The sequence below is a fragment of the Microbacterium helvum genome, from assembly GCF_014779795.1.
In the GTDB taxonomy this organism is placed as follows: domain Bacteria; phylum Actinomycetota; class Actinomycetes; order Actinomycetales; family Microbacteriaceae; genus Microbacterium; species Microbacterium helvum.
In genome coordinates this window covers 215107-272241 of record NZ_JACXZS010000006.1, presented here as the reverse complement: position 1 = coordinate 272241, position 57135 = coordinate 215107, and the positions used below count along the sequence as shown (strand labels likewise).

The 57135-nt window shown below is 71.2% G+C and carries 54 protein-coding genes (2 of these 54 cut by a window edge); 32 read left to right on the top strand and 22 right to left on the bottom strand.

The window, feature by feature from the left end:
- The 5 genes from IF188_RS11245 to IF188_RS11225 all read left to right on the top strand — a co-directional run.
- Positions 1-797, top strand: partial view of an ABC transporter substrate-binding protein gene (locus IF188_RS11245; protein WP_191171892.1) — the 3' portion only. The gene continues 190 nt to the left of window position 1, outside the view; the window shows 797 of its 987 coding nt (coding positions 191-987); its start codon lies beyond the left edge, outside the window; its stop codon occupies positions 795-797.
- A gap of 98 nt (positions 798-895) precedes the next feature.
- Positions 896-1744, top strand: a complete 849-nt coding sequence (locus IF188_RS11240; protein ID WP_191171891.1) for an ABC transporter permease — start codon at positions 896-898, stop codon at positions 1742-1744.
- Entirely contained in the window at positions 1741-2565 is an 825-nt protein-coding gene (locus IF188_RS11235; RefSeq protein ID WP_191171890.1) for an ABC transporter permease, read from the top strand. The genes IF188_RS11240 and IF188_RS11235 overlap by 4 nt, the downstream gene beginning before the upstream one ends.
- Positions 2558-3379, top strand: coding sequence for an ABC transporter ATP-binding protein (locus IF188_RS11230; RefSeq protein ID WP_191171889.1), 822 nt, complete (start codon positions 2558-2560; stop codon positions 3377-3379). Before IF188_RS11235 ends, IF188_RS11230 begins: the two co-directional genes overlap by 8 nt.
- On the top strand, positions 3376-4200 hold the full coding sequence (locus IF188_RS11225; RefSeq protein WP_191171888.1) for a PaaX family transcriptional regulator: 825 nt from the start codon (positions 3376-3378) through the stop codon (positions 4198-4200). The genes IF188_RS11230 and IF188_RS11225 overlap by 4 nt, the downstream gene beginning before the upstream one ends.
- A gap of 4 nt (positions 4201-4204) precedes the next feature.
- Here IF188_RS11225 and IF188_RS11220 read toward each other — a convergent pair whose 3' ends face one another.
- Positions 4205-4912: a PaaX family transcriptional regulator C-terminal domain-containing protein gene (locus tag IF188_RS11220; RefSeq protein WP_396652765.1), complete on the bottom strand. Its 708-nt coding sequence runs from the start codon at positions 4910-4912 to the stop codon at positions 4205-4207.
- Here IF188_RS11220 and IF188_RS11215 point away from each other — a divergent pair.
- Entirely contained in the window at positions 4803-5612 is an 810-nt protein-coding gene (locus tag IF188_RS11215) for a hypothetical protein (RefSeq protein ID WP_191171886.1), read from the top strand. The two genes, IF188_RS11220 and IF188_RS11215, sit on opposite strands and share 110 nt — an antisense overlap.
- 53 nt (positions 5613-5665) lie before the next feature.
- Here the strand turns inward: IF188_RS11215 and IF188_RS11210 are convergent, their stop codons facing one another.
- Genes IF188_RS11210 through IF188_RS11185 form a run of 6 tightly spaced genes read right to left on the bottom strand, consistent with a single transcriptional unit; the run spans position 5666 to position 11265 of the window.
- Positions 5666-6127: a DUF3237 domain-containing protein gene (locus IF188_RS11210; RefSeq protein ID WP_191171885.1), complete on the bottom strand. Its 462-nt coding sequence runs from the start codon at positions 6125-6127 to the stop codon at positions 5666-5668.
- Positions 6127-7647, bottom strand: a complete 1521-nt coding sequence (locus tag IF188_RS11205) for an acyl-CoA synthetase (protein ID WP_191171884.1) — start codon at positions 7645-7647, stop codon at positions 6127-6129. The genes IF188_RS11210 and IF188_RS11205 overlap by 1 nt, the downstream gene beginning before the upstream one ends.
- A gap of 46 nt (positions 7648-7693) precedes the next feature.
- On the bottom strand, positions 7694-8146 hold the full coding sequence (locus tag IF188_RS11200; protein ID WP_191171883.1) for a MaoC family dehydratase: 453 nt from the start codon (positions 8144-8146) through the stop codon (positions 7694-7696).
- A gap of 22 nt (positions 8147-8168) precedes the next feature.
- Complete coding sequence (locus tag IF188_RS11195; RefSeq protein WP_191171882.1) at positions 8169-9398, bottom strand: acyl-CoA dehydrogenase family protein; 1230 nt, start codon at positions 9396-9398, stop codon at positions 8169-8171.
- A gap of 1 nt (position 9399) precedes the next feature.
- Positions 9400-10287, bottom strand: coding sequence for an amidohydrolase family protein (locus IF188_RS11190; RefSeq protein ID WP_191171881.1), 888 nt, complete (start codon positions 10285-10287; stop codon positions 9400-9402).
- Positions 10288-10335: 48 nt separating this feature from the next.
- On the bottom strand, positions 10336-11265 hold the full coding sequence (locus tag IF188_RS11185; RefSeq protein ID WP_191171880.1) for an SDR family NAD(P)-dependent oxidoreductase: 930 nt from the start codon (positions 11263-11265) through the stop codon (positions 10336-10338).
- Positions 11266-11358: 93 nt separating this feature from the next.
- On the opposite strand from IF188_RS11185, the gene IF188_RS11180 reads away from it, so the two are divergent.
- Entirely contained in the window at positions 11359-11823 is a 465-nt protein-coding gene (locus IF188_RS11180; RefSeq protein ID WP_191171879.1) for a MarR family winged helix-turn-helix transcriptional regulator, read from the top strand.
- Between the two features lie 109 nt (positions 11824-11932).
- On the opposite strand, the gene IF188_RS11175 is transcribed toward IF188_RS11180, so the two are convergent.
- The 3 genes from IF188_RS11175 to IF188_RS11165 all read right to left on the bottom strand — a co-directional run bounded on the left by IF188_RS11175 (position 11933) and on the right by IF188_RS11165 (position 15428).
- The gene (locus IF188_RS11175; protein WP_191171878.1) at positions 11933-13102 is read right to left on the bottom strand and encodes an MFS transporter; all 1170 of its coding nucleotides are present in this window, start codon (positions 13100-13102) and stop codon (positions 11933-11935) included.
- Positions 13103-13246: 144 nt separating this feature from the next.
- Positions 13247-14431: a 4-hydroxybenzoate 3-monooxygenase gene (locus tag IF188_RS11170; protein WP_191171877.1), complete on the bottom strand. Its 1185-nt coding sequence runs from the start codon at positions 14429-14431 to the stop codon at positions 13247-13249.
- Positions 14432-14675: 244 nt separating this feature from the next.
- The gene (locus tag IF188_RS11165; RefSeq protein ID WP_191171876.1) at positions 14676-15428 is read right to left on the bottom strand and encodes an IclR family transcriptional regulator; all 753 of its coding nucleotides are present in this window, start codon (positions 15426-15428) and stop codon (positions 14676-14678) included.
- A 53-nt stretch (positions 15429-15481) separates the two neighbouring features.
- On the opposite strand from IF188_RS11165, the gene IF188_RS11160 reads away from it, so the two are divergent.
- The 16 genes from IF188_RS11160 to IF188_RS11085 all read left to right on the top strand — a co-directional run bounded on the left by IF188_RS11160 (position 15482) and on the right by IF188_RS11085 (position 27417).
- On the top strand, positions 15482-16240 hold the full coding sequence (locus tag IF188_RS11160; protein WP_191171875.1) for an IclR family transcriptional regulator: 759 nt from the start codon (positions 15482-15484) through the stop codon (positions 16238-16240).
- Positions 16241-16356: 116 nt separating this feature from the next.
- Positions 16357-17226 (top strand): protocatechuate 3,4-dioxygenase subunit beta, encoded by an 870-nt coding sequence (gene pcaH, locus IF188_RS11155; protein ID WP_191171874.1) that lies wholly within the window; start codon positions 16357-16359, stop codon positions 17224-17226.
- Positions 17226-17810 (top strand): protocatechuate 3,4-dioxygenase subunit alpha, encoded by a 585-nt coding sequence (gene pcaG, locus IF188_RS11150; RefSeq protein WP_191171873.1) that lies wholly within the window; start codon positions 17226-17228, stop codon positions 17808-17810. The genes pcaH and pcaG overlap by 1 nt, the downstream gene beginning before the upstream one ends.
- On the top strand, positions 17800-19218 hold the full coding sequence (locus IF188_RS11145) for a lyase family protein (protein WP_224751737.1): 1419 nt from the start codon (positions 17800-17802) through the stop codon (positions 19216-19218). Before pcaG ends, IF188_RS11145 begins: the two co-directional genes overlap by 11 nt.
- A gap of 2 nt (positions 19219-19220) precedes the next feature.
- Positions 19221-20024: an alpha/beta fold hydrolase gene (locus IF188_RS11140; protein WP_224751772.1), complete on the top strand. Its 804-nt coding sequence runs from the start codon at positions 19221-19223 to the stop codon at positions 20022-20024.
- Complete coding sequence (pcaC, locus tag IF188_RS11135) at positions 20021-20422, top strand: 4-carboxymuconolactone decarboxylase (protein WP_191171871.1); 402 nt, start codon at positions 20021-20023, stop codon at positions 20420-20422. Before IF188_RS11140 ends, pcaC begins: the two co-directional genes overlap by 4 nt.
- 39 nt (positions 20423-20461) lie before the next feature.
- Positions 20462-20908: a MarR family winged helix-turn-helix transcriptional regulator gene (locus IF188_RS11130; protein WP_191171870.1), complete on the top strand. Its 447-nt coding sequence runs from the start codon at positions 20462-20464 to the stop codon at positions 20906-20908.
- A gap of 81 nt (positions 20909-20989) precedes the next feature.
- Complete coding sequence (locus IF188_RS11125; RefSeq protein WP_191171869.1) at positions 20990-22354, top strand: alpha/beta hydrolase family protein; 1365 nt, start codon at positions 20990-20992, stop codon at positions 22352-22354.
- A 181-nt stretch (positions 22355-22535) separates the two neighbouring features.
- Positions 22536-23297 carry a 3-oxoacid CoA-transferase subunit A gene (locus tag IF188_RS11120; RefSeq protein WP_191171868.1) on the top strand — a complete coding sequence of 254 codons (762 nt, stop codon included), beginning with the start codon at positions 22536-22538 and terminating at the stop codon, positions 23295-23297.
- The gene (locus IF188_RS11115) at positions 23294-23962 is read left to right on the top strand and encodes a 3-oxoacid CoA-transferase subunit B (RefSeq protein WP_191171867.1); all 669 of its coding nucleotides are present in this window, start codon (positions 23294-23296) and stop codon (positions 23960-23962) included. Before IF188_RS11120 ends, IF188_RS11115 begins: the two co-directional genes overlap by 4 nt.
- A 1-nt stretch (position 23963) precedes the next feature.
- The gene (locus IF188_RS11110) at positions 23964-25136 is read left to right on the top strand and encodes a thiolase family protein (RefSeq protein ID WP_191171866.1); all 1173 of its coding nucleotides are present in this window, start codon (positions 23964-23966) and stop codon (positions 25134-25136) included.
- 40 nt (positions 25137-25176) lie between these two features.
- Entirely contained in the window at positions 25177-25482 is a 306-nt protein-coding gene (locus IF188_RS11105; protein ID WP_191171865.1) for a type II toxin-antitoxin system VapB family antitoxin, read from the top strand.
- Positions 25479-25883 carry a type II toxin-antitoxin system VapC family toxin gene (locus tag IF188_RS11100; RefSeq protein ID WP_191171864.1) on the top strand — a complete coding sequence of 135 codons (405 nt, stop codon included), beginning with the start codon at positions 25479-25481 and terminating at the stop codon, positions 25881-25883. Before IF188_RS11105 ends, IF188_RS11100 begins: the two co-directional genes overlap by 4 nt.
- Positions 25880-26758, top strand: a complete 879-nt coding sequence (locus IF188_RS11095; RefSeq protein WP_224751736.1) for an IclR family transcriptional regulator domain-containing protein — start codon at positions 25880-25882, stop codon at positions 26756-26758. Before IF188_RS11100 ends, IF188_RS11095 begins: the two co-directional genes overlap by 4 nt.
- Positions 26759-26794: 36 nt before the next feature.
- Positions 26795-27031: a type II toxin-antitoxin system Phd/YefM family antitoxin gene (locus tag IF188_RS11090; protein ID WP_191171863.1), complete on the top strand. Its 237-nt coding sequence runs from the start codon at positions 26795-26797 to the stop codon at positions 27029-27031.
- Complete coding sequence (locus tag IF188_RS11085; protein ID WP_191171862.1) at positions 27028-27417, top strand: type II toxin-antitoxin system VapC family toxin; 390 nt, start codon at positions 27028-27030, stop codon at positions 27415-27417. Before IF188_RS11090 ends, IF188_RS11085 begins: the two co-directional genes overlap by 4 nt.
- Before the next feature lie 6 nt (positions 27418-27423).
- Here IF188_RS11085 and purU read toward each other — a convergent pair whose 3' ends face one another.
- A complete protein-coding gene (gene purU / locus IF188_RS11080; protein WP_191171861.1) occupies positions 27424-28296 on the bottom strand; it encodes a formyltetrahydrofolate deformylase in 873 nt (290 codons plus the stop codon).
- A gap of 74 nt (positions 28297-28370) precedes the next feature.
- A complete protein-coding gene (locus tag IF188_RS11075; RefSeq protein ID WP_191171860.1) occupies positions 28371-29588 on the bottom strand; it encodes a PxKF domain-containing protein in 1218 nt (405 codons plus the stop codon).
- A 108-nt stretch (positions 29589-29696) separates the two neighbouring features.
- Here IF188_RS11075 and IF188_RS20560 point away from each other — a divergent pair, with 108 nt between their 5' ends.
- Positions 29697-32186 carry a LuxR C-terminal-related transcriptional regulator gene (locus IF188_RS20560; protein WP_318152861.1) on the top strand — a complete coding sequence of 830 codons (2490 nt, stop codon included), beginning with the start codon at positions 29697-29699 and terminating at the stop codon, positions 32184-32186.
- On the opposite strand, the gene IF188_RS11065 is transcribed toward IF188_RS20560, so the two are convergent.
- The 6 genes from IF188_RS11065 to IF188_RS11040 all read right to left on the bottom strand — a co-directional run bounded on the left by IF188_RS11065 (position 32141) and on the right by IF188_RS11040 (position 37528).
- On the bottom strand, positions 32141-32833 hold the full coding sequence (locus IF188_RS11065) for a hypothetical protein (RefSeq protein WP_191171859.1): 693 nt from the start codon (positions 32831-32833) through the stop codon (positions 32141-32143). The two genes, IF188_RS20560 and IF188_RS11065, sit on opposite strands and share 46 nt — an antisense overlap.
- Before the next feature lie 42 nt (positions 32834-32875).
- Positions 32876-33544, bottom strand: a complete 669-nt coding sequence (locus IF188_RS11060; RefSeq protein WP_191171858.1) for a hypothetical protein — start codon at positions 33542-33544, stop codon at positions 32876-32878.
- 154 nt (positions 33545-33698) lie between these two features.
- On the bottom strand, positions 33699-34106 hold the full coding sequence (locus IF188_RS11055; RefSeq protein WP_191171857.1) for a PIN domain-containing protein: 408 nt from the start codon (positions 34104-34106) through the stop codon (positions 33699-33701).
- Between the two features lie 5 nt (positions 34107-34111).
- The gene (locus tag IF188_RS11050) at positions 34112-34372 is read right to left on the bottom strand and encodes an AbrB/MazE/SpoVT family DNA-binding domain-containing protein (RefSeq protein WP_191171856.1); all 261 of its coding nucleotides are present in this window, start codon (positions 34370-34372) and stop codon (positions 34112-34114) included.
- A gap of 75 nt (positions 34373-34447) precedes the next feature.
- Positions 34448-36058 carry a peptide MFS transporter gene (locus IF188_RS11045; protein ID WP_224751735.1) on the bottom strand — a complete coding sequence of 537 codons (1611 nt, stop codon included), beginning with the start codon at positions 36056-36058 and terminating at the stop codon, positions 34448-34450.
- A 69-nt stretch (positions 36059-36127) separates the two neighbouring features.
- Complete coding sequence (locus IF188_RS11040) at positions 36128-37528, bottom strand: MFS transporter (protein ID WP_191171922.1); 1401 nt, start codon at positions 37526-37528, stop codon at positions 36128-36130.
- 298 nt (positions 37529-37826) lie between these two features.
- On the opposite strand from IF188_RS11040, the gene IF188_RS11035 reads away from it, so the two are divergent.
- The 5 genes from IF188_RS11035 to IF188_RS11015 all read left to right on the top strand — a co-directional run bounded on the left by IF188_RS11035 (position 37827) and on the right by IF188_RS11015 (position 41913).
- Complete coding sequence (locus IF188_RS11035) at positions 37827-38552, top strand: GNAT family N-acetyltransferase (RefSeq protein WP_191171855.1); 726 nt, start codon at positions 37827-37829, stop codon at positions 38550-38552.
- A 75-nt stretch (positions 38553-38627) separates the two neighbouring features.
- On the top strand, positions 38628-39557 hold the full coding sequence (locus IF188_RS11030; protein ID WP_191171854.1) for a cyclase family protein: 930 nt from the start codon (positions 38628-38630) through the stop codon (positions 39555-39557).
- Positions 39558-39655: 98 nt separating this feature from the next.
- A complete protein-coding gene (locus tag IF188_RS11025) occupies positions 39656-39820 on the top strand; it encodes a hypothetical protein (RefSeq protein ID WP_191171853.1) in 165 nt (54 codons plus the stop codon).
- Positions 39821-39859: 39 nt separating this feature from the next.
- Complete coding sequence (menC, locus tag IF188_RS11020) at positions 39860-40993, top strand: o-succinylbenzoate synthase (protein ID WP_191171852.1); 1134 nt, start codon at positions 39860-39862, stop codon at positions 40991-40993.
- 71 nt (positions 40994-41064) lie between these two features.
- Positions 41065-41913: a hypothetical protein gene (locus IF188_RS11015; RefSeq protein ID WP_191171851.1), complete on the top strand. Its 849-nt coding sequence runs from the start codon at positions 41065-41067 to the stop codon at positions 41911-41913.
- A gap of 124 nt (positions 41914-42037) precedes the next feature.
- On the opposite strand, the gene IF188_RS11010 is transcribed toward IF188_RS11015, so the two are convergent.
- Positions 42038-46582 (bottom strand): Ig-like domain-containing protein, encoded by a 4545-nt coding sequence (locus tag IF188_RS11010; RefSeq protein ID WP_191171850.1) that lies wholly within the window; start codon positions 46580-46582, stop codon positions 42038-42040.
- Positions 46583-46983: 401 nt separating this feature from the next.
- On the bottom strand, positions 46984-53292 hold the full coding sequence (locus IF188_RS20555; RefSeq protein WP_191171921.1) for a rhamnogalacturonan lyase family protein: 6309 nt from the start codon (positions 53290-53292) through the stop codon (positions 46984-46986).
- A gap of 398 nt (positions 53293-53690) precedes the next feature.
- Here IF188_RS20555 and IF188_RS11000 point away from each other — a divergent pair, with 398 nt between their 5' ends.
- Positions 53691-55052, top strand: a complete 1362-nt coding sequence (locus IF188_RS11000) for an alpha-hydroxy-acid oxidizing protein (protein WP_191171849.1) — start codon at positions 53691-53693, stop codon at positions 55050-55052.
- 80 nt (positions 55053-55132) lie between these two features.
- On the top strand, positions 55133-55456 hold the full coding sequence (locus tag IF188_RS10995; RefSeq protein WP_191171920.1) for a DUF4870 domain-containing protein: 324 nt from the start codon (positions 55133-55135) through the stop codon (positions 55454-55456).
- A gap of 9 nt (positions 55457-55465) precedes the next feature.
- On the opposite strand, the gene IF188_RS10990 is transcribed toward IF188_RS10995, so the two are convergent.
- Together IF188_RS10990 and IF188_RS10985 are read right to left on the bottom strand one after the other, a co-directional pair.
- On the bottom strand, positions 55466-55912 hold the full coding sequence (locus IF188_RS10990; RefSeq protein ID WP_191171848.1) for a hypothetical protein: 447 nt from the start codon (positions 55910-55912) through the stop codon (positions 55466-55468).
- Positions 55913-56110, bottom strand: coding sequence for a hypothetical protein (locus IF188_RS10985; RefSeq protein WP_191171847.1), 198 nt, complete (start codon positions 56108-56110; stop codon positions 55913-55915).
- A 224-nt stretch (positions 56111-56334) separates the two neighbouring features.
- Here IF188_RS10985 and IF188_RS10980 point away from each other — a divergent pair, with 224 nt between their 5' ends.
- Positions 56335-57135, top strand: the 5' portion of a protein-coding gene (locus IF188_RS10980) for a glycine--tRNA ligase (RefSeq protein WP_191171846.1). It continues 585 nt past the right edge of the window; the window shows 801 of its 1386 coding nt (coding positions 1-801); the start codon lies at positions 56335-56337; its stop codon lies off the right edge, out of view.

Genomic DNA, 57135 nt, shown 5'->3' with positions numbered 1-57135 from the left:
AGGGCATCTTCGAGGAGCACGGCCTCGAGATCGAGGTCGTTCCCGCACAGGGCGGCGCCAACGCCATCCCCGCGCTGCTCAGCGGCGACATCCAGTTCGCCATCGGCCAGCCGTTCGGCCCGATCCGCGCAGACCTGCAGGACCTCGGCGTCACGATCGTCGGCAACTACGCGAACAGCCTCACCGAGGGCACCGACGTCAACGCGGTGGTCGCGCTCGGCGACTCCGGCATCACCCGCCCCGCCGACCTGGCCGGCAAGAAGGTGTCGGTGAACACGATCGGCGCCGCGGGCGACCTCACGATCCGCAAGGCCGTGCAGGACGACGGCGGCGACCCCTCGACCATCGAGTTCGTCGAGGTCGCGTTCCCCGACGTCCCCGCGCAGCTCGAGGCCGGCACGATGGACGCCGCATGGGCGCCCGACCCGTTCCGCGCCCAGATCGTCGGCGCCGGCGGCACCTCGGTGGTGGCGCCGTACCAGGCCACGATCCCGGGGCTGTCGGTGCTGACCAACATCACGACGCAGAAGCTGCTCGACGAGGACCCCGATCTCGTGAAGTCCTACTCCGAGGCGATGTCGGAGGCGCTGGACTGGGCCGCCGACAACGAGGACGCCGTGCGCGCCGCGATCGCCACGAACCTCAAGATCCCCGCGGAGGCCGCTGCGGGCATCACGCTCCCGACGTTCACATGGGACCTGGCCGACGCGGGCATCGAGGACCTGGGCGCACTCGCCGTCGAGTTCGACTACATCGACGCCGAGCCCGACTACGACCGCCTGATCCAGCAGCAGTAGCGGCAAGAGGAGGAGGTGGATGCTGTCGGCCGCGGCCGCCGGCATCCACTCCCTCCGCCTGTGCCCACCCCCAGCCGTCCCACCCGAACGGACCCCTCATGGCCACCGCCGATGCACCGATGATCGTCGCATCGCCGCCGCGCCCGCGCGACGCTCGCAGCGGAAGACGACTGCGCACCCTGCGCAAGGTCGCGCTCGGCGTCGCCGGTATCGCCGGCTTCCTCGTCACCTGGCAGCTCCTGCCGACGCTCGGTGTCGTGAATCCCGCGTACTTCCCGACCGCGACAGCCACTCTCGCGGCCCTCGGCGAACAGATGCGCGACCTGGAGTTCTGGCGCAACGTCGGCCGCACGCTGACCGCGTGGGGCATCGGCCTGCTGATCGCGACGGCGTTGGCCGTCGTACTCGGCACCGTCATCGGGCTCGTGCCGTTCCTGCGGCGGGCGACCCACACGACGGTCGAGTTCCTGCGGCCCATCCCCTCGGTCGCGCTGATCCCGCTCGCGGTCCTGATGTTCGGCCTGCGGATCGAAGCGGCGCTCCTCATCATCGTGTACGCGAGCTTCTGGCAGGTGTTCATCCAGGTGCTCTACGGCGTCGCCGACGTGGATGCCGTCGCCCGCGACACGGCGCGCAGCTTCGGACTGTCGCGCGGCTCGCGCATCGTGAACCTCGTACTGCCCACCGCGCTGCCCTACCTGATGACCGGGCTGCGGCTGGCAGCGACGGTGGCGCTGATCCTCGCGATCACGGCCGAGATGTTCATCGGCAACCCCGGCCTCGGCAGGGCGATCATGCTCGCCCAGGCGGCTGGTGCGTGGACCACCGTATATGCGCTCGTGGTCGTCACCGGCATACTCGGCCTGCTGGTGAACCTGGTCTTCCGTGCCGTCGAACGCCGCTCGCTCGCGTGGCATCAGTCCGTGCGAGGGGAGGAGGTCCTGTGACGCTCTACACCAGCACCGTCGTCACCCCTCGCAGCCGATCCCGCGCGTGGGCGAAGTTCGGCGAGAGCACCGCCTACGCGCTCGGCCTGCCGTTCCTCCTGCTCGTCATCTGGGGCGTCTGGGCATCCATCTCGCCGGAGCCCTTCTTCCCCAGCCCGCTCGTGATCTTCCAGGCCTTCGTCGACACCTGGGTGGGGCCCGCGTTCTTCACCGATGTGCTGCCGAGCCTCGGACGACTGGCGATCGGCATCGTGCTGGCCGTCGCGCTCGGCATCGTGGCCGGCACCGTCATCGGCCTGGTGCGGTGGCTGCGCGAGCTGCTCGAGCCGATCTTCGAGTTCTTCCGCGCCGTGCCGCCCCCGGTGCTCATCCCCATCGTCGCGGTGCTCGTCGGCGCGAACGACACCATGAAGCTCGTGGTGATCGTCACCGGTGCGGTGTGGCCGGTGCTGCTGAACACGATCGAGGGCGTCCGCGCGACCGACTCGGTGATGACCGAGACGGCGCGGTCGTTCGCGCTGACCTCGGGGGAGCGCCTCCGGTATCTCGTGCTTCCCGCGGCGAGCCCGCGGATCATGGCGGGCGTCCGCCAGTGCCTGTCGATCGCCCTGATCCTCATGGTGATCTCGGAGATGTTCTTCTCGTCATCGGGCCTCGGATACCAGATCGTCTACTTCCAGCGGAACTACCTCATCGCCGAGATGTGGAGCGGCATCGTGCTGCTCGGCCTGATCGGCATCCTGCTCGCGGCGATCTTCGGAATCGTCGAACGGCGCGTGCTTCGCTGGTACCACGGAATCAAGGAGGTGGAGCGTGGTTGAATCCGCTAAGAAGGCAGAGCCGCTGCTGAACGTCGAGCACCTGCGCAAGGTCTACGAGTCGTCGACCGGGAACGTCGAGGCCATCGGCGACATCGGATTCCGGATGGATGCCGGTGAGCTGGTGTGCATCGTCGGCCCGTCGGGATGCGGCAAGACGACGCTGCTCAAATGCATCGCGGGTCTGCTCAAGCCCACCTCGGGCGTCGTGGAGCTGGGCGGGCGCCGGGTGACGGCCCCGCCGCCGAACATGGCCCTGGTGTTCCAGGAGTACGGTCGCAGCCTGTACCCGTGGCTCACCGTGCGCGGCAACGTCGAGCTGCCGCTCAAGCACAAGAAGCTGTCGCGTGACGAGCGCGACAGGCTGGTCGACGACGCGCTTGCAGCCGTGGGCCTCGATCACGCGAAGGGAAGCTACCCCTGGCAGCTGTCGGGCGGCATGCAGCAGCGCGTGGCGATCGCGCGCGCGGTCGCGTACCAGCCCGAGGTGCTCATCATGGACGAGCCGTTCGCCGCCGTCGACGCGCAGACGCGCGCCGACCTGGAGGACCTCGTGCGGACGCTGCACCGTGAGCGCGGCATGTCGATCCTGTTCGTGACGCACGACATCGACGAGTCGGTGTACCTCGGTGAGCGCGTGATCGTGCTGTCGAAGTCGCCGACGTGGGTGCAGGAGGACCTCGCGATCGACCTCGCCCCGGACCGGGACCAGATCACGACGCGGGCTCTGCCGCGCTTCACCGAGCTGCGTACGCACGTGTACGAGCAGATCCAGCGAGCCAAGCGCGGCGAGGCCGTCCGTCCGGAGGCCGCGTGAGCGTCGCCCCGGCGGAAGCATCGGTGCTCACCCGCAAGCCGCGTCAGCTGCTGCTGGCCTTCTTCGGCGAGTTCGTGTGCGACCGCTACTTCGAGCCGCTGCGCGCCAGCGTGCTGATCGGCACGCTGGAGAGCGCGGGGGTGGCCGCGTCCGCGGTGCGCACCAACCTCGACCGCATGGTCGACAGCGGAGTGCTGGAGCGGCGGCGGCTCGGACGCGAGATCGGGTTCGAGCTCACCCCGCACGGCAGCGAGGTGCTGCGCGAGGCGTCGGGCCGCGTGAACGGCCCGGCGCCGTTCGAGCCGCAGGGCGAGGGGTGGACGCTCGTGACGTTCAGCGTCCCCGAGCACCTGCGCGACCTCCGGCATCGCCTTCGGGCCGCACTGACCTGGTCGGGGTTCGCCGTGCTGCGCGACGGGCTGTGGATCGCGCCCGGCGTCGTCGACCTCGCTGCGGCGCTCGATGCGATCATCCCCGACCTGCCGCCGGGCTCGGTGACCGCGTTCTCGGCGACCGAGCTCGACGGGTTCCCGATGGCCGAGGCTGTGCGCGTGGCGTGGGACGTCGAGCGCATCCGCGACGCCCATCACGAGTTCATCGCGCACTGGGAACGAGAGGATGCGGCATCCGATCTTCCTCCGCTCACCGCGCGGACGCTGCTCGTGGCCGACTGGCTGGCCCTGCTGCGCGCCGATCCCCGCCTGCCGCGGCAGTACATGGGCGACGACTGGCCCGCCGACCGCTCCTTCGAGCTGTTCACCCGGCGCCACCGAGAGTTCGCCTTCCCCGCGGTGCGCGACTTCGCGGCGCAGGTGAGCTGACGCGTCAGCGCGTGTGCGCGGAGCCCTCGCCGGCGTACGCGGCGAAGGTGTGGTGCGACGTCGAGGACGTCAGCTCGGGCGCGTGCGGGGCGAGGATGCGGCGGAACGCGGCCTCGGCCGCGGCGCCGGTGGAGTCGTAGATCGCCGCGCAGACCGACAGCGCCCGCTCGAACGGGAAGCCGGATCCGAGCAGCTCCTGGGGGAGCATCGGATCCGCGTGCCGGAGCTCGCGCCACTCCCGCATGATCGACGTGCGAAGCCGCAGCGCCTCGTTCTCGTCGACGACAGACGCCGCGCCGCGACCGCGTCGTCCGGACGCGGCATCGCGCAGCCGCTGGGCGACCGGTTCCCACTCCTCGGCGAAGCGACGGTAGGCCGCGGCCAGCTCGTCGAGGCCGAAGGCGTCGCGGACGATCCGCGGTCCCTCCTGCTCCGACAGCCGAGCGCCCACGAAGACGGTCAGCTGATCCTCGGTGGGCGCGGCCGGGAGCTCTGCCACCATCGCCTCGACCTCGGCGCGATGGTCGCCCGGGCGCACCCAGAGCCCGTCGTGACGGCTGCCGAACCGCGCGTCGCGCAGCCGTTCGCGCAGCGCATTCCTGGTGCTCCGCGACGTCGCCGCAGAGGTCGCCGCCCTGCAGAAGCTCGTCGCGACAGCGGGCTCGACCGCCCAGGGGCGGGCGCGCGCCGCGTTCGCCGCGGCGATGAGCAAGATCCCGGTCGTCGACCGCGCCACGGGGGAGGACGTCCACGACCTGGATGCCAGGATCGACGGCTACCTCACCGCCCTGCCGTTCGCCGCCGGCTCACACGTGCGTGCCGGCTATGAGGCCACCGCCGGCGGGGTCTTCTCGTGGAACACCGGTGTCGACTACGCGCGCGCACTCCGCGAGTCGGGGCGCTGGTCAGAGGTCGACGCCGCCTATCGCCAGGCGGGGCTCTCTCTCGAGGGCGACCTGCGCACCCTCGCCGACGCCGAGCGGCTTGCCGCCGACACCGAGACCGTGGAGTTCGTCGAGAGGACGGCATCCTTCACCGGCGAACTGACGGTGCCCGTGCTCTCGCTCAGCACCACCGGGGACGGGGCCGGCTCCACGCAGGACGACGAGGCGTACCGCATCACCGTGCGCGAGGCGGGCGAGCAGTCGCAGCTGCGTCAGGCGTTCGTCCGGGCGGAGGGCCACTGCACCTTCACCGGCGCCGAGGAGGCGGCCGTGTTCGAGACGATGTTCGCGCGCCTCGCCGACGGCACCTGGCCGGCGACATCGCCGCGTGCCCTCTCGGAGCGCGCGGCGAGCATCGAGGCCGGATCGGCCCTGGAGCTCGGGGCGGTGCGATTCGGCACGGCCGGCCACGGCGGCACGCCCGCGCGGATGTGGGACGTCGACGACTGGGGGACCTACTCCGGGTGACGGCGGACGGACAGCGGCCCCGGCATCCCTTCGCGGAAGACCGGGGCCGCTGCTCAGGTCACGCGGTAGGCGACGTAGCGCACGCGGTTGGCCTCACGGATGTACGAAGCCAGGTACACCGCGCGCTCCAGCTCAGGATGCGCGGCGCACTCGAGCGTGAGCGCCGCGCGGAAATAATAGTCGGCCGGATCGACGTCGACGCCGCGGAGCAGGGCCTCGAGCACGGCGGGGTCACCGCTGCGCACACCCTGCGCGCGGATGTAGAGGAGGGACCCGTCGACGCCGCGGGCGCTGTAGCGGCCGTCGACCTCGATCGAGCCGTCGGCGCGCACCGTCTGCCAGTCGGCGCCGCCCGACAGGATCGCGCCCGTGAAGGCGCCGGTGATCGTGCCACCGACCACCGGGATGATGCGGCGGTGCCCCGCCCGCGTCATGCCGTGGTCCTCGAGCGGCCCCAGGTCGGCCACGACCTCGAACGCGCGCTCGAGGGACGGCACCGGTGGTTCGTGCTTCATCAGCGCCCGCCGAACCGGTCGCGCAGGTCGGCCTTGCGGATCTTGCCGGAGGCGGTGCGCGGCAGGTCCTCGACGACGACGACGTTCTTGGGGAGCTTGTAGCGGGCGACCAGGCCGTCCAGGTGCGCGCGGACCTTGTCGGTGTCGACGTCGGCGCCTTCGCGCAGCGTGACGACCGCCCACGGCACCTCACCCCATCGTTCGTCGGGCACGCCCACGACGGCGACGCCGGAGATGCCCTCGATGTCGGCGATGAGGTTCTCGACCTCGGCCGGGTAGATGTTCTCGCCGCCCGAGATGATCATGTCCTTCAGGCGGTCCGAGATGTAGAGGTAGCCGTCGGGGTCGAGATAGCCGAGGTCTCCGGAGCGGTACCAGCCGTCCTCGGTGAACGCCGCGGCGGTCGCCTCGGGAAGCCCGTGGTAGCCGAGGAACACGTTGGGGCCGGCGACCTCGATCTCGCCGACCGTTCCGCGCGGCACCACCTCGCCGTGCTCGTCGGTGATCCGCACCTCGGTGAAGAAGTGCGGCAGCCCCACGCTGCCCTGCTTCTCGCGGGTCATCGACGGCGCGAGAGAGGTCGCGCCGGGCGAGGTCTCGGTCATGCCGTAGCCCTGCGAGAACGACAGCCCCCGCTCCTCGTATGCGTTGAGGATGCGGGTGGGCACGGCCGAGCCGCCGCAGGTGAGTTTGCGCAGACTCGACAGGTCCGTAGACGCCCACGCCGGGTGGTCGGCCATCAGCTGGTACGTCGTGGGGACGCCGCTCAGCATCGTGATCCCGTGACTCTCGATGAGCGCGAGCGCCCGGCCGGCTTCGAAGCCCTTCTCGAGCACGAGGGTCGCGCCCTTGAGCAGCACGGGGAGGGCCCCCATGCCGAGCGAAGCCACGTGGAACAGGGGCGAGATCATGAGCGACACGTCGCCGGAGACCACGTCGTAGTCCACCACGCAGTTGAGGGCCACCCAGGTGAGGTTGCCGTGGCTGAGCACGGCGCCCTTCGGCCTGCCCGTCGTACCCGAGGTGTAGATGATCGCCGCCGGGTCGTCGAGCGAGACGTCCGCGATGGTGTGCCCTCCGGGCGCCTCGGCGATGAGGCGGGCGAGACCGGGATGCTCGGGCAGTCCGTCGCCGGTCACGATGACCTGCGCGATCCGCCCGGCCTCGATGCCCGGCATCGCGCGCCCCAGGAACTCCGCGTCGAGCACCACCGCGCGGGCTCCGGAGTCGACCAGGACGTGCTGCACCTCGGGGCCCGCCAGCCGCGTGTTCACCGGTACGAACACCGCGCCCAGCTGCGCGGCGCCGAACATCACCTGCAGGAACTGCGGACTGTTCTCGCCGATGTAGGCGACCGCGTCGCCGCGGCGGATGCCCCGGTGCCACAGCACCGAGGCCACGCGGTCCGCGGCATCCGCCAGCTCACGATAGGTGAGCGTGTCCTCGCCGAAGACCACGGCGGTCTTGTCCGGATCCTTCAGGCGCCGTTTGGCGAGCCAGAACCCGATTCCCTTGTGCATCGTTGCGGTGTCCTCTCCTTCGAGGAAGCGTCCGGCGGGCGGCCGGTCAGGCGTAGAAGCGGTACAGGCCCCGGGCGACGACCGCGGGCTTGTCGGCGCCCTCGATCTCGATGGTCTGGTCTACGGCGAACTGGTATCCGCCGCGCACCTCGGTCACCTCGGCGATCACCGCGTTCATGCGGACGCGCGCGCCCACCTTGACCGGCGACACGAACCGCACCTTGTCGAGGCCGTAGTTGACACGGGTGCCCACACCGGTCACGTCGAACAGCTCGGACCAGAACTTCACGGTGAGCGACAGCGTGAGGAAGCCGTGGGCGATGGGGGCGCCGAACGGTCCTTCGGCGGCACGCTCGGGATCGACGTGGATCCACTGGTGGTCGTCGGTCGCGTCCGCGAAGAGGTTCACGCGGTCCTGCGTCACCTCGAGCCACTCGGTCCAGCCGAGGTCGGTGCCGGCGAGGCCGGGGACGTCGGCGTAGTCGACGGTGGTGGTCATGGTTCTCCTTCGGTGGGATGGATCAGAGGAAGGCGGACGCGCCGGTCAGCGCGCGGCCGATGATGAGGGCGTTGATCTCGTGCGTGCCCTCGTAGGAGTAGACGGCCTCGGCGTCGGCGAAGAACCTGGCCGCGTCATGCTCGAGCAGGATGCCGTTGCCGCCGAGCACTTCGCGCCCGAGCGCCGCCGTCTCGCGTGCGAGGCGCGCAGTCTGCATCTTCGCGAGCGCGGAGTTCTCGTCGGCGAACTCGCCGCCGAGCCCCGTCGAGGCGCCCGCGGTGAGCCCCGTCGAACCGTCCTGACGGGCCGACAGCTGCACGACGAGCGAGAGCGAGGCGACCGTGTTGCCCAGCATGCGGGCGAGCTTCTCCTGCACGAGCTGGAAGCCGCCGATCGGGCGATCGAATTGATGCCGCTCGCGCACGTAGTGCACGGCCGCATCGAGGACGCCGGCCTGCAGGCCTGCAGCGATCCAGGCCACGTCGGAGCGCATCGCGCGCAGGATCCGCGCGACGTCGCGCCACCCGTTCACGTTCTGCAGGCGATCTGTCTCGGTCACGCGCACGCCGTCGAGCGTGATGAGCGCGTTCTGCATCGGCCGCAGCGAGACCTTGCCCGCGATCGGCTCAAGCCGCACGCCGTCCGCGTCGGTCGGCACCAGGAACGCCTTGACGGCCTGATCGTCCACGTCGCGGGCGAACACGACGAGCACATCGGATGCCGCCGCCCCGCCGATCCACTTCTTGCGACCGTCGATCACCCAGCCGTCGCCGTGCCGGCGCGCAGCGGTGGCGAGCCCGCCCGCGATGTCGGAGCCGTGATCGGGTTCGGTGAGCGCGAAGGCCCCGCGCAGCTGGAAGCTGCGCACGCGCGGATCGAGCTCCGCCGCCTGGGCTGCCGAGCCGCCGAGCGCGACCGCGGTGCGGAAGAGTCCCGACTGCGCGTTGTAGAGCGTGGCCACAGACACGTCGGTGCGGGCCAGCACGTAGTTGCGGAACCCCGAGAACATCGAGGACGCAGCCTCGGCGGCATCCACTCCCTCCGGCTGCATGATATCGAGCGGGACGAGCGCGTCCAGCACCGCGTCGGGCATGGTCGCCGTCTCCCAGGCCTCGGCGAGGAGCGGACGGACGTCGCGGTCGAGCGCCTGCTGCAGCCGCGCGAGCGCGGCGCGCGCGGCCGGGGTCAGCCGTGCGTCGGCGATGGCGTACGGGTCGAACCCGAACGTCGCGTCCGCCTCGAGCGCGGGCACGTCAGCCGCCGAGCCCGAGCAGGCGCGCCGCGTTGTCCTTGAGGATGCCGGGCATCACCTCGGGCTTGAAATGCCCGGCGGTCCCGGCATCCCGCATCCAGCGGTCGGGGGTCAGCAGGGGGAAGTCCGAGCCGAAGAGCACGCGGCTCTTCAGGTACGAGTTCGCGGCGCGCACGAGCGACTCGGGGAAGTACTTCGGGCTCCAGCCGGAGAGGTCGATCCACGTGTTGTGCTTGTGGGTGGCGACCGACAGGGCTTCGTCCTGCCACGGCGCCGACGGGTGCGCCATGATGATCTGCAGCTCGGGGAACCGTGCGGCGACCGGGTCGAGCAGCATCGGGTTCGACAGCCCCAGCAGCAGCCCCCGCCCGCCGGGAAGCCCCGCGCCGATCCCCGTCTGCCCGGTGTGGAACAGGGCGACGACGCCCGCCTGCTGAAGCGTCTCGTACAGCGGCGAGTGCACCGGATCGGAGGGGTCGAAGCCCTGCACCGTGGGGTGGAACTTGAAGCCCCGCACGCCGTGATCCTCGATGAGACGACGGGCCTCGTCGACGGCGGTCGCCGACAGCGGGTCGACCGAGCCGAAGGGGATGAGCACGTCGTTGTTGCGCGCTGCGCCTTCCGCGATCTCGGCACTCGAGAGGGGCGCGTGCCCGAAGTTCGTGCGGGCGTCGACGGTGAAGACCACGGCGGCCATCCGGCGTTCGCGGTAGTACGCGGCGACGCCGTCGAGATCGGGATTCGGGCCGTCGGCGCTGAAGTACTTCGCGGCCGCATCGCGGAGGTCGTCGGGCAGCGATGAATGCCCGTGGTGATCGACCTCGATGTGCACGTGCACGTCGATCGCGGTGATCGCGTCGAGGTCGATCGCGGGTTCGTAGCGGGTCATGCCGCACCTTCCGGTCGTTGAGCGGGCGAAGCGAGACGCGTCAGCGCGTCAGGGCCGCTGCAGCTCGTCGGGCAGCGGCGGGAACTTCTCGCCGACCGACTGGAGGTTGTCGGTGACCTCGGTGAAGTCCGCCGCGAGATCGTCGAAGGACCAGCCGCCGTCGTGGTACGCGGTGACGACGGGCTCGGGGTGCGACCACACCTGCAGGCGGTCGCCGCCGATGCCGATCGCCTGGCCGGTGACACCGGCGGCGTCGTCGGAGGCGAGATAGGCGATGAGTCCGGCGACGTCGTCGGAGGTGCCGAATCCGAGGTCATGCCGGAAGAAGGCTGGCATGGGCTCGCCGGCGGCGTCTGCCTCGACGGCGGCGGCGAAGTAGGGCACGGTCGCGGTCATCGCGGTCGCGGCGACGGGGATGACGGCGTTGGCGGTGATCCCGGCCTTCTTGAGCTCGAGCGCCCACGTGCGCACCATGCCCACGATGCCGGCCTTCGCCGCGGCGTAGTTCGTCTGGCCGAAGTTGCCGCGCTGGCCGGTGGGGGAGCCGATGCAGATGATGCGCCCGGCGACCTCGTTCGCACGCATCCAGGACGCCGCCTCGCGCACGCAGGTGAACGTGCCGCGCAGGTGGACGTTGATGACGGTGTCGAAGTCGTCGTCGCTCATCTTCCACAGCACGGTGTCGCGGAGCACGCCGGCGTTGGTGACGAGGATGTCGAGGCGCCCGAAGGTCTCGACGGCGGTGCGGACGAGCAGCTGCGCGGTCTCGGTCGGGCCGACCGGAGCGGCGACGGCCACGGCGCGGCCGCCCTCGGCCTCGATCGTGGCGACGGCCTCCGCCGCTGTGGCCTGATCGATGTCGTTGATGACGACGGCGGCGCCCTGGCGAGCGAGCTCCTGCGCGTACGCGAGGCCGAGGCCGCGGCCCGAACCGGTGACGATGGCGACCTTGCCGTCGAGAGGGGAGAGCGAAGACATACGTGAGACTCCTTCGTGTCGGATCCATTGAAGACCCAACTGTTGAAAAAGTCAATCATTCCGTTCATCCACGAAGTGGACTACGATCGGGGCATGCCGAAGCCTGCCGACGCCGTCGCACCCGCAGGGCTGCGGGCGTCGGCGCTGACCGACGACCTGAGCTTCCTGCTCGCGCGCGCCAACGCCATCGCACTCGGCGCCGGCAATGCCGCGCTCTCCGCCCACGGGCTCAAGGCGCGCTCGTACTCGGTGCTCGTCCTGACCTCGGGCGACGCGCGCCCCTCGCAGCGCGAGCTCGCGGAGTTCCTGCGTCTCGACCCGAGCCAGGTCGTGAGCCTGGTCGACGAGCTCCAGTCCCGCGATCTCGTCGAGCGGCTCCCCGATCCCTCGGACCGGCGGGCGAACGTCGTCGTCGCGACGGAGGCCGGCCGTGCGCTCGCCGCCGCCGCCCGCGACTCCGCCCGGAACGCCGAGGAGCGCGTGCACGCCCAGCTCACCGCGAGTGACCGCGCGACGCTCGCCGCGCTGCTGCGGGCACTCGCCTTCCCGGACGACTGAGCACCGGACGACCGGGCGCGCGACATCCGCGCGCCCGCCGCCCCATCGCCGCGAAACCCGATCGCCGCGAAGCCCGGCCGCCGCTGCGGCGACGAGCCGCGGCATCCCCTCACCGATGCTCGAGCACGTAACGGTCGCGGCCCGCGAACACGCCCACGATCGTGAGCGCCACCAGCACGGCCAGCACGAGGCCCAGCGAGAGCGTCCACCCGCCGGTGAGGCTGTGCAGCGCCCCGAACGCGACCGGGCCGAGGGCGGCGATGACGTAGCCGACCGACTGCGACATGCCCGACAGCGCGGCCGAGGTGTCGTGGTCGCGGGCGCGCTGCGCCATCAGGGTGAGCGACATCGCCAGCGTCGCGCCACCGGTGAGCCCGATGAGGCACCCCCACACGAGCACCGCGCCGGGGGCGAGCATGAGCCCCGCCACGCCGACGATGGCGAGCGATGGGATGAGCGCCGGTGCCCACCGTTCCAGCGGGCCGCGCAGGATGAGCGGCAGCAGCAGGCAGCCGGCGAGCGAGAACAGCTGGTAGACCATGACGTCGACGCCGGCGACGACCTCGGAGCGGCCGATAGACATCGACAGCGGCGCCAGCCACGTCACGAACATGTAGAACATGGATGCCTGCAGCCCCATGTAGACGGCGACGAGCCATGCGACCGGGTCGGTCCAGATGCCCGTGCGGCCCCGCGGTGCGCCCTCGCGGTCGTGCGTGCGCCTCGCGCCGCGGTGCGCCCACCACCACCCCGCGATCGCGAACGGCAGCAGGGCGGCGCCGGTGACCAGCAGTGCGATCTGCCAGCCCGCCGGCTCGCCGCCGACCTCGACGTGCGAGATCGGCACGACGACCCCCGACGACACGGCGCCGAGCCCGGCCAGCAGTGCCGTGTACACGGCGGTGACCGCGGCGACGTGCCCGGCGAACTCCCGCTTCACCACGGCGGGCATCAGCACGTTGATGACGGCGATGCCGATGCCGATCACCGCGGTGCCGATCCACAGACCCGCCACGGGGTCGGTGAGCGAGCGCACGAGCGTTCCCGCGAGCAGCACGAGCAGCGACCACAGCAGCACGCGCGGCTGGCCGAAGCGCCGGCTGAGGTCGTGCGCGAGGGGCGAGAACACGGCCCAGGCCGCCAGCGGCACGGCTGCCAGGACCCCGAGCGTCGTCGGCGTCATCCCGGTGTCGGCGCCGATCTGGTCGAGCAGCGGCCCGAGTCCGGTGATGGCGGGGCGCATGTTGGCGGCAACCAGGCACACCGCAACCAGCAGCATGACCGCCGATCCCGTGCGCGAGGGTCCCGCGCCCGACGATGGGCGTGAGGTCCGCGACGGTGAGGCCATGGGCACCGGACTATAGCCGAGACGGCGGCTGCGGCATCCTCTCACTCCCGTTCAGTGGCAGTCGTGTGCCGCCGATCAGGCGAGCCCCTCGAGCGGCCAGCCGGTGTACGCCTCGGCGAGGAAGCGCCGGCCCGCCTCGGACTCGACGACCGAGCGCAACTCGCCCAGCTGGCGCAGCCGGTCGAAGTCCGACGCATCGGGCGCGACGTGCAGCATGCTCGTCATCCACCACGAGAAGTGCTGCGCCTTCCAGATGCGGTGCAGCGCCGTCTCGGGGAACGCGTCGAGCAGGCGCTCGTCGCCGCCCTGGAGCAGCGCTCGCAGCGCGCGCTCCAGCACGAGCACGTCGGCGACGGCGAGGTTCATCCCCTTCGCGCCGGTGGGCGGCACGGTGTGCGCGGCGTCGCCGATGAGGGCGACCCGCCCCTTCCGCAGCTCGTGCGCCACGAAGCTGCGGAACCGCAGCACGTCGCGCTGGAAGATCGGGCCCTCCTTGAGGGTCGTGCCCGGCACGCGCTTCTGCAGCTCGTCCCACAGCTGCTCCTGCGACAGCGCGTTCGGGTCGGCCTCGGGGTCGCACTGGAAGTACATCCGCTGCACGGTCGCGCTGCGCTGGCTGATGAGCGCGAAGCCGTTCGGCGAGTTGCTGTAGATCAGCTCTTCGGCGCTCGGCGGCGCCTCGCACAGGATGCCGAACCAGGCGAACGGATACTCGCGGAAGTACCCGCCCGTCGACGAGCCCGTCACCGCTTCGCGCACGACGCTGCGCGAGCCGTCGGCGCCGACGACGAAGTCGGCCTCGATCTCGAGCGCCTGGCCGTCGGCGTCGGTCGCGATGACCCGGGGACGGGTGGATGCCGCATCCTCGACCCGTACGGCGGTCACGCCGAAGCGCAGATCCTGGCCCTTGCCGAGGCGCACCGCGATGAGGTCCTTGAGCACCTCGTGCTGCGGGTAGAGCCAGACGCCGCGGCCGACGAGGTCCGCGAAGTCGATGCGGTGCCCGGCGCCCGCGAAGCGGAGCTCGATGCCGTCGTGGCGGTTGCCGACCGTGCGGACGCGGCTGGACGCGCCGGACGAATCGAGGATCTCGACCGTGCCCTGCTCCAGGATGCCGGCGCGGATGGTCGTCTCGATCTCTTCGCGCGAGCGCTGGTCGATGACGACGGACTCGATGCCGGCGATCCCGAGCAGGTGCGACAGCAGCAGGCCGGCGGGTCCGGCGCCGACGATGGCGACGCGGGTGCGGATCGTGGTCATGAGCGTCTCCTTCGACGAATGGATGCCTCGGCCCAGTGTGCCCGTCTCGGTTGACAGTGCGGCATGATTCCCGTTCATCGGGCAGGAATCGGTCCTCTCAGATCTCGTGCGCAGCCGGGGCGGTCGTGCACAGAATCGGATCCGCGCCTGCGGACGCGCAGCGCGACACGCCGGTGCCGGCGCCGCCAGGACGGCGTGTCGCGTGACGCCTCCGCACCTGCGGATCCGAGGTTGTGTCGGCGAGTCAGCGCCGATCGGCCCGGAGTGCCGCCTCGATGGATGCCGCAGCCTCCCGCAGCGCGGCGATCGCAGGCTCCGGCGCCGTCTCGCGAGGAAGCACGACCGACAATGCGGCGACCACGGCGCCCGCATCGCGGATCGGCACGGCCACACCCGTCGACACGGCTTCGATCGAACCGGGGGCGACCACCACCCCGGTGCGGCGCACCTCGGTCAGCAGCCGGCGCAGGCGTGCGGCATCCGTCACCGTCTCGGGCGAGACGGCGCGCAGCGGGCCGGCGAGCACGCGATCGCGCAGCGCCGCCGGGGCGGACGCCAGCAGCACCAGCCCCGACGACGAGGCGTGCAGCGGCAGCCGCCCGGCGACGCGGGTGATGTTCGCCCCGGCGGCGGGGTGCGACAGCCGCTCGAGGAACAGCGCCTCGTCCTGCTCGAGCACCGCCAGCTGCGTGTGCTCGCGGATGCGCGCCTGCACGGTCTCCATGTGCGGAAGGGCGGCCTGCCGCAGGCGCAGCGCGGTGGACCCGCGCAGGGCGAGCTCCCACAGTCGCAGCCCGAGGTGCACGCGGCGATCCTCGTCGCGCTCGAGCAGCCCCGCGTCGACCAGCTCGTCCACGATCCGGTGCGCGGTCGATGACGGCAGCCCGGCGCGGCGGCCGATCTCGGACGCCGACTGCATCGACCGCTCGACGGTGAAGGTCTCGAGCACGCGCACGATGCGGTCGGTCATCGAGTCGCCGGACGGCGAATTGGCCATGCGCCCACTCTGCCACCGTGCACGGTCGGGGTAACGTCGCAGCGGGAGGATCCATGGCCGACGGCGAGGGCGTGCTGGAGCGGACGCTGCGCGTGCTCGGCTGCTTCACCGACGACGAGCCCGCGGTCACCGCGACCACGCTCGCCGCGCGTACGGGGCTGGCGACCTCGACCCTCCATCGGCTGCTGGCGACCCTCGTCGCCGAGGGACTGCTCACCCGCGCGCCCGGTCACACGTACGCGATCGGCCCGCGCCTGTGGGAGCTCGGCGAGCTCTCGCCGCTGTCGCTGCGGCTGCGAGAGACCGCGCTGCCGCACATGGTGCGCCTGTACGAGGCGACAGGCGAGAACGTGCACCTCGCCGTGCTCGACGGTGCGACGCCCGCGACCTCGACCGCCCTCTACGTCGGACGCCTCACCGGCCGCCAGTCGATCCCGACGCTCAGCCGCATGGGCGGACGCGGACCGCTGCACACCACAGGGGTCGGCAAGGCGCTGCTCGCGACACGCGACGAGGGGTGGCTCCGGCAGTACTTCGAGGCGCCGCTGGAGCGCGAGACCGTCAACTCCATCACGACCGAGGCCGGCCTGCGCGCCGATCTCGCCCGCACGCGGGCGCTCGGCTACGCCACGACGCGCGAAGAGATGACATTGGGCAACATCTCGGTCGCCGCCGCGCTGCCTCGCGTCGAAGGACTGCCGCCGGTGGCCCTGGGGCTCGTGGTCCATCTGGAGCGGGCGGACGAGCGTCGACTGGGTCCGCTGGTCGTGCAGGCCGCCAAGGATCTCCACCAGGATCTGCGCTCGGCCTGACCGACGGCGAGCCCGGGCCGCCGGCATCCACGATTCCCACTGGATGGGAATCCAAGCCGCCGTCACGACGAGGCGGTGCGACTCTGGGACGACCCGAGTCGTCGAAGGAGACCTTGATGAGTGCGACGCAGCCCGATCCCGGCGGTCAAGAGGCGTTCTCGTCGTCGGTGGTGCTGGAGCAGACCGTGGCGGCGCCGGAGTCGCTGCTGGCCTCGCCCGACCAGCTGACGCAGAACGAGATCACGCAGGAGATCGTCGACTACCACGCCGCCGCGGCTCGCCGCGAGGCCGCGGGCGAGAAGCTCAACATGAGCCTGCACGACTTCCCGCCGTACCGGTCGAGCCTGCTGCGCCACCCCACGAAGAATCCCAAGCTGGTCGACCCCGAGACCATCGAGCTGTGGTCGCCCGCGTTCGGGCAGCGTGACGTCGCCGCCATCGAGTCCGACCTGACGCTGCAGCACATCGGCGAGCCGCAGGGCGAGCGCATGACAGTGGAGGGGCGTCTGCTCGACTCGTGGGGGCGTCCGCTGGCGAACCAGCTCGTGGAGATCTGGCAGGCCAACGCCGCCGGCCGCTACATCCACCAGCGCGACCAGCACCCCGCGCCGCTCGACTCCAACTTCACCGGCGCCGGGCGCACCGTCACCGACGACGACGGCTACTACAAGTTCACGACGATCAAGCCGGGCGCCTACCCGTGGAAGAACCACGTGAACGCGTGGCGGCCCGCGCACATCCACTTCTCGATCTTCGGCACGGGCTTCACGCAGCGTCTCGTGACGCAGATGTACTTCCCCGGCGACCCGCTGTTCCCGCTGGATCCCATCTACAACACGATCTGGCGTCAGAAGGACCGCGACCGGCTGATCGGGCTGTACGACCACGACCTGTCGGTGCCCGAGTTCTCGATGGGCTACCGGTTCGACATCGTGGTGGACGGCCCCGACGCCACGTGGTTCGAGCCCGAAGAAGGAGAGCACTGATGGCCGCCGCACCCCGCACCAAGCGCGACCTCGGACCCAAGACCCACGAGCCCACCGGCGGGCAGACCGTCGGGCCGTTCTTCGCGTTCGGCCTGGACTACCCGAAGAAGCACGAGGTCGTGTTCCCGCACAGCCCGGGTGCGATCGTGCTGGGCGGCACCGTGTTCGACGGTGCCGGCAACCCCGTCCCCGATGCCGTCGTCGAGATCTGGAGCGCCGACGAGAACGGCGCCATCCCGCGCGCGCACGGCGCCTTCCATCGCGACGACCACTCGTTCACCGGATTCGGCCGCGCCGCGACCACGGACGTCGGAAGGTACGAGTTCTGGACGCGCAACCCCGGTCCGGTCGAAGGCCGTGCGCCGTTCTACTCGGTCATCGTGTTCGCGCGCGGGCTTCCCGACAAGCTCGTGACCCGCATCTACCTGCCCGAGCACGAGGAGCTTCTGGCGGCCGACGCGCTGCTGTCCTCGCTCGACGAGGGCGAGCGCGCTACGCTCATCGCGACGCGTCTGCCGGACGGAAGCCTGCACCACGACATCCACCTGCAGGGCGAGAAGGAGACCGTGTTCCTTGCCTTCTGACCGTGACCGGACGCCCGACGACGGAGCCTTCGCCGACGGGGGTCTGCTCTCGCCCGCGACGGCCGGTCACGACGGAACGGTCGCCGACGCCGCGTACCTCGATGCGCTGGTGACGGCGGAGGTCGCGCTCGCCCGCGCCTACCGCGAGCTCGGCGTGGCGCCCGGCGACGCGGTGGACGAGATCGAGACCGAGTTCGGCTGGCAGGGAACGGTCCGTGGATGCCGCGAGCACGGCGTCGATCCGTCGGCCCTGGCCGCGGCGGCCGTGGCCGGCGGCAACCCGGTGATCCCGCTCGTCGCGATGCTGCGCGAGCGACTGCCGCGGGACGCACGCGTCTGGCTGCACCGCGGCGCGACCAGTCAGGATATCCTCGACACGGCGCTCATGCTCGTCGCGAGAGACGCCGCGAGCCGCGTCGTCGCCTCCCTCGCCCACGCCGAGGTGTCCCTTCGCTCGCTGGCCCGCTCCCGCCGCGACGAGGTCGCGGCGGCGCGGACCCTCACGCAGCACGCGGTGCCCACCACGGTGGGCCTTCGCGCGGCCGGCTGGCTGCGCGGCGTCGCCCGAGCCCGGGCTCATCTCGACGAGGTGCGGCGGCGGCTTCCCGCACAGCTCGGCGGAGCCGCAGGGACGCTCGCGTCGTTCGCCGAGATCGCGGGAGAGGATGCCGCAGCCGAGCTTCCTGGCCGGTTCGCCGCCGAACTGGGCCTGGCCGCTCCCGACGCGCCATGGCACACCGAGCGCTGGCCGGTCACGGAACTCGGCGACGCGCTCGTACAGGTGATCGACGCCGTCGGCAAGATCGCGGGCGACGTCGCGACGCTCAGCCGCACCGAGATCGGCGAGCTCGCCGAGGGCGCCGGCGGGGGATCGTCGGCGATGCCGCAGAAGCGGAACCCCGCGGCATCCGTCCTCATCCGCTCGGCGGCGCTGCGCGCACCGCAGCTCGGCGCGACGCTGCATCTGGCGTCGGCGCTGGCGGTCGACGAGCGACCCGACGGCGCCTGGCACGCCGAGTGGCCCACGTTGCGCGAACTGTTGCGTCTCGCACTCGGCGCGTCCGCCCACGCGGCCGATCTCGTGGCGGGGCTGCACTTCGACACCGACGCCGTGGCGCGCAACCTCGCCGCCACGGACGGACTGATCGTGGCGGAGCGGCTGTCGCTCGTGCTCGGCTCGGCGCGCGCGGCCGAACTCGTCGCCTCCGGCGGATCGCTGCCGGACCGACTCGCGGACCTGCCCGAGGTCGCCGCGCTCGCCGCCGAGCGCGGAGTCCCGGTCCCGGAGGTGGTCGTCGATCTGCTCGACCCCGCGCGCTACACGGGCCTGGCCGGGAACCTTGTCGACGACGCCGTCGCGATCGCGGACCCGCCCCACTCCCTGACGCAGACGGAGGATCAGCCGTGACCATGCCCCCCATCGCCCTGACCGACCCGGTGGGCCCTTCGACGAGCTCAGGCACCGACGCGCCGCTGCTGGTGCTCGGCCCGTCGCTGGGCACCTCGACACTGCTCTGGGACCGCGTCCTTCCGGCGCTGGCCGAGCGCTGGCGCGTCGTCGCGTGGGACCTTCCGGGCCACGGCGCCGCGCCCTCGGCGGCCGCGCCGTTCTCGGTCGCCGAGCTGGCCGACGCCGTGGCCGCCTCGGTCGACGGGCCGTTCCTGTACGCCGGGGTCTCGCTCGGCGGCTCGGTCGGGCTCGAGCTGCTGCTGCGGCACGGCGACCGCGTCGACGCCGCCGCGATCCTCTGCTCGGGGGCCGCGATCGGCAGTCCGGAGGGCTGGCACGAGCGCGCCGCCCAGGTGAGGACACAGAGCACGTCGAGCCTCATCATCGGCTCGGCGCAGCGCTGGTTCGCGGCCGGCACGATCGCGCGCGACCCGGATCTGACCGGCCGGCTCCTGCACGCGCTGCAGGACGCCGACGACGCGAGCTACGCGTGGTGCTGCGAAGCCCTCGCCGGCTTCGACGTTCGAGACCGGCTGCACGAGATCACCACGCCGGTGCTCGCCGTGTGGGGCGATCACGACGGCGTCACGCCGGCGGCATCCGCTCTCGAGATCGCCGAGGGCGTCCAGCGGGGCACCGCGGTGGGGATCCCGGATGCCTCGCACCTGGCACCGGCGGATGCACCGGCCGAGACGGCGGCGGCATTGATCGCCTTCTTCGACGCGGTCGGGGCGGAGCAGACGGAACGGACCGGGGCGCGATGACCAGGCCGGACGGCGAGGGACTCACCGATGAGGAGCGCTACGACCAGGGCATGACGGTGCGCCGCGAGGTGCTGTCGGATGCCCACGTCGACCGCGCCGTCGCGAACACGACCGGCCTGACCGCGGACTTCCAGGACTTCATCACCCGCGTCGCCTGGGGCGACATCTGGTCGCGGCCGGGACTGGATCGCCGCTCCCGGTCGGTCGCGGTCCTCACGGCGCTGATCGCCCTCGGCCACCACGAAGAGCTGGCCATGCATCTGCGCGCGGCGCTGCGCAACGGGCTGACCGCAGACGAGGTGAAGGAGGTCATCCTGCAGGCCGGCCTGTACTGCGGGGTGCCCGCCGCGAACACCGCCTTCCGCATCGCGAGCGAGGTGTTCGCCGAGGAGCCCTGACGCCCGTAGGCTTCATCGCATGACGGGCTCGGTGGCGGCATGACGGCTGCGCATCCGCCGCGGATCCTGTACCTGGTCAAGCAGGTCGAGCTGGCGGTCCGCGGCCGGCTCGACACCGTGCTGCGGCCGCACGGCATCACCGTCACGCAGTACACCGCTCTCACGGTGCTCGAGCAGCATCCGGGCATGAGCGCCGCGCAGCTCGCCCGGCACACGTTCGTGTCGGCGCAGGCGATGGACGGCATCGTCCGTGCCCTCGGCGACGCCGGTCTGATCGAGCGGACGCGCGACCCTGGAAACCGGCGGCGCATGACGATCTCGCTCACGCCGGGCGGCACCGCCCTGCTCGCGGACTGCCGAGACGACGTCGACCGCATCGAGGCGGAGGCCTTCGGCGGGCTCAGCGGCGCGGACCGCGACACCCTGAGCGAATGGCTGCAGGACGCCCGTCGTGCGCTGGAGGATGCGCCGCGGACGGTTGACTGAAACCCAAGAAACTTGATAATTGGTCCTGACCCCGTCGACGACGACGGGGGCCTTGTCGACGACGACGGAAGGACCCCCCCAATGTCCACACACCTTCGCAGGCGCGCCCTCACGGTCGCCGCGGCCACGGCCGGCGCCCTGCTCACCGCGGGAGTGATCGCCGCGCCCGCCGCCGCCGACACCGGCGGCGAGTACTCCGGCTCGCTCTCGAACGGCACCACATGGCTGGCGTCGGTGCCCTCGGACTGGAACGGCACCGTACTGCTGTACAGCCACGGCTACACCCCGTCGTTCGCCGGCGGCAACTGGGCATCCGTTGCCCCCGACGACGGCACCAAGGCGCTCCTGCTGGAAGAGGGCTACGCGCTGGTCGGGTCGTCGTACCGATCCAACGGGTGGGCGGTGCCCGGCGCCGTCGACGACCAGCTGCAGTCGCTGGACGCGATGCTCGACGAGACCGGCCTGCAGCCCGAGCACATCCTCGCCTACGGCACGTCGATGGGCGGGCTCGTGACGGGCCGCATCGCCGAGCTGGCCGGCGACGTGATCGACGGGGCGATGCCCACCTGCGGTCTCATGGAGGGCGGCGTCGACCTGAGCAACTACCAGCTCGACGGCGCGCACGCGATCGACGTGCTGCTCGCCCCCGGCCAGGACCTCGACATCGAGGGATACAGCACGCTCGGCGAGGCGTTCGCGGCGTCCGGCGCGCTGCAGGCGGCCGTGCAGGCCGGTCAGCAGACGCCCGAGGGTCGCGCCCGCGTCGCGCTCGCCGCCGCGCTGTACCACCTGTCCGACGGCGTGCGCGCCGCGGACGCCCCGACCGATCCCGCCGTGGCGCAGAAGTCGCTGTACGACCAGCTTCTCGGCACCATCGGGTTCGTCACTCCGGGTCGGTTCGACATCGAGTCCACGGCCGGCGGCAACGCGACCTGGAACGTCGGCGTCGACTACACGAAGCTGTTCGCGAAGTCGGCGGACCGTGCTCTCGTCGAGCAGCTCTACGCGCAGGCCGGTCTCGATCTGCGCGCCGACCTGGCGACCCTGACGGCCACCGCGGACGTCGCCGCCGACCCGGGCTCGGTCGAAACGCTGCGCGCCTCGTCGGGACTCACCGGCGAGCTGCAGATGCCGGTGCTGACGCTCCACACGCTCGACGACGTGCTCGCGCCGGTCCAGGTCGAGCAGGAGTACGCCGAAGACGTCCGTGATGCGCACCGCAACGACCTGCTGCGCCAGTTCCGCGTCGACAGCGTGGGGCACTGCAACTTCACGTCGGCCGAGATCGCCGCGGGCATCGCCGCGCTGCAGTCGCGCGTCGAGACCGGCAACTGGGGTCTGGTCGGCCAGTCGGCGGACCGCATGAACGCGCTCGCGGCATCCCTCGACGACAGCGGCACCGCTTTCGTGCAGACCAAGCCCGGCGAGTTCCTCGGCGACCGCTGACCGCCGGCCCTCTCGAACCGTCGCAGACGGTCCCGCACTCCGGTGCGGCGATCGTCTGCGACGGTTCGCGTCATGGGGAGGGATGCCGGCGGCCCGGCGACGCTGGTCAGGCCGAGGGATGCGCGGTACGATGGTCGCAGAACGCACACGCGTTCGCACAGCGAACAAGCGAGGACGATCCGTGATCGACAAGACCGTTCCCTCCGCCGCGGAGGCCGTGGCCGGCATCCCCGACGGCGCGACCGTCATGATCGGCGGGTTCGGGCGCGCCGGTCAGCCCGTCGAGCTCATCGACGCGCTCATCGCCCAGGGCGCCGGGGACCTGACGATCATCAACAACAACGCGGGCAACGGCGACGTCGGCCTGGCAGCGCTGCTGGCGAAGAAGCGGGTGCGCAGGATCCTGTGCTCGTTCCCGCGCCAGCACGACTCGTGGGTGTTCGACGGGCTGTACCGCGCCGGCGAGATCGAGCTCGAGCTCGTCCCGCAGGGCAACCTCGCCGAGCGGATCCGCGCGGCGGGCGCCGGCATCGGCGCGTTCTACACGCCCACCGGCGTGGGCACGCAGCTCGCCGAGGGCAAAGAGACCCGTGAGATCGACGGTCGCACCTACGCGCTGGAGTACCCCATCCGCGCCGACTACGCGCTGATCAGCGCCTACCGCGCCGACCGGTGGGGCAACCTCGTCTACCGCGAGACGGCCCGCAACTTCGGCCCGATCATGGCGTCCGCCGCGACGACCACCGTCGTGCAGGTGGACGAGGTCGTCCCCCTCGGGTCGCTCGACCCCGAGTCCGTCGTCACCCCGGGGATCTTCGTCGACCGCGTCGTCGCCGTCGGCGAGCGAGCCTGGCTGCGTGACGGCGAGTTCGTCGGCGGGGTCGACATCGAGGGACGCCCGCTCGGCCGGGACGAGGCACCCGGAATCGAGGTCGACCAGTGAGCACCCGCATCACCCGCGAGCAGCTCGCGGCCCGCATCGCGCAGGACATCCCCGAGGGCTCGTACGTGAACCTCGGCATCGGCGCGCCGACGCTGGTCGCCGACTACCTCCCCGCCGACCAGGAGATCATCCTCCACACCGAGAACGGCATGCTCGGCATGGGCCCCTCACCCGAGGCAGGGCGCGTCGACCCCGACCTCATCAACGCCGGCAAGCAGCCCGTGACGGCCCTCGCCGGCGCCGCCTACTTCCACCACGCGGACTCGTTCGGCATGATGCGCGGCGGGCATCTCGACGTGTGCGTGCTCGGGGCGTTCCAGGTGTCGCAGGGGGGAGACCTCGCGAACTGGTCGACGGGCGCACCCGGCGCGATCCCGGCCGTCGGCGGCGCCATGGACCTCGCCATCGGCGCCAAGAACGTGTACGTGATGACCGACCTCCTGACCAAGACCGGCGAGTCCAAGCTCGTCGAGGCGTGCACGTACCCGCTCACCGGCGTCGGCTGCGTCACCCGCGTCTACACCGACCATGCCGTGTTCGACGTCACCGCCGAGGGGTTCGCGGTGCGCGAGGCGTTCGGCGACAACACCGTCGCCTCGCTGGTCTCGCTGACAGGTCTGGAATTGCAGGATGCCTCGACCTCCGGCATCCAGGAAGGCGAATGAGATGGCCACCTACATCTACGACGCGGTCCGCACCCCCTTCGGCCGAGCCGGCGGCGCCCTGTCGGGCGTGCGCCCCGACGACCTCGCGGCGGTGGTCCTGCGGGCGACGGTCGAGCGCACCGGACTCGACCCCGCGCGCATCGACGACGTGATCTTCGGCGATGCCAACCAGGCGGGGGAGGACAACCGCAACGTGGCGCGCATGGGCGCGCTGCTCGCGGGGTTCCCGACCTCGGTGACCGGGGTCACCGTCAACCGGCTGTGCGCCTCGAGCGTCGAGGCGGTGATCCAGGGGTCGCGCGCGATCGACGCGGGCGATGCCGACATCGTGCTGGCGGGCGGGGTCGAGTCGATGAGCCGGGCGCCGTTCGTCGTCGAGAAGTCGCCGAGGCCGTGGCCGAGCGTCGGCAACCAGACGCTGTGGAACACGTCCATCGGGTGGCGCATGACCAACCCCGCGCTGCCGAAGAACTGGACGATCTCGAACGGCGAGTCCGCCGAGCTGATCGCCCGCGAGTGGGGCATCTCGCGCGAGGCGCAGGACGAGTTCGCGGTGCGCTCGCACCGACTCGCCGCCGAGGCCTGGGCCGCCGGCGTGTACGACGGCGAGACCGTGCAGGTACCGGGTGCCGAGCTGGCACGCGACGAGGGCATCCGCGACGACACTTCGGTCGAGAAGCTCGCCGGGCTGCGCGCGCTGTTCGCCTCCGACGGGTCTGGGTCGGTCACGGCCGGCAACTCCTCGCCCATCAACGACGGTGCGTCGGCCGTGCTGCTGGCGCGCGAGGGCGCGCTGGACGGCGAGCCGCTCGCGCGCATCACCGGCCGTGCGGCGCATGGTGTGGACCCGGACCAGTTCCCGATCGCCCCCATCGAGGCCGCGAACAAGGCGCTCGCGCGCGCGGGTCGCACCTGGGCCGACGTCGACCTGGTCGAGCTCAACGAGGCCTTCGCATCGCAGTCGCTCGCGTGCCTGGCCGGCTGGCCCGACCTCGATCCCGACAAGCTCAACATCCACGGCGGGGCGCTGGCGATCGGCCACCCGCTGGGGGCGTCCGGCGGCCGGATCATCGGCCACGCGGCGCACGAACTCGCCCGTCGCGGCGGGGGCATCGCGGTCGCCGCGATCTGCATCGGCGTGGGCCAGGGCCTGGCCGTCGTGCTCGAACGGTAGACGTCTACCACTGCCTCTTCTACCTGGGTAGACTGCGACCGTGAGCCTCAACATCAAGAATGAGCGCACCCACGCACTGGTGCGTGAGCTGGCAGAGCTGACCGGCATGAGCCAGACGAGCGCGGTAGAAGACGCCGTGCGGCGGCGGCTGAAGGAGTTGCAGACGGATGCCGGCGCCCGGGGTGGGCGTCCCGCTCCGAAATATCCACCCGAAGAGGTGGAACGCCGCATCGCGGCCATCAAACGCATCTCGGCCGCCTTCGTCGCCGAGACGACACCAGAGCAGCGAGAGGCCATGCGCAACCACGCCGACTGGCTCTACGACGAGTTCGGCCTGCCGAAGTGATCGTCGATACGTCGGCGCTGATCGCCGTGCTCGAGCAAGAGGCCGAGGCGGACGACATCGGAATGCTCCTGGCCGGTCTCGGCGGACAGATCTCGGCCGCAACCCTCGTCGAAGCCCGCGTGGTGGCACTCGGGCGCGGCGGTCCGACCGGACTGCGCCGACTCGATGCGCTGGTCGCCAAGACCGGGCTCACTGTCGTCCCCTTCGACGAGATCCAGGCCGACGTGGCGACCGTCGCGTATCGGGACTTCGGGCGTGGGTCGGGCCACCCCGCGAAGCTGAACCTCGGCGATTCCTACAGCTATGCTCTCGCTCATGTGGCCGACGAGCCGCTGCTGTACATCGGCGACGACTTCTCGCACACCGACATCCGCTCCGCTCTCGAGGAGTACGGCGAATGACGGATGCCGCCGCCTCGGCCCGCTCGAACGATAGCGCCGCGGCCCGCTCGAACAGTAGCGCCGCGGCCCGCTCGAACAGTAGCGCCGCGGCCCGCTCGAACAGTAGCGCCGCGGCCCGCTCGAACAGTACAGTCCAGTCGCTCGAGCGCGGGCTCGCGGTCATCCGGGCCTTCGACGGCGAGCACCCCGAGCTGACGTTGAGCGAGGTCGCCCGTCGTGCCGACATCACGCGCGCTGCGGCCGGCCGATTCCTGCGCACGCTGGAGCAGCTCGGCTACGTCCGCAGCGGCGAGCGGCTCTTCTCGCTCACGCCGCGCGTGCTCGAGCTCGGGTTCAGCTACCTGTCGGCGCTGTCGATTCCCGAGATCGTGCAGCCTCACCTCGAACGCCTCTCTCGCGAGGTGGATGAGAGCGTCTCGGCAGCCGTGCTCGACGGCGGCGACATCGTGTACGTCGCCCGCGTGCCGACGCGGCGCATCATGAGCGTCCGCATCACGATCGGCACCCGCTTCCCGGCGTTCGCGACGTCGATGGGTCGCGTGCTGCTGGCGGGGATGCCGGATGCCGTGGCCGGCGCCGTGCTGGCGGCATCCGCTCTGCCCTCCCTCACCGAGCGCACCGTGACCGACGCCGCCGCCCTGCGGGCGGCGTTGGACCGCGTCCGCGCGCAGGGGTGGGCGCTCGTGGACGGCGAGCTGGAACCGGGCCTGCGATCGGTCGCCGTGCCGCTGCACGACCGACGGGGCGACGTCGTGGCCGCCGTCAACGTCTCGACCAGCGCGACGCGCGACAGTGTCGAGCACGTCGTCGAGCAGTACCTGCCGCCGCTGCAGCGCACGGCAGTCGAGATCGACGCGGAGCTGCGCCTGGTTTAGCTAGACTTAGCCAAGCTGCGTGCCTATCCTGAAGGCGTGACGCAAGTCAACGTCCATGAGGCCAAATCGCAGCTGTCGGCGCTCATCGCGCGCGTGCTCGCGGGCGAAGAGATCACGATCGCGCGGGCCGGGGTCCCGGTCGTCGACATCATCCCGCACCGCGACATCTCGGTCGTCTACGGGCTCGGTCGGTCCGAGCCCGCGCACGATCCGACGCTGTTCGACGGGATCGACGACGAGGTCGCCGAGCTGTTCTACGGCGAACGCTCGTGATCCTGCTCGACACGAACGCGCTGCTGTGGCTGTATCGGGATGCCGCCGACCTCGGTCCGGCGGCGCGCCATGCGATCGACACGTCGGGCCGCGTGCACTACTCGTCGGCGTCGATCCTCGAGATCACCGTGAAGAATCTGCTCGGGCGGATCGAGCTGCCCGGTGGAGCGGCGTACCCGCGCGTCTTCGACGAGTCGGGGCTCGTCGAGCTGCCGTTCACCTCACGGCATGCGGCCGCTCTCGCCGCCTTCCCGGCGCTCGCCCGCCACGACCCGTTCGATCGGATGCTGCTCGCCCAGGCGAAGGTCGAGTCGCTCGACCTGCTGACGTCCGACGCGGTGCTGCTCGGCCTCGGCGAGACGTGGGTCCGCGACGCGCGACGCTGAGGTCCCTCAGAAGATGATCGTGTGGTTGCCGTGGCGCAGCACGCGGTCCTGCGCATGCCACAGCACGGCGCGCGAGAGCACCTGGCGCTCGACGTCGGCACCGCGGCGGGCGAGCTCGGCGGCCGAGTCCGCATGCGTCACGCGCACCGTGTCCTGCTCGATGATCGGCCCCTCGTCGAGGTCGTCGGTGACGTAGTGCGAGGTCGCGCCGATGAGCTTGACGCCGCGCTCCTTGGCCTTCTTGTACGGCTCGGCGCCGATGAAGGCCGGCAGGAACGAGTGGTGGATGTTGATGACCGGCACGCCCAGCTCGGCGAGGAAGTCGCCCGACAGGATCTGCATGTAGCGCGCCAGGACCACGAAGTCGACGTTGCCCTTGAGCAGCTCGAGGATCTTCGCCTCAGAGGCCGACTTGTCGGGCCCCGGCACGCCGGGCACATGGAAGAACGGCACGCCGAACGAGCGCACGTCCTCGGCCGAGGCGGTGTGGTTCGAGATCACCATCGGGACCGTGACCGGCAGGTCGCCGCGGCGGTGGCGCCACAGCAGGTCGAGCAGGCAGTGGTCCTGCTTCGACGACAGGATCGCCATGCGCTTGGGCACCGACTGGTCGGTCAGCGACCACTCCAGCTCGAAGCCCTCGAGGGTCTGTGCGATCTCGGCCTCGATCACCGGCCGGTCGGCCGCGAAGCCCGGGCGGTGGAACACGACCCGCTGGAAGTACGCGCCGCCCGTCGGGTCGTCGGAGTACTGGTCGAAGGCGACGATGTTGCCGCCGATGCGCGTGATCATGGCCGACACGGCCGCGACGATCCCCGGCTGGTCGCTGCCGTGCACGATGAGGCAGACGTGATCGGGCTTGAGCTGTTCGGCGGCCATTGTTCGATTCTGCCCTGTCAGGGGAGCAGGGGATGCCGACGGGCGCGGCCGCCGGCATCCACCCCCTCTTCGGCTCAGCGCGTGAACGCGAACTGCGCCGTATGGGCGATGCCGTCCCCGAGGTCGACGGTGAGCAGCTTGCACGACCCGGCGTACGACTTCGGGCTCGACCACACGAACCGGTAGTCGCCGCCGCCGAGGTTCTGCAGACCGCTCGCGCCGGTCGCCGTCTCGGTGATGAGGTTCGGCGTGTCACCGAGGTCGCACGAGAGGCTCGTCGCGCGAACCGTGACCTTCGCCGCGTCGAGGTCGGCGGCGGGCGTGCCGGCGGCGTCCGACGTGACGTGGAACGTCAGCGGGACGGCCCTGCCGGCCTTGACCTGATTGACCTCGTCGGCGCGGACCGGGTCGCCGAAGCCCGAGAACCCGTACCCCACGAGATACGTCGCCGGGGCGGTGGCGGTGTTGCCGGCGACATCGGTCGCGGTGCAGGCGACGGTGTGCGTCCCCGCTGCGGAGGTGTCGAGCGGGGCACCGCCGTTGCACGACGACGTCGCGACACCCGAGGTCGCGTCGGTGGCGCCGGGGTCGGCAGCGGCGGTTGCGCCGAGTGCGAGCGGTGAGGCGACCGACGGCGCCAGCACGGGCGGCGTCGCGTCGTACTTGTACGCGAAGGCGAACGACCCCGAGCGGTTGCCGGCGAGATCGGTGCAGCCGCCGAAGACGGTGCGCCCGGCGGTGTCGGGGCCGCCGAGCCCGGTCGTCGTGCACTCGGCGATGCCGGAGATCGAGTCGGATCCCACCCATTGGATGCTTCCCGGCGAGCGATACCAGCCGGATGCGTTGGCGTAGGTGCCGACAGGGTGCGCCGCGTACGCGGTCGGCGAGACCGAGTCGACATGGAACGGGCCACCCGTCGCATGGAGCTCGATGAATCTCACCCCGTCGCACCGGTGGAAGAAGACCTCCCAGTAGCAGTAGTCGACGATCGCCTCGACGGTGCACGACACCGCGTCGGTGTCGGCGTAGTCGGTCGTGACGACCACGCCCCCGCCCACCCAGTCCCCGAGCTCCTCCCACGGAGTCCAGCAGCGAGCACCGTAGAACGTGACGTGCTCGACCTCGTCGGCAGGGATCCCGACGGTCGCCGCTCCGCTGTCGAACGCGACGTACGCCGACGCGGGACCTCGGACCCAGACGTCGTCATCGGCGGATGCCGGCGTCGCCGCACCCGCGGCCAGGACCACCGCCGCCGCCACCGCGGCCAGTCCGGCCGCCCATCTGCGCTTCATGATTTCCTCCCGCCTCGGCGGACGGACCGCCCGTCCACGCGCTCCGGCCGCCGTGCCGGTGGCCTCCCGTCGAGCGAAGCGCTGTCGTACGCTGAGCGCATCGGGCAAATGCCCGATCTTCGACTGGGGAAACGGGATGCCGCCCGGCGGGCCGGCGTCGTACGGGCGGTGACGGGCGTGGAGCTGCTGGGGCGTGAACGCGAGCAGTCCCGCCTGCGCGACCTGCTCGACGACGGCCGGCGGTTCGTCGCGGTCACCGGGCGCCCCGGCGTCGGCAAGACGGCGCTGCTGACCTCGTTCTCGCGCTCGCCGTCGCTGCTCGCCGCCGCGGACGTGTGGCGGGTCGACCTGGACGGCGTGCCGGCGACCTCGGGGCTGTTCGCGGATGTCGCCGGGCGCCTCGGCATCGGCGGCGAGTCTGCCCGCGACGGCCGAGGTGCTCCCGCTGAGCGGCTCGCTCGCGTCATCGGCGGCAGCTCACGCGTGCTCGTCCTCGATCACGCGGACGGGGGCCCGCTCGTCGCCGACGAGGTCGGACTGCTGCTGGCCCGGTGCCCGAGGCTGCGCGTCGTCGTCGCGCACACCACATCGGTGGAGGGCGTCGACGGCCAGGTCGCGCTGCTGCCGCTGGATGTGCCCGACGAGGGCGCCACGGTCGACGAAGCTCTCTCGAGCGCGGCCGTGCGGCTCTTCGTCGACCGGGCGACGGGTGGCGACGTGCATTTCCGCCTCGACGAGCGCAGCGTCGACGATGTCGTCCGCATCTGCCGGCTGGTCGGCGGCCTGCCGCTCGCGCTGGAGCTCGCTGCGGCCCGAGTCCGCACGCTCTCGCTGCCGAGGCTGGCACGAGAACTCGACTTCGGCGAGGGCGCGCTCGACATGCTGAGCGCACGAGCGGACGCGGCGCGCGGAGGAATGCGCGAGGCCCTTGCCGGGACGGTCGGCGCGCTCGACGCACGGGATCGCACGCTGCTGGAATCGTTGTCGAGCTTCTCGGGGCCGTTTGCGTTCGCGTCGGCAACGGCGGTGAGCGGCCGCCCCGCCGGCGATGTCGCCGACGCGCTGGAGCGGCTTCAGGACCTGCGGCTGCTCGAGGCCGCGGGCTCCGTGCGCGACGAACCGGTGTTCACGATGCTGCCCATCCTGCGGCGGTTCATCGCCGAGCGGGGTGTGCGGCCCGCCGTCCGCGACGCTTACCGGCGCCATCTCGGCGAGGTGCTCGCCGACGCCGCTGCTGCGCAGGCGCGAGCCGATCGGCCCTCGACGTGTGCGCTGGCGCACGTGCTGCGACGCGACCTCGCCGCCGAGGCCGAGCGCCTCGTGGCGTCCGACGACGACCGTGCGGCGGATTGGCTCGTCGGCTGCGCCGCCGTGCTGGAGAGCGAGCCGGAGGGGGCGCTCGTCGGCGCCCAGCTGGAGCGCCTGATCGCGAGCAACGCTGTCGCCGCGCTGAGCGTGGCGCAGCAGGCGCGCGTGTGGCTGTGGTCGGCGTACGCGCTGGCCCTGACGCCGGACGGCGTGTCGCTCGCCGCGGTCATCGACGAGCGCTGGTCGCGCGGGTTCGCCCTGGTCGAGCCGGACGAGGACCCGGAGCTCGCGCTGCAGGCGCTCATGATCTCGGTGCTGGTCGGCATCACGACCGGCGACATGCGCAACACGATGTCGTCCGCGTCGGAGGGTCGTCGCATCGCGATCGCCCACGCGCGGGGCACGTGGGCGGCGCGGTTCGACGTGTGGATCGCCGCCGGCCGCCACGCGACCGGCGACATTCCCGGGGCGGTCGAGCTGGCGCTGGAGGCGCTGCGACACGCGGAGCGGGTGGCTGACCCGCACGCGATCGTGGCGGCATCCATCCTCCTTCACACGGTGCCCGCGGGCAGCGTGCCGGCCGGCGCAGCGGTGCCGTCGCCGGCCGAGGTGCTGCGGTTGGCTCAGGCGGAACGGGATGCCGTCAGGGAGTGGTTCCTGCTCGGCGTGATGACGCGCGTCGAGCTGGCCGCCGGGCGGCCCGGGATCGCCGCACGCTGGTGCGCATCCCGGCTGTCGGCCGGCGCGCAGCGCGGCTGGTCGTACCTGTCGGCGGTCTCGCTCATCCACTCCGTCTTCATCGCGGTGGCGTTCGGCGACTTCGCGTTCGCCGGACGCATCCTCGGCGCGGTCGAGGCCGATCGCGAGCGGGTGCTGCGCTCGATGGCCCCGGCATCACGCGGCGAGCTCGATCGGGCGCGGGTGCTGATCGCCGAGCGGCTCGGGGCGCGGCATGCGGCCGCGGCGATCGCGGGCGGCGGCATGCTGTCGCTCGCCGAGGCGGCGGCCGAGGCCGTGCCGTGGCTGCGGCGCCGCGCCGAGACCGAGAGCGACGCCGTGCGCGACGATGCCGTGCTCACGACGCGCGAGCGCGAGGTGCTGGAACTGCTCGCCGACGGACTGACGAACAAAGAGATCGCCGCACGGCTGCACATCACGACCAAGACGACGATGCACCACACCGGGTCGATCTACCGCAAGCTCGACGTGCGCGGCCGTGCCGAGGCGACCGCGTACGCGTTCCGTCACGGACTGGTCAGCCGGCCCCCTGACGTCGGCGCGGTCGTATGAGACGAGTGGATGCCGTCACGCCGGTGCCGCGAGCGGCGCGGGCGTGACGGTGCGACGAGCCCGATCGTGAGCGCGACCGGCGTAGCCGCGACCAACACCGCGGCACCCGCCTCACCCCATGGGCCGAGCTGTGCCACGGTGCGTCCCGAGAGGGATGCCGTCACCACCAGCACCGGCATCCCGACGAAGGTGATCGCGGCCCCGAGGATCGCCCAGCGCACGCTCTCGCGCTCGGGCGTCGACAGCCGGCGGCGGTAGCGGTGCACGGTGACGACGATCAGCCCGGCCTCCAGCAGGTGGACGAGCTGCCACCATGGCGATGCGACCAGTGCCGCTCCGCCGAACAGGTCGATCCCCGCCACGAGGGCGAACACGGCGACGGGCGCCGCGAGCCACCGGGGCTGCAGGTGCCCGTCGGGGTAGGACGTGAACACCAAGGTGAACCCGATCGTGTTGAGCGCGGCATCCCATGCTGAATCCGCCGGCTGCCACACCGCCGCGAGCATCGCGAGCGCGAGGCACATCACACCCACGGTGGCAAGCGCCGTCCGCGGTGCGCGCATCACATGGACGACGAGCGCGACGGCCAGCGCCGCGGCGACGGCCGTGACGCCCACGTCGACGATGAGAACCCCCAGGTCAGGCATTTGCGAGAAGTCTCGGGCAGCAGGACGCGCGGCACCAGCGCGTCAACGCCGACGCGAGCGGGTGAGTCCGATCGCGACCAGCACGAACAACGGCCCGCACAGGTACTGAGCGGCCGGCAGCACCAGCCCCCATGCGGCTCCCGCGAACACGATCGCCACGACGCTCGCCGCCCAGCCCCAGCCGCGGGCCAACGCCCTGCCGTCGATCGTCGTCAGGAGCGTCCAGGCCGCAGTCGCCACCGCGGCGACGAACAGCCCCGTGCTCGACACGATGTTCAGCACCCAGAACGCCGCCGCCTGTACGTCGTGATCCGACGCCGCCTCGCCGAGGTTAGCCGAGATCCAGCTGTACATCGTCCGGCCCTGAACGCCGGCGAATACGAGTCCGATCCCGGCGGTCGCGCCGGCGATGAGCGCCCCGGTGCCCGGCCCGGACGACGCCGGCTGCAGGCGGCGGACGGCGACGGCGAGCGCGATGGTCAGAATGCCGAGGGCGAGGAACGTCGCACCTCCGAACACTGACTGCACTTCGAGCGCCGGTACGTCCGCCGCTGTGGGGTAGTCCATTCCTTCTGCGCCGTTCACGAGTACGAACACGGCTCGCAAGGTGGGGAGCACGACCCACGCGACGGCGAGGGTCCACGCGAGGGCGACGGTGATGCGGCGGGTGCGACGTGCCGCAGCGACGTCGGCGTCGACGGTCGTGGTCATGGCTTCTTCCTTCCGTGAGGCGGCTGGTGCCGCATCACGCAGTCGACCGCGCCGGGTTCCCAGGACGCCAGTGCACTTTCTGCCCGGCCGCAGTGGTCCCCACCGTGGGTGAGACGTCCGCGAGCGAAGGGATCCGGAGGCCCAGGCATCCAGTTCACTCCAGAAGTCGCCAGCCCAGCTTCTCGGCGGCGTGGCGGTCGAAGGTCACCGTCTCGGTCGCGCCGAAGAGGTTCATGATGCCCTCGATGAGCGCGTCTGCGAAGTCTGCGCCTTCATCGGCGAGGGCGAGCGCACGGACGACGCTCTCACCGTCGTCGAACTCGAGCACCTCGGTCTGGACGAGTCGATGGATGACCAGCAGGCAGTCAGTCCTCGTGAGCTTGTGGACGCGGCCGAGCACCCAGGCCAGTTCGGCGAGCGTCACCTGAGCGATGAACCCGGGACGTTCGACGGTGAGCGACTCGAGCAGCCGCCTCGCCGCCTGATACTGCTCCTCGTCGTCGCGGACGATGTACCGCAGGAGCACGTTCGTGTCGATGCCGACGAGCTCGACCCCGGACATCCCGATCATCGGAGGCCCCGCATGCCGCTTGCGGCACCGCCCTCGGCGATCGCCTCATTGATCTCTTCGATAGTCATGGCGGGCCGGTTCGGATCGTGGAGCAGTCCCGCCAGATCTTCGATGCTGCCCGTGCGCCTGACCATGCGCACTTCTCCACTGAGGAGCGTCACGAACATCACCTTCGACCCTGCGACGAGCCCGAGCTCGTCACGGATCTCTTTCGGGATGGTGATCTGGCCCTTGCTCGTCAGCGTCGCGATGGACATGGCGAGGCATCCTTTCCATTTCCTGATGACCTTACGATCATCACTCGAGAAAGGAATCAGCTCAAGAGTAAGGAATCAGCGCACCCCGCGCATGAGCTTCAGCACGGGCTTCACCGCGGCCAGCAGCGCCAGGCCCAGAACGATCGCGATCACGCCGAGGATCGTGAAGTAGGGGACCTCGTCCTTCGGGTTGTAGAACTGCGCGAGCCAGCCGGCGATCGCGGTGCCGAGCGCGATCGACAGGAAGTACAGCGCCACCATCTGCGTGTGGAAGCGCTCGGGGGCGAGCTTGGTGGTCACCGACAGGCCGGGGGGCGAGATGAACAGCTCGGCCACCGTGAACACGAACAGGATCAGCACGATCGCCAGCAGCGGCGTGGAGTTGGGTGCGCCGTTCGCCCACGGCAGGAACAGCAGGAAGGCGAGGCCCATGATCATCGCGCCGAGCGAGAACTTCACCGGCGCCGAGGGGGCGCGGTCGCCGAGCTTGGTCCAGATCCACGCGAAGACGCCCGACAGGATGATGACGAAGATCGGGTTGATCGAGTTGACCCACGAGACCGGCATCTCCCACCCGAGGATGTTGCGGTTCAGGCGCTGGTCCGAGTAGATCGTCAGCACCGTGAACTGCTGCTGATACAGCGACCAGAAGCCGACGTTCACGATGAAGAGGGGGATGAAGCCGATCACCCGCGAACGGTCGTCGCCGCTGATCTGCCGGGACGAGATGATGACCGCGAAGTACGCCACCGCCGCGACGAGCGTGACGAGGATCACGACGCTCGACAGGTTGTCGGCGCGGATGACGCCGGTGAGCACCAGCACCACGATCAGCACGAGGCCGGCCGCGGCGATGCCGATCATCACGCCACGACGGTTCGCGGGGAGCGGGTTGGCGACCACGCGCGACGAGGCCGGCAGCTGCTTGCGGCCGAACGAGTACTGGATGAGGCCGAGCGCCATGCCGATGGCCGCCGCGCCGAAACCCCAGTGGAACCCGACGTTCGTCTGCAGGAAGCCGGTGACGATCGGCCCGAGGAACGCGCCGAGGTTGATGCCTAGGTAGAACAGCGAGAAGCCGGCGTCGCGGCGGGCGTCCTTCGGCGTGTACAGCGTGCCGACGACGGCGGTCGCGTTGGCCTTGAGCCCGCCCGAGCCGACCGCGACGAGGATCAGGCCGACGCCGAGTCCGGCGAGGTTCGGCAGCAGGGCGAGGGCGATGTGGCCGGCCATGATGATCCACGCGCTGATGAACAGCACCCGCTCCGAGCCGAGGAGCCGGTCCGCCACCCACGCTCCGAGGATCGTCGACAGGTACACGGTGCCGCCGTACGCCCCGACGATGCCCGTCGCCGTGGCCTGGTCGATGCCGAGGCCGCCCTGGGCGACCGAGTAGTACATGTAGATGAGCAGGATGCCCTGCATGCCGTAGAAGCTGAAGCGCTCCCACATCTCGACGCCGAAGATGTGCGCCAGGGCCCACGGCTGACCGAAGAACCGGGTGTCGTGGTCGGCGCCGTCGTCCGCCGCGAGCGACGTGGCGGCCGAGGCGGCGGCCGAGACCGGCGCAGCCGCCGCTGCCGCGCCGTCGGGCGGTCCGACGGGGTCCTGCTCGGGGACCCGCCCGGCCGATTGGGCCCTGGGGTCGTCCTCGTCACCCTGAAATCCCTGATCACGCCCGTCCATGCGTTCGCTCCCGTCGCCCCCCGGATGACGTCAGGCTAGCGGGCGGGCGACGTTCACGGCAGTAGGGGGTCACTCCGGGAGAGAGGGATGCCGCTCCTCGGGGGCATGCCGGCGCGGGATGAACAGCGCCACGAGCAGCGCGATCACCGCGGCGCCGCCGCCGAGCAGGAACGACACCTGGAACGCCGCCGGCCCCGGCACCGGGGTGCCGTCGAGGTCGACGACGAAGGTCGCCAGCACGGCGCCGACGACCGCGGCCGCGGTGCTCGTGCCGAGCGAGCGGAACAGCGCGTTCAGGCCGTTCGAGGCGCCCGTCTCGGACTGCGGCACCGAGCGCATGATCAGCATCGGCATGGCTGCGTATCCGAACCCGATGCCGAACCCGATGCCGATGTTCGCCACCAGGATCTGCCACACCTCGGTGGAGAAGAGCAGGGTGAAGCCGTACGTGATGACGAGGGCGATCGCGCCGAGCACGAGCAGCAGCTTGGGGCCGACGGTGCGGGCGAGCCGGCCTGAGAACGGCGAGAGCACCATCATGACGAGACCGGCGGGCATGACGACCAGGCTCGCCGCGACGAGCGACAGCCCGAAGCCGCCCACCGACACGGGCAGTTCGAGCAGCTGCGGATACATCACGTTCGACGCGAACAGCGAGAAGCCGAACGCGATCGAGGCGAGGTTGGTCAGCAGCACCGGCCGGCGGGCCGCGACGCGCAGATCGAGCAGCGGGTCGGGAGTGCGCAGCTCGTACCAGCCCCACACCAGCAGCACGACGACGCCCCCGAGTCCGCACACGAGCACCGCGGGCGAGCCCCAGCCCCATTCGTTGCCGCGTGAGACGGCGAGCAGCACTCCGATGAGGCCCAGCGCCAGTCCCGCGGTGCCGACGTAGTCGAACCGCCCGCCGGTGCGCAGCGCGCTCACCGGGACGATCCACAGCACGAGGACGAACACGATGGCGCCGAGCGCCGCGGCGACCCAGAAAAGGACGTGCCAGTCGCTGCGCTCGGTGATGAGAGCGCTGATCGGCAGGCCGAGCGCGCCGCCGACCCCCAGGGTGGCGCTGATGAGCGCGATGGCGGCGTCGACGCGGTCCTCGTGCAGCACGTCGCGCAGGATCGAGATGCCCAGCGGGATCACGCCGGTCACCGCGCCCTGCAGCGTGCGTCCGATGATCACGCCCACGATGCCGGGGGATGCCGCGGCGATGACGGAGCCGAGCACCATGACCGCCAGCAGCACCAGCACGATGCGCCGCTTGCCGTACATGTCGCCGAGTCGTCCGGCGATCGGCGTCATGACCGCCGCCGCCAGCAGCGTCGACGTGACGACCCACGCGGTGTCTTCGCGGCTCGCGTCGAGCAGCTCGGGGAGCTTCGACTGGATCGGGACCACCAGCGTGAACATGAACGACGAGGCGAGTCCGGCGATCGCCAGGACGGCCACGATGGCGCCCTGGCGGGGCATCCGGGTCAGTCGTCTTCTCTCGTCGTCCTCACCCGTGCCCATCCCTTCAGGCTATCGGCGCGCCGGATGGCCGGCTCCGCGACCGTGCCCTTTCGTCCGCGACCGTGCCCTTTCGTCCGCGACCGTGCCCCGTCGTTCCCGACCGTGCCCGGGCGAGGTCGGTGCGAAACGGGCGAGGTCGGCGCCGAACGGGCAAGGTCGGCGCCGAATGGGCAAGGTCGGCGCGAAACGGGCATGCTCGGCGCGTAGCGGACGGGGTCGCGGCGAAACGGCATGATGGGCGGAGTACCGTGAGCACATGGCTGAGACCGCCACGCCGCCAGGCGTCGACATCCGCCCGCTCGACACGGTCGACGAGGTGCATCGCGCGTCCGCGGTGCTCGCCGAGGTGTGGGGCGGAGACCGCGGGGGCATGCCGCCGAACCTGCTGCGGGCGCTCGCGCACTCCGGCAATTACGCGGTCGGGCTGTACGACGGCGAGCAGATGGTCGGCGCCTCCGTCGCGTTCTTCGCCGCGCCGGCTGCCCGCTCGATGCACAGTCACATCACCGGCGTGCTGCCTTCGCATCAGGCGCACGGGCTCGGACGACTGCTCAAGCAGCACCAGCGCGAATGGGCGCTCGCTCGCGAGGTCGGGCACATCACGTGGACGTTCGACCCGCTCGTGGCCCGCAATGCGCACTTCAACCTGCGGGTGCTCGGCACGCGCGTGACCGAGTACCTCGTGAACCACTACGGGCCGATGGATGACGGCGTGAACCGCGGCGACGAGACCGACCGCATCATGGTGTCGTGGGCGCTCGCCGCGCCGCCGGTGCCCACTCCTCCCGCTGACGCGGTGGTCGCGTCGGTCGCGATCCCTCACGACATCGAGACGCTGCGCCGCGAGTCGCCGATGGATGCCGCGGCCTGGCGCCTGCGCGTGCGTGATGCGCTGGTGCCGCACCTGGCCGAGGGCCTCGTGATCGGCGGCTTCGACGACGAGCGCGGCTATCTGCTGGTGCGGGCGCGTCCCGAGGCGTGACAAGGCACGGCCACGCGTCCGGAATCCGACGGACTCTGGCAGACGGGATGGATGCCTCGCTCCTAGGCTCGCGGCATGCCTGAGCATCGCGCACACTTCGACTTCGACATCCGCTTCGCCAACGGCGGCGGCCTCTCGGGTACCGGGTTCCGGCTCGACCTGCCCTCGGCCGACATCGCGGAGGACGAGCTCGGGCGCCTGCTCGTCGCCCATCTCGGCCTGGCGCTCGTCGATGAGGTCGAGCTGCGCGGCGTGCAGATCGTCGAGGAGCCGCACCGGGGCAGCCGCGGCGTCGAGGTGACGGCATCCCGATCCGAGACGCGGGTGGTCGACCTCAGTCACCCGATCCGGGCCGGGCTCGTGACCTATCCGGGGCTGCCTGCGCCGACCATCACGCCCCACCTCACACGCGAGGAATCCCGCGCCCGCTACGCGCCGGGCACCGAGTTCGCGATGGACGTCATCCACATGATCGGCAACACCGGCACCTATCTCGACTCGCCGTTCCATCGCTACGCCGACGGTCCCGACCTCGCCGGGCTCGAGCTGTCGACGCTGGTCGGTTTGCGGGCCGAGGTCTTCCATCTCGAGGATTCCTGGGATGCCGGGCGCCGCGGCATCCGTGCCGAGACGCTCGCCGACCGCGACGTCCGCGGCGCGGCCGTCCTGCTGCACACCGGGTGGGACCGATGGTTCGGTGAGCCGGAGTACGGCGTGGGAGCGCCGTTCCTCACCGGCGAGGCGGCGCAGTGGCTGATCGACGCGGGGGCGGTGCTCGTCGGCATCGACTCGGTGAACATCGACGACACCGACCCTTCGACGGACTCAGGAGGGGGCGAGCGCCCTGCGCATTCCCTGCTGCTGGCCGCCGGTGTGCACGTCGTCGAGCACCTCACCCACCTCGTCGCGCTCCCGCCCCGCGGCGCGAGGTTCACGGCGGCCCCGCCCGCGGTAGAGGGCTTCGGCACCTTCCCGGTGCGGGCGTTCGCCGAGCTCCCCGTCTGAGCCCGCGACGGCATCCCCGCACGTGGATGCGCGACGCGCCCGCCGACGCGACGTATCAGGGCGGGCGGACCCTGCTCTTCCGAGGGGAAGGAGCAGCCATGCACGAGCACATCGAGACCCTGATCATCGCCGCGAGCGCGGCACTGCGCCGCGCCGAGCGACGCCTGACCGAGACCGAGCCCCGTCGCCGTCGTCCGCGTGCGGCGCGCTCGACGTACATCCCGGTCCAGCGCGCGGCCGCGACGCTGCACCTCGTGCACTGATCCTCGGTGGCGGGAGGGGCCGCGGCGTACGCTGAGCGCATGCCCGTCGCCAGGCCCGCTGGATCCGTCACCCTCGAAGGCTTCGAGCTGCGCGTGCTGCACCTGCCGCTCGTGTCGCCGTTCACCACGTCGTTCGGCACCGAGACCGTGCGCGAGGTGATCCTGGTGCGGGCGCTCACCGCCGACGGCGACGGGTGGGGAGAGATCGTCACCGGTGCGGACCCGCTGTACTCGAGCGAGTACACGCAGGGCGCATGGGACGTCGTGCTGCGCTTCTTCGCGCCGGCGCTGCTGGACCGCCGCACGATCGCCCCCGAAGAGGTCGCGGGTGTGCTCGAGCCGTTCAAGGGGCACCGCATGTCGAAGGCGGGGATCGAGCTCGCCGTGCTCGACGCGGCGCTGCGTGCGCAGGGGCGTCCGCTCGGCGAATACCTCGGCGCCGTGCACGACCGGGTGCCGAGCGGCGTGTCGGTCGGCATCCAGCGCGATCCGGCTGCTCTCGTCGATGCCGTCGCGGGCTATCTCGACGAGGGCTACGTGCGCATCAAGATCAAGATCCGCCCGGGGCGCGATGTCGGCGACACCGCCGCGGTGCGCGAGGCGTTCGGCACGATCCCGCTGCAGATCGACGCGAACTCGGCGTACACCCTGGCGGACGCCGACACCCTCGCAGAGCTCGACCGGTTCGACCTGCTGCTCATCGAGCAGCCGCTGCAGGAGGACGACCTCGTCGACCACGCGACACTGGCGCGACGTCTGCGCACGCCGGTGTGCCTGGACGAATCCATCGTGTCCGACAAGGCCGCGGGAGACGCGCTCGCGCTGGGCGCGGCATCCATCATCAACATCAAGGCCGGACGCGTCGGCGGGTACCTCGAAGCGCTGCGCATCCACGACCGCTGCCTCGCCGCGGGAGTGCCGGTGTGGTGCGGCGGCATGCTCGAGACCGGGATCGGCCGTGCGGCCAACGCCGCGCTCGCCGCGCTGCCCGGGTTCACCCTTCCGGGCGATGTCTCGGCGTCCGACCGGTTCTACACGCGCGACATCGTGACCGAGCCCGCGGTGCTCGAGCACGGGCACGTCCGCGTGCCCACCAGCCCGGGTCTGGGAGTGCAGATCGACCCGGTGGCGCTCGACGAGTTCACCGTCGCCCGCGAGACTCTGATGCGCTGACGGTCATGGCCCGCGTCGCACCGTCCGCAGTCACGAGGCGCGGGGACGCGTCCGTCCTGCGTTCGGAACGGATGATCGCGCTGACGGCGGTGGGGATGCTGCTGCTCGCGGGATGCTCGGCCGCACCGGAACGCGAGCCGGCGCTGCCGTCGGGGGTGAGCGTCGAGCTGCAGCAGCTGCGGTCGGACGTGTCGTCGCGCCAGGCGGAGGTGCACGTGACCAACGGCTCGGACGCCGCGATCACGATCGGGGAGGTGCGCATCGAGGACGCGCGATTCGAGGGTCCGTCGGTACGCGTGATCGCCGACAGGGTCAGCAGTGTTCCCGCGGGCGGCGCGGTCGATATCCGCGTCCAGCTCGCTCCTGTCGCGTGCGACGTGCCCGACGACGGCGACGCGCGGGTCGTGCTGCAGATCGTGGGGGATGCCGGCACGACCGAGGTGGAGGTATCCGCTCCCGATCCGGTCGGATTCGTCGCTCCGCTGCACGCGCGCGAATGCCTCGAAGAGCGCGTCGCGGACGCCGCGGGCTTCGCCTTCACGGGATTCACCGCCTCGGCGCCCGGCGAGGCGGCGACGCTGGAGCTGACAGTCACCCCGACCGGCTCGGGGGAGGCCGCGGTCACGGGGATCGAACGCACGAACCTGATCGACTTCGCCGTGCCCGGTGACGACGACGTGTACCCGCTCGACCTCGAGGCCTCGGCGGACCAGGCGACGCCGACCGTCGTCGCGGTGCCGATCATCCCGTTCCGCTGCGACCCGCACGCGGTGCAGGAGGACAAGCGCGGCACGATCTTCGACGTGCAGGTCGTGCTCGACGGGCAGCCTGGCGAGATCGAGCTCTTCGTGGGTGAGGAGCTCCGCGGCCGCATCCTCACGTGGGTCGGCCAGTGGTGCGGCTTCGGCGGTTCGGGCTGACGCTGCCGCCGTCCCCTGACGCTGCCGTCGTCCCCTGACGTGGCGGCCGACCCCTGACGTGACGGTCGTCCCCGACGCGAAGGACGGCCGGCCGCCCGGAGGCGACCGGCCGTCCGCGGTCGGGTCAGCCGACCCGGCGTCGCAGCCGCATCGTGACCACGCCCAGAGCGATGAGCATCGTCGCGAGGACGAGCGCTCCCCACGGGCTGTCGAGGCCCGTGGCGGGCAGCCCGCCGCTCACGGGCGGCGGGGGCGGCGTGGTCGTCGCGGCCTGGACCGTGACCGTCACCGGTGCCGAGGCAGGCCCGACGTTGCCCGCGGCGTCCGTCGCCGTCGCTGTGATCGTGTGCTCGCCGGGCGCCAGCGGGCTGGTGGGGGTGAACGTCCACTCGCCGTTCTCGTCGGCCGTCGTGCTGCCTGCGAGAACCCCGTCGATGACGACGTTCACCGTCGACCCGGGTTCAGCCGTCCCACTGACGGCCGGCGTGGTGTCGTCGGTGGACGAGCCGTCGGTCGGGCTCGTGATCACGGGCGCCGCGGGGGGCGTGGTGTCGACCGTGAACGTGACCGGCTCGGACTCGGGGCCGGTGTTGCCGGCGGCGTCGGTGGCCGTGGCCGTCACCGTGTGGTCGCCGTCGTCGAGCGGGGTCGTGGGCGTGAACGTCCAGTCGCCGTTGCCGTCGGCGATGGTGGTACCGGCCTCCTCGCCGTCGATGATGACGGTGACGGTGCTGCCGGGCTCCGCCGTGCCGGTGATGGCCGGCGTCGGCGTGGCGAGCACCTCACCGTCGGCGGGGCCGGTGATCACGGGTGCCTCGGGTGCCGACGCATCCACGGTGAACGTGACCTCGTTCGATGGCGGGCTCACGTTGCCGGCGCCGTCGGTGGACGTCACCACCACCGTGTGCTCGCCGTCCTCGAGCGGCGTGGTCGGGGTGAAGGTCCAGTCACCGGTGGGGGATGCCGTCGTCGTGCCGGCCTCCGCGCCGTCGATGATCACGGTCACCGTGGAGTTCGCTTCGGCGGTGCCGGTGATGGGCGGCGTCGGCGAGGCGAGCACATCGCCGTCGGCGGGCGACGTGATCACGGGCGCCTGCGGGGCGCCGATGAGCGACGTATCGACGGTGAAGGCGACTTCTTCCGACTCCGGGCTGACGTTGCCCGCGTCGTCGGTGGCCGTGGCGACGACGGTGTGCTCGCCGTCCTCGAGGGGTGTGGTCGGGGTGAAGGTCCACGCCCCGGTGTCGTCGGCGGGGGTGGTTCCTGCGTCGACCCCGTCGATGCTCACCGTGACCGTCGAGCCGGGCTCGGCGGTGCCCGAGATGTCGGGCGTCGAGTCCTCCACGACTGCACCGTCGGACGGGGCCTCGATCACCGGCGCGTCGGGGGCCGCGGTGTTGACCGTGAAGGCGACCTCGTTCGAGTCGGGGCTGACGTTGCCGGCTTCGTCGGTGGCCGTCGCCACCACCGTGTGGTCGCCCTCATCGAGGGGTGTGGTCGGGGTGAAGGTCCACGCCCCGGTGTCGTCGGCCGTGGTGGTGCCTGCCTCAGCGCCGTCGATGGTGACCGTGACGGTCGAGTTCGCCTCGGCGGTGCCGGTGATCGGGGGTGTGGCGGTGTCGACGACATCGCCGGTGGCGGGCGACTCGATCACCGGGGCTGCCGGTGCCTCGGTGTCGACCGTGAAGGTGACCGTGTTCGACTCCGGGCTCTCGTGCCCGGCCGCATCCGTAGCCGTCGCGACGACGGTGTGCTCGCCGTCCTCGAGGGGTGTGGTCGGGGTGAAGGTCCACGCCCCGGTGTCGTCGGCGGTGGTGGTGCCTGCCTCGGCACCGTCGATCGTCACTGTGACGGTGGCGTTCGCTTCGGCCGTGCCGGTGATCGGCGGGGTTGCCGTGTCGACGACGTCACCCGTGGCGGGCGACTCGATGACCGGTGCCTCGGGGGCCTCGGTGTCGACGGTAAAGGTGACGGTGTTCGAGTCAGGGCTGACGTTGCCGGCTTCGTCGGTGGCCGTCGCGACGACGGTGTGGTCGCCCTCGTCGAGGGGTGCGGCGGGAGTGAAGGTCCACTCGCCGGTGGGTGAGGCGGTGGTGGTTCCTGCCTCGGCGCTGTCGATGCTGACGGTCACCGTCGCGTTCGCCTCAGCCGTGCCGGTGATCGGCGGGGTCGCGGTGTCGACGACGTCGCCGGTCGCCGGTGACTCGATGACCGGTGCCTCGGGGGCTTCGGTGTCGACGGTGAAGGTGACCGTGTTCGAGTCAGGGCTGACGTTGCCCGCGTCGTCGGTGGCCGTCGCGACGACGGTGTGGTCGCCCTCATCGAGCGGGGTTGTCGGGGTGAAGGTCCACGCCCCGGTGTCGTCGGCGGTGGTGGTGCCTGCCTCGGCGCCGTCGATGGTGACGGTGACCGTTGCGTTCGCCTCGGCCGTGCCGGTGATCGGCGGGGTCGCGGTGTCGACGACGTCACCCGTGGCGGGCGACTCGATGACCGGTGCCTCGGGCGCCTCGGTGTCGACCGTGAAGGTGACTTCGTTCGAGTCGTCGCTCACGTTGCCCGCGGCGTCCGTCGCGGTCGCGACCGCCGTGTGTGCCCCGTCGTCGAGCGGAGTCGTCGGGGTGAAGGTCCACTCGCCGGTCGGCGAGGCGGTCGTGGTACCCGCCTCGAGTCCGTCGATCGTCACCGTGACGGTGGCGTTCGCCTCGGCGGTGCCGCTGATCGGCGGCGTCGCGGTGTCGACGACATCGCCGGTCGCGGGCGACTCGATGACCGGCGGCTCGGGGACCTCGGTGTCGACCGTGAAGGTCACCTCGTTCGACTCGACGCTGACGTGGCCGAGCGCGTCAGTGGCGGTCGCGACGGCCGTGTGCGCACCTTCGTCGAGCGCGGTCGAGGGCGTGAAGCTCCATTCTCCGGTGGGGGATGCCGTCGTCGTGCCGGCTTCGGCGCCGTCGATGATGACGGTCACGGTGGAGTCCGCCTCGGCCGTGCCCGAGATGACGGGGGTCGCGGTGTCGAGCACGGCGTTGTCGAGCGGCTGCTCGATGACGGGTGCCTCGGGGGCCTCGGTGTCGACGGTGAAGTTCACCGTGTTGGAGTCGGGGCTCACATTGCCCGCCTCGTCGGTGGCGGTCGCGACGACGGTGTGCTCTCCCTCGTCGAGCGCGGTCGAGGGCGTGAAGCTCCATTCTCCGGTGGGGGATGCCGTCGTCGTGCCGGCTTCGGCGCCGTCGATGATGACGGTCACGGTGGAGTTCGCCTCGGCCGTGCCCGAGATGACGGGGGTCGCGGTGTCGAGCACGGCGTTGTCGAGCGGCTGCTCGATGATCGGTGCCGCCGGCGCCTCGGTGTCGACCGTGAACGTGACCTCGTCGGAGTCGGGGCTCACGTTGCCGGCCGCGTCGGTGGCGGTGGCGACGACAGTGTGGTCACCGTCGTCGAGGGGAGAAGCCGGCGTGAACGTCCACTCGCCGGTCGGGGACGCCGTGGTCGTACCGGCATCCAACCCGTCGATCGTGACGGTGACCGTCGAGTTCGCCTCGGCCGTCCCCGAGATCGGCGGCGTCGCCGTGCCGACGACGTCGCCGGTGGCGGGCGTCTCGATCACTGGAGCGTCGGGCGGTGTCGCGTCGACCGTGAAGTTCACGACCGTGGATTCCTCGGATGCCGTCCCGCCGACGGTCTGGATCGCCGAGACCGTGTGGGCGCCCTCGTCGAGCGCGTTCGTCACCGGGACCTCCCAGGTGCCGCCCGCGCTCGCGGTGGTGGTGCCGATCGAGTCGCCGTCCACGAACACCTCGACGGTCGCGTTCGGTTCGGAGGTGCCCTGGATCACCGGCGTCGCATTCGTGGTCGAACCCTCGGTCGGCTGCGTGACGACCGGAGGTGCCGGCGGGCAGTCGATGCCGTCGGTCGGGACGGTCGCCTCCGCGTGCAGCGGCAGCACGTCCACCGACACGTCTGTGACTGCGGGAAGCGGGGCGGCCGGCAGGCGCACGTCGACGGTGAGCAGAGCGACGGAGGCGGTGGCCGACGTGGCGGTCGTCGACGACGTCGGTGTGTTCAGACCGACGGTGACGGAACCGAGGCCAACGAGGTTGATCGTGACGGAGGGCGCCGCGGGCGTCAGGGTGACGGTGCCGATCGTGGCCGACGTCACCGTCACGGTCGCGGGCGCGTAGTCGACGGTGGCCGTGGCTTCCCCGGTGGCCGTCGCCGTGAGCGTCGTCTCGCCGGCGACCCCCACGGTCACAAGGCCGCCCAGGATGCTGAGCCCCGAGATCGTGCCCGAGCCGACGCTCTGCGCCCCGTAGTTGAGGCCGGTGTTCTGCACGAGGCTGGTCGTGCCGGTGGTCTCTGACACACCGAGGCTCACCACGCCGCCGCTGACCGCCGGCAGCACGCCGAGCCCGGCGGCCTGCGTCGTCGCGGAGGACAGCACGCCGGTCGTGACGCACGCCGTGTCGAGACCCCAGTGCGCTTCGTTGGTCGTCGTGATCGCGCCGACGTCGATCAGTCCCGTGACGGTGGCAGCGATGCCGCCGGTCTCAGGTCCGGCCGATGGCGGTGCCGACACCGAGTTGGTGCTGACGCCCAGCCCGATCCCTGCGACGTCGGCCGAGACGTTGCTCGAGCTCGAGACCGCGCGCGGCGTCGCCTGCGAGTCCACCTCTGCGGAGCTGATCGCGACGCCCAGGTCGGCGACGTTCAGCCCGACGGCCTCGGCCGTGACCGAGGCGACATCGCCTCCGGCCGCGCCGCTTCACGGGTCGGTCGGTGGAGCAGCCGAGGCGGGGGCTGCGTAGCCCGCGGTCCCGATGACGATGGCGAGCGCGGCGGTGGCCGCGGCGAACAGAGACCGCTTCATTGTCGTACCCCCGGTGGAGGGCAGCCTCCCGAGCACGGTGCCAGTCTCCGGTCGGTGACCCCTCCGAGACCCGACAGTAGTCCGGTGGGGGCCGCCGCCGCTGTCCCCCTTTCGGGGGACAAAATGCCTCATCGCAGGCGCAAAACATCGGCGGCCGACCCCCCGCTGATGGGTGGTCGGCCGCCGAGGTGGGGCGCTCGCCGCTACTTCTTGACGGTCACGGTGATGGCCTTGGATGTGGTGGTTCCTGCGGTGTTGGCGAACTCGGCGGTGTAGGTGTACGTGCCGGGTGCGCGGCCGGTCACGGTGGTGGCGGCCTGTTGTGCATTGGGGGATGCTGCGGCGAGGGTCTGCTCGTCGATCAGTGTCCCGTTCTCGTAGAGGCGGTATGTGGTGGCGTTGGTGCCCCACCACAGGTTGGCGGTGACGGTGTAGTCGCCGTCTTTGTCGTAGTTGTCGTGCGACAGGACGGGGATGCCGGGTGCGGCGTCGGTCACCTTCACGGTCACCGACGACGTCGCGGTCGTGCCGACGGCGTTGATCAGCTCGCCCGTGTACACGTAGGTGCCGTTGGGCTTGCCGGTCACGTCGACGGTCGCCAGCTGCGCCTTCGGCGAGTTCGCGTCGAGCAGCTTCGTGGCGATCAGGGTGCCGTTCTCGTACAGCTTGTAGACGGCGCCGTTGACCCCCGACCACAGGTTCATCGACACGGTGTAGCGGCCGTCGCTCAACCCGTCCTCCCATCCGGAATCGGAGGAGAGGATGCCGCGACCGGGCGCCTTGGTGGCGCCCTCGTCGTCGAACACCAGCAGCTGCACCGATGCCTGGGCGACCAGTCCGTCGTGGTTGACGGCGTTGACGGTGAGCGTGTGGACGCCGACCTTGCCCTTCAGTGCGATCTCGGCGCCGGGTGCGACGGGCTCGCCGTCGAACGCGATGTCGAGGTTGCGCACGCCCGACTCGGGGTCCTCCGCCGTCACGTCCACGGTGAACGTGCCGGTCGAGGGCAGCAGGGTGCCGTCGGCCGGGACGCCCGAGAGTGTCGGGGCCGAGGCATCCACCGCTCCGCCCGGGTCGCCGGTGACGGCGATGCGGGGGGCCGCCGGCTGCGTGAACCCGTCGCCGAGGAAGAAGCTCGTCTGCGGGGGCTGGTTGTAGCCGGTGTTCTGCCACGCGACCGAGAGCCGGTAGACCGGGTCGTGCATGAGGGTGCGCAGCCGGATCGACGTCTCGTCGGTGGTGGAGTAGATCCGCAGCTCGGTCGAGCCCGCCGAACGCCACGCGATCTCTTCACGCCAGTCGCCGAACAGGTCGGCCTGCAGGTTCGGAGTGCCCTTGGTGTCGTTGTTCGACAGGGCGCCGTCGGCGCGCAGGATGACGTCCGAGGACTCGGTCTGCCAGTTCCACTTCGACACCGTCGGCACGCCGAGGCGCGTCGTCGTGTCGAAGTCGTGGTCGACGATCTCGCGCAGCGGGTCGCCGTCGAACCAGGCGAGGAAGTTCGCCGCCGGGATCTTCTCGCTGATGAGCTCGCCGGTGGAGGACTTCAGCTGCCCGACGGGGGAGTTCCACGCGGCGTCGCCGCCGATCGCCCAGCCCTCGGCGCCTTCGTAGCGAGGGTCGATGTCGGCGGCTGCGGCGCGCCCGGTGTCCTTCGTCGCCGGGATGGACCACAGCACCACACCGGTGCGCGCGTCGCGCATCGTGGCGCCGCGGTTGCCCGAGGCGTTCATCTCTTCGTGCGCGGCGAACACCTCCAGGCCGGGGTTCGACGGCACGAGGTCCGACACGTGGATCGCGTCACCGTGGCCGAGACCGGTCGAGTAGAGCAGCGAGCCGTCGTCGTCGACCGTGGCCGAGCCGTAGACGATCTCGTCCTTGGCGTCGCCGTCCACGTCGGCCACCGACAGGTTGTGGTTGCCCATCCCGTAGAAGCCCTCGTTGCCCTCGTCGTTCGAGTCGAGCACCCAGCGCTGGTGCAGCTTCGAGCCGTCGAAGTCGTACGCGGCCATCACCGCGCGGGTGTAGTACCCGCGGCTGAAGATCGCGCTCGGGTGCTCGCCGTCGAGGTAGGCGGTCGCCGCGAGGAACCGGTCGACCCGGTTGCCGTACGTGTCGCCCCACGCCCCGACGTCGCCGCGCGGCGGCACGTAGTCGATCGTGTCGATCGCGGCACCGGTGAGGCCGTTGAACACCGTCAGGTACTCCGGTCCGCTCAGGATATAGCCCGAGCTGTTGCGGTAGTCGGCGCTCGCGTTGCCGATCGGCTGGCCGACGCCGTCGATGGTGCCGTCCGCGGTCTTCATCATGACCTCGGCGCGGCCGTCGCCGTCGTAGTCGAACACCTGGAACTGCGTGTAGTGCGCGCCGGCCCGGATGTTCACGCCCATGTCGATCCGCCACAGCCGCGTGCCGTCGAGGCGGTAGGCGTCCAGCAGCACGTTGCCGTTGTAGCCGGCCTGCGAGTTGTCGTGCGAGCGGGCGTCCCACTTGACGATCAGCTCGTACTGGCCGTCGCCGTCCACGTCGCCGACGCTCGTGTCGTTCGCCGAGTAGGTGTAGGGCTGGCCGTCCTTCGTGTAGCCGTCGGCGGGCTTGTCGAGCGGGACGCTCAGGTACGACCCGTCCTGCACGCCGAACGAGTCGGTCTCGGTGGTCTCGACGCCGTCCAGCACCTTGGTGACGAAGTACGTGGATGCCGCCGACCCGGTGGTGTCGAGGTAGTTCGTCGAGTCCGTGATCGGCGCCGTCGTCAGGCGCTTGCCGTCACGGTAGACGTGGAAGGCGACGCTGTCGGGGTCGGTGCCCAGCATCCGCCACGACACCAGCGTGCCCTCGTCGGTCGACACGGCCGCCGGAGCCCGGTCGAGGTACTCGGCCTGCCGCTGCAGCACCGTGACCGCTTCGGTCTTCAGCTGCTCAGAGGCAACACCCGCACCGCCGGCGTTGACCGCGACCACCGTGTAGAAGTACGGGATCGTCGTCAGCACCGTGGAATCGGTGTAGCGGTTCGCGTCGGACAGACCGATCAGCTCGCCGCGGTCACCGGCCACCTCGGAGCGGAACACCAGGTAGTACAGCGCGTTCAGAGGCTGCGCCCACGACAGGTCGAGCGAGCCCTTGTCGATGCTGTCGACCGCAAGGCTCGTGGGGGCCGCAGGTGGAGTGATCGAGGCATCCACGAACGACACGTCCACCGTCTTCGACGGCACCGACTCGAGCTTCGTCTGGTCGACCGCGGTCACGTGGTACGCGTAGTCGAGTCCGACGCGGGCGGTCGTGTCGAGGAAGGACGGCTGGTCGACGGATGCCACGAGCACGGGCTTCGCGTCGAACGGCGACTGGCGGTAGACGTTCCACGTCAGCCCCGCCTCACCCGTCCACTCCAGCGCCACACTCGGCGCCGCCGGATCGGCGTTGACGTCGGTGACCTTCAGCCCCACCGGGCCGAGCAGGATCGGCGTGATCTCCAGGCCGTTCAGACGCGAGCCCGCCGCGGCGCCGTAGGCCTCGATATTCAGCTGGCCGTCGGTGACGAGGTACGGGCCGCGCAGGGTCTCGTTGACCGAGCCCTTGCCGGCGTTGCCCGACCCTGCCTCCTTGCCCTCGATGCGGAAGCTCGTCTTGCTCGAGCCGATCCAGTCGCCCGAGTACGTCTTCACCGAGTACGTGCCGTCGGGCACGTCGAGGGCGAAGGTCGAGCTGTCGCCGGGGAGCACGAAGTCGCGCACCAGGTCGTTCGACCCGTCGGCGGCACCGCGGTCACGGCCGGCGTTCGCCGGCAGCGTGTTGAGGAAGCCGTAGCCGCGCTCGGCCGTATAGGCGGTGTCGGGGGTCACCTCGGTGTAGCCCGCCATCAGCGGGTTGCCCGCCAGCTGGAAGTCGTACTTGTACAGCGCCTGCTTGGTCGTGAAGGTCACGACCGCGCTCGGCGCCGACTCGCCGCGTCCGTTGACGGCGACCACCTGGTACCGGTAGCCGGTGCCCTCGCTGAGACCCTGCACGATCGAGCTGGTCTGTGTCACCATGCCGACGAGCGTCCACGTGGGCTCGGGGTCGGAAACGGCCTGCCGGTAGATCTTGTAGATGTCGGCCGTCGGCGAGGCATCCCACTGCAGCGTCGCGCCGCCGTTGCTGATCGCACCGGCCACGACGTTCTGCGGAGCGACCGGAACGTCGGCGGGCGGTTCGACGTCCGTCACCTTCGCGGCGAGCGGGTCGTCGAGCGCCTTGACGTCCTGCGCGACGAGGCGGGCCATCTGGATCGCGCCGTACTCCTGGAAATGCGTGTCGTCGGCGATGCCGGCGGGCCGCTGCGGGAAGACGCCCGGGTCGGCGTAGAGGAACACCGCCTTCGCGGCTTCCGGCCCGATCTGGTCGAGGTACGCGCGGCTGGAGGCCGACAGATCGACGAGCAGCACGTCCTCTTCGGCCGCGAGCTCCTTCATCTTGTCGACGTACTCCGGGAAGCTCACGTTGAACAGCCCGGTGTCGGCGTTGAAGCTGCGGCGTGAGACGGGGGTCACGAGGATCGGGGTCGCGCCGCGCTGGCGGGCGCCCTCGACGTAGACCCGCAGGTACTCCTTGTAGTCCGCGGGGCTCGCGTAACGGTCGTCCACACCCTGCGTGGCGTCGTTGTGCCCGAACTGCACCATGAGGTAGTCGCCCGGTCGAACCGCACGCAGGATGTCGTCGAGGCGACCCTGGCTGATGAAGTTCTTCGACGAGCGGCCGCCGATGGCCTGGTTCGAGAACGCGACGTCGGACGCGAAGAACCGGTCGATCATCTGGCCCCAGCCGGCCTGCGGGGCGTAGGCGATCGGGTCGTAGGTCTGCACCGTCGAGTCGCCCGCGATGTAGGCCGTCGGGATGGCCCCGGCGACGCGGTCGGGCAGGCGGGTGATCGTGAGCGCGTTGACGACCGGCACGTCGCCGCCGAAGACCAGCGTCAGTGTGCCGTCGACGAGCGCGATCGTGAAGGTCATGTCGAGGTACGCGCCCGCGGTCTGCGGGTTCTCGGTCACCTTAGCGATGCTCTCGGCGGTGATCGTGGTGGTCGTCGCCTGCGTGGCGTCGCCCGACACGAGGCGCACGGAGTAGTCGCCGGCGCCGAGGTCGACCTCGAACGTCGAGCCCTCCGCCGCGACGAAGTCGCCGCGCAGCGCGTCGTCGCCGCCGCGGTCGACGTCGGGCGTGGCCGCGGTCGGCGCGGTCGAGAAGCCGTAGCCCCACTCCGGGTTGTACGCGGTAGCGCTCGTGACCGACACGGCGCCGTCGGCGACCTGGCCGGGGCCGAAGTCGAAGGTGACGACGTCGCCCTCGGGCAGCGGCGCGGGTGCGGTGTACACGGCTGAGGTGACCGCGGTCGACGGGGCAGAGGCGCCCGCCTGGTTGCGGGCCGTCACGCGGTAGGTCCACGCGTGCGCCGTGTCGGCGGCATCCGTGTACCCGGGAGTCGTGACGGTCGCGACCTCGGCGAACTGCCCGTCGGAACCGGCGCGCTCGACGACGTACTCGTCGCCGTTCCGGACCGCCGACCACGACAGCACCACGGCGTCCCGCGTCACCTGCGCCACGGCGAGGTCATCGGGTGCGGCGGGGGCGACCAGTGCGGGGATCACGCCCGAGCGCACCTCGGCCGACTGCGGTGAGACGCCGCCGTACGCGTCGATCGCGGTGACGGCGTACGCGTACTCGTCGCCCTCGGTCACGGCCGTGTCGGTGTACGCGGGGTCGGTCACCTCGGCGAGCTGCGTGAACTCTCCGGTCGTGTCGCCGGTCACGTCGGCCCGCAGGACGCGGTACGCGGTGGCGCCGTCGACGGCCGACCAGGCGAGGTCGACGCCGTTCCACGCCACGCGCGCGGCCGCGAGATCCGCCGGGGTCGCGGGCAGCGCCGGCGCGACCACGAGACCGTTGATGTAAGCGCCGAGGCCGGAGCCGGTGAAGCCCACGGTGAGCTGGCCGTCGGTGACGACGGTCGTGTAGGTCGCCGTCGCGTTGACGCCCTTGCCCGAGGTGAGGCGGGTCTGCGCGACGCCTTCGAGGGTCACGGTCGCGTTGGTTCCGGATGCCGAGCTGAGGCCGTCGCCGATGGTCACGGCGACCGAGTACGCGCCGGCGGGCACACCGTCGAGCTGGAATCCCCAGTTCGTTCCCGCCACGAAGTCGTCCTCCATGGCGCCGGCCGGGGAGCCGTCGGTGCTGCGGTCCCGATCGAAGAGTGTCACGCCGTCGGCGACGGTGATGCCCCAGCCGGTCTCGGCGGTGTAGCGCGAGCTCGTGAGCACCTGCTGGTACCCCTCGGCGACGGCGCCGGTCGCCGTGCCGAAGTCGAAGCGCCACGCCCCGTCGCCGGCGGGCGTGAGCAGCGCGGCGGCGGGCGTGGCGGTGATGAGCGCGGCGACCACGGCGGTGGCGCCGGCGATCGCGGTCAGACGCAGCCCGCGCGAGGCGCGGGATGCGGGGGCGTGTTCTGCGGGTCGCGTCGCGCCGTGGGCGCGTGCGGACACGTGGGGCACGGTTCCTCCTGTTGTCAGCATCGGCAAAGGATGACGAGGGCCGCCCGTCGCGGCGTCGCGGGGGAGGGTCGTCGTGAACCGGGCGCGTACGGACTCGAGCCCTGTCCGGCGAGCAGACGGAAAGCGTATTCCGTAAGCTCGCCTGGCAGTCTGGCATGGCGGGGGCGATCGGGGCAAGCAAAATCATGAAACGTTTTTGTGATCGCCTGCCTTCGGCTTGTGCGCGGTCCCAGCCGTGGTCTATCGTCACCGGCGAACGCTTTCCCATTCCCCCGCCGTCGGCGCGAATACGGACCGCACCGGCGGCGGGCCCCCGAGCCCGTTGGCGGCGGCCGCTGTCCCCACCTTCTGGCGAGTCGCCGAGAACGCGCGTGCGTAGGCTGGGCCGCATGGCTCAGAGCATCGACGCTCCCCACGACCCCGCCGCCTCCTCGCGCGGCATCTCGCGCCGGACGCAGTCCGACATCTACCGCGCCGGCATCAGCGGCACCCGTCCGCGGGTGCCGGTCGACGTCGACGCGCTCGAGGCGGCCGCGGCGAAGGCCCTGAGCGCCGAGGCGTTCGCGTACATCGCCGGCGGAGCGGGCGCCGAGCGCACCGTCGCCGCCAACCGTGCCGCCTTCGGCCGGTGGCAGGTGTGGCCGCGCCCGCTGCGCGACGTGTCGAGCCGCGACCTGTCGATCGACTTCCTCGGTGCCCGCCGGCCGACGCCCCTGCTGCTCGCGCCGCTCGGCGTCATGGAGATGGCGCACCACGACGCCGACCTCGCGGTCGCGCGGGCGGCGGCATCCCTCGGCGTCCCGTACACGCTCTCGAACCAGGCTTCCGCCGCGATGGAGGAGGTGAGGGATGCCGCGCCCGCCGGCTCCCGTCTGTTCCAGCTCTACTGGTCGGCGTCGGACGAGCTCAACGCCTCGCTGCTGCGGCGGGCCGAGGCATCTGGCTGCGAAGCGATCGTCGTGACGCTCGACACGCACCTGCTCGGCTGGCGCACCCGCGATCTCGACCTGGCGTACCTGCCGTTCACGCGGGCGATGGGCATCGCGCAGTACACGAGCGACCCGGTGTTCCAGCAGCTCGTGCGCGAGCGCGTCCGTGCATCGAGCGACTCCGCGGTGCCGGCCTCGGGCGATGCGGCCGAGCCTGCCCCGCCGGTCCGGATCACGCCCAGGGCTGTTGCCGCGGGCGTGCGCATCGCCCGCAAGGGGTCCGCGATCACCGGCTCGTCCAGCGTGCGCGAGAACCTGCGCTCGCCGCTGCCGCGTGCGGCCGTCGAGACGTTCCTCGACGTCTTCTCGACGCCGGCGCTGACGTGGGCAGACCTCGCGAAGGCGCGGCAGTGGACGACGCTGCCCATCATCCTCAAGGGCATCGTGCATCCCGACGACGCGATCCGCGCGCTCGACGCCGGCGTCGACGGCATCTGGATCTCGAACCACGGCGGGCGGCAGATCGACCAGTCGGTGCCGACGCTCGAGGTGCTGCCGACGATCGCCGAGCGGGTCGCCGGACGGGTGCCGATCGTGTTCGACTCGGGCGTGCGGCAGGGGTCGGACGTGTTCATCGCGCTCGGACTCGGGGCGACCGCCGTGGCCCTCGGCCGTCCGTACGCCTACGGACTGGGTGTGGCCGGCGAGGCCGGGGCCGCCGAGGCGGTGCGCAACGTGCTCGCCGAGCTCGACATCACGCTGGGACTCGCGGGTCTGACCTCCATCGCCGAGATCGATCGTCACGCGCTGCGCGAGGTGTGAGGCGCCCGCGCTGCCCCTAGTCTGGGGCGGTGACCACTCCTCCTCCCCAGTACCCGTACGCCGCGTCGCAGCCGCAGCCGATGAGTCCCGCCGACGAGAAGCTGTGGGCGACGCTCGTTCACGTGGGCGGCATCTTCTTCGGCCCTCTTCCCGCGCTGATCGGCTACCTCGTCCTCAAGGACCGTGGCCCCTTCGTGCGCGCCCACACCGCGACCGCGCTGAACTTCCAGCTGACCCTGCTGATCGCGTACATCGTCGGCAGCATCCTCAGCATCGTGATCATCGGCATCTTCGTGCTGATCGCCGCCTACGTCCTGAACATCGTGTTCAGCATCATCGCCGCCGTGAAGGCGAACCGCGGCGAGTGGTACAAGTACCCGCTGACGATCCCGTTCCTCAGCTGAGACGGTGCGTCATCGCGCGGCGCCGTCCTCGGTGAACCCGAAGATCGGCGTCGCGCCCGCCGGTTCCGAGACCGGTGTCTCGTGCGCCACCGGGTCCTCCGGCCAGCCCGGGATGAGGATCGCGGTCAACTCGTCGGGGTCGCCCGGGTAGCAGTTCGTCGTCGCGCGGACCGCCAGCGAATCCGCGGATGCCGCACCGTCGCGGATCTCGATCGTCAGGCTGCCGACGTGCAGGGCTTCGTTCCGCGCCTGCACCGTGGTCGTGCCGTCGTCCGAGGTGCCGACAGGCTGCGTCGTCCATTCGCGGTTCGCGAGCCACTCCACCGTGCGCGCCCCGAGCGTCGGGCCATCGGCGTCGGCATCGCCGTCGAGGGTCCACCCCTCGGGAGTGGTGCGGCTCAGCGAGAACGCATAGCCCGTATCGCAGTCGACGGGCAGGTCACCGTACTCCTGCACCTACCAGTCGCCGTCGTAGAGACGCACCTGCACCGCCGCGACGGTCTCTTTGAACAGCAGGTTCTGCTGCCGCGCAGCCGCGTAGAACTCGTCGTCGGAGGGCTGCCCGTCCGTGCAGCCGGCGAGAGCGACCGCGGTGATCACTGCGAGTGCCGCCGCTGTCGCCGCGATGCGCCCGCCGCGTGATAGGGGGTGCATCGTCCTCGCTCCTCCGATCGACTCGTCCAGGTCCGATCGACTCGTCCAGGCTAGGTCGGGTGCGGCGGCGCGGCGGGTATGGGGAGGAATCCCCATCGGGTCGCGTCTCCTCGGCTGAGCGCGAGGCCACCGGCGTCGGGTCGCGCGGCATCTAGAATCGATGGATGCCGCGTTCGCGGCATCCGGCACCCTCGTGCATCCCCCTCCCGACCATTGGAGCCACCGTGGCCGAGCAGTCTCGCCTCGACAAAGTCATCGCCCTCGCCCGTCACCGCGGGTTCGTGTTCCAAGCGGGTGAGATCTACGGCGGGTCCCGGTCGGCCTGGGACTACGGCCCCCTCGGCACCGAGCTGAAGGAGAACATCCGCCGCCAGTGGTGGCAGACGTTCGTGCGCGGCCGCGGCGACATGGTCGGCCTCGACTCGTCGATCATCCTGCCCAAGCGCGTCTGGGAGGCCTCGGGTCACGTCGCGACGTTCACCGACCCGCTGGTCGAGTGCCTGCAATGCCACAAGCGCTTCCGCGCCGACAACCTCATCGAGGACTTCGAGGCGCGCAAGGGCCGCAAGGCCGAGAACGGGCTGGCCGACGTGCCGTGCCCCAACTGCGGCACCAAGGGCCAGTACACCGAGCCGAAGGCGTTCTCGGGCCTCGTGAAGACCTACCTCGGCGTCGTCGACGACGAGTCCGGCCTGTACTTCCTGCGTCCCGAGACCGCGCAGGGCATCTTCGTGAACTTCTCGAACGTGCTCACCGCGAGCCGCAAGAAGCCGCCGTTCGGCATCGGCCAGGTCGGCAAGGCGTTCCGCAACGAGATCACGCCGGGCAACTTCATCTTCCGCACGCGCGAGTTCGAGCAGATGGAGATCGAGTACTTCGTGCCGCCCGCCGAGGCGCAGGAGTGGTTCGACCACTGGGTCGAGGCGTGCTGGGACTGGTTCGTCGACCTCGGCATCGACCCCGACAACATGCGCCGCTTCGACGTTCCCGAAGAGGACCGCGCGCACTACTCCGACGGCACGATC

Coding starts and splice junctions, on each gene's coding strand:
- IF188_RS11160 (WP_191171875.1), top strand. CDS start 15,482: ATGGCCGACGGCGAGGGCGTGCTGGAGCGGACGCTGCGCGTGCTCGGC.
- IF188_RS11065 (WP_191171859.1), bottom strand. CDS start 32,833: ATGCCTGACCTGGGGGTTCTCATCGTCGACGTGGGCGTCACGGCCGTC.
- IF188_RS11205 (WP_191171884.1), bottom strand. CDS start 7,647: ATGCACAAGGGAATCGGGTTCTGGCTCGCCAAACGGCGCCTGAAGGAT.
- IF188_RS11180 (WP_191171879.1), top strand. CDS start 11,359: ATGCCGAAGCCTGCCGACGCCGTCGCACCCGCAGGGCTGCGGGCGTCG.
- IF188_RS11000 (WP_191171849.1), top strand. CDS start 53,691: ATGGCTCAGAGCATCGACGCTCCCCACGACCCCGCCGCCTCCTCGCGC.
- IF188_RS11030 (WP_191171854.1), top strand. CDS start 38,628: ATGCCTGAGCATCGCGCACACTTCGACTTCGACATCCGCTTCGCCAAC.
- IF188_RS10985 (WP_191171847.1), bottom strand. CDS start 56,110: ATGCACCCCCTATCACGCGGCGGGCGCATCGCGGCGACAGCGGCGGCA.
- IF188_RS11165 (WP_191171876.1), bottom strand. CDS start 15,428: ATGGCCAATTCGCCGTCCGGCGACTCGATGACCGACCGCATCGTGCGC.
- IF188_RS11075 (WP_191171860.1), bottom strand. CDS start 29,588: ATGAAGCGCAGATGGGCGGCCGGACTGGCCGCGGTGGCGGCGGCGGTG.
- pcaG (WP_191171873.1), top strand. CDS start 17,226: ATGGCCGCCGCACCCCGCACCAAGCGCGACCTCGGACCCAAGACCCAC.
- IF188_RS20560 (WP_318152861.1), top strand. CDS start 29,697: ATGCCCGATCTTCGACTGGGGAAACGGGATGCCGCCCGGCGGGCCGGC.
- IF188_RS11015 (WP_191171851.1), top strand. CDS start 41,065: ATGATCGCGCTGACGGCGGTGGGGATGCTGCTGCTCGCGGGATGCTCG.
- IF188_RS11210 (WP_191171885.1), bottom strand. CDS start 6,127: ATGAAGCACGAACCACCGGTGCCGTCCCTCGAGCGCGCGTTCGAGGTC.
- IF188_RS11125 (WP_191171869.1), top strand. CDS start 20,990: ATGTCCACACACCTTCGCAGGCGCGCCCTCACGGTCGCCGCGGCCACG.
- pcaH (WP_191171874.1), top strand. CDS start 16,357: ATGAGTGCGACGCAGCCCGATCCCGGCGGTCAAGAGGCGTTCTCGTCG.
- IF188_RS11025 (WP_191171853.1), top strand. CDS start 39,656: ATGCACGAGCACATCGAGACCCTGATCATCGCCGCGAGCGCGGCACTG.
- IF188_RS11190 (WP_191171881.1), bottom strand. CDS start 10,287: ATGACCCGCTACGAACCCGCGATCGACCTCGACGCGATCACCGCGATC.
- IF188_RS11140 (WP_224751772.1), top strand. CDS start 19,221: ATGCCCCCCATCGCCCTGACCGACCCGGTGGGCCCTTCGACGAGCTCA.
- IF188_RS11185 (WP_191171880.1), bottom strand. CDS start 11,265: ATGTCTTCGCTCTCCCCTCTCGACGGCAAGGTCGCCATCGTCACCGGT.
- IF188_RS11110 (WP_191171866.1), top strand. CDS start 23,964: ATGGCCACCTACATCTACGACGCGGTCCGCACCCCCTTCGGCCGAGCC.
- menC (WP_191171852.1), top strand. CDS start 39,860: ATGCCCGTCGCCAGGCCCGCTGGATCCGTCACCCTCGAAGGCTTCGAG.
- IF188_RS11240 (WP_191171891.1), top strand. CDS start 896: ATGGCCACCGCCGATGCACCGATGATCGTCGCATCGCCGCCGCGCCCG.
- pcaC (WP_191171871.1), top strand. CDS start 20,021: ATGACCAGGCCGGACGGCGAGGGACTCACCGATGAGGAGCGCTACGAC.
- IF188_RS11040 (WP_191171922.1), bottom strand. CDS start 37,528: ATGCCCCGCCAGGGCGCCATCGTGGCCGTCCTGGCGATCGCCGGACTC.
- IF188_RS11175 (WP_191171878.1), bottom strand. CDS start 13,102: ATGCTGCTGGTTGCGGTGTGCCTGGTTGCCGCCAACATGCGCCCCGCC.
- IF188_RS11045 (WP_224751735.1), bottom strand. CDS start 36,058: ATGGACGGGCGTGATCAGGGATTTCAGGGTGACGAGGACGACCCCAGG.
- IF188_RS11060 (WP_191171858.1), bottom strand. CDS start 33,544: ATGACCACGACCGTCGACGCCGACGTCGCTGCGGCACGTCGCACCCGC.
- IF188_RS11050 (WP_191171856.1), bottom strand. CDS start 34,372: ATGTCCATCGCGACGCTGACGAGCAAGGGCCAGATCACCATCCCGAAA.
- IF188_RS11035 (WP_191171855.1), top strand. CDS start 37,827: ATGGCTGAGACCGCCACGCCGCCAGGCGTCGACATCCGCCCGCTCGAC.
- IF188_RS10995 (WP_191171920.1), top strand. CDS start 55,133: ATGAGTCCCGCCGACGAGAAGCTGTGGGCGACGCTCGTTCACGTGGGC.
- IF188_RS11170 (WP_191171877.1), bottom strand. CDS start 14,431: ATGACCACGATCCGCACCCGCGTCGCCATCGTCGGCGCCGGACCCGCC.
- IF188_RS11095 (WP_224751736.1), top strand. CDS start 25,880: ATGACGGATGCCGCCGCCTCGGCCCGCTCGAACGATAGCGCCGCGGCC.
- IF188_RS11200 (WP_191171883.1), bottom strand. CDS start 8,146: ATGACCACCACCGTCGACTACGCCGACGTCCCCGGCCTCGCCGGCACC.
- IF188_RS11055 (WP_191171857.1), bottom strand. CDS start 34,106: ATGTCCGGGGTCGAGCTCGTCGGCATCGACACGAACGTGCTCCTGCGG.
- purU (WP_191171861.1), bottom strand. CDS start 28,296: ATGGCCGCCGAACAGCTCAAGCCCGATCACGTCTGCCTCATCGTGCAC.
- IF188_RS11130 (WP_191171870.1), top strand. CDS start 20,462: ATGACGGCTGCGCATCCGCCGCGGATCCTGTACCTGGTCAAGCAGGTC.